The following is a 57,008-nucleotide window of genomic DNA, read 5'->3' on the forward strand; positions in this document are numbered from 1 at the left end:
AAGGCGATCGGCGACAAGAAGGCCGTGCAGTCGCACATCACGGTGACCTCCAGCAGCGGGCAGCAGGTCGTGGGGCACTGGTTCGGCGCGCAGCGGCTGGACTTCCGTCCCGAGCAGTACTGGAAGGCCGGCTCCAAGGTCACCATGAAGATCGACCTGGACGGGGTCGAGGGCGCGAACGGCGTGTACGGCGTGTACGGCGTGCAGAGGAAGACCGTGAGCTTCACCATCGGCCGCTCCCAGGTCTCCACGGTCGACGTCGGCACGCAGACCATGACGGTCGTGCGGGACGGCACGACGCGCAAGACGATCCCGATCTCGTCGGGCAGCCCGCAGCACACCACGTACAACGGCCAGATGGTGATCTCCGAGAAGTTCCTGCGGACCCGCATGGACAGCCGGACGGTCAACCTGGGCGGCGAGTACGACATCCCGGACGTGCCGCACGCGATGCGGCTGACGAACTCGGGGACGTTCATCCACGGTAACTACTGGTACAACAGGGGCAATCCGCCCTTCGGCCGCCAGGGCACCAGCCACGGCTGCGTCGGACTCGCGGACGTGCAGGGCGCGCAGGGGGACACGAGCGCCAAGTGGTTCTACGACAACTCGCTCATCGGTGACGTGGTGATCGTCAAAAACTCCCCCGACAAGACGGTCGCACCGGACAACGGGCTCAACGGCTGGAACCTGCCGTGGAGCGCGTGGACAGCGGGAAGTGCCGCCTGAGCAGGCGAAGCTGACGAGCGATCGGGCCGCGCGGGAACCCACCGCACGGTCCGTCCGTTTTTCCCCCGTACGTTTTCTCGGTTCCCGGACATGATGTCCGACCGAGGGGCTACGGTATGCACCCACAAGGTGACATGCAGCAACGCCGGGAGAAACCTTGAGCGTTCCGTACGAGACGGCACCGTACGAGCCACCCGAGTCGCCCGAGTCTCCGGAGGAGCACCTCGCGCGGCTCCTCGGTCGCGCCCTGAACTCCTTCGAGCTGCCCGACGAGACGGTCGGGCGGCTCGACTGCGCGCTGGTGTACGACAGTTCGCTGCACTCCGCGCACCACAGCGCCGGGCTGTACCGGGAGACGTACCGGCACACCTGGCTGCTCGCGGACGGCTCGGCGGTCACGCTGTGGGAGCTGGTCCACAACACGGCGCCCGGCGGCCGGCTGGAGCACGAGGTGTACGTGGACGAGGAGGAGTTGCGGACCGCCACCACCCGGCTGCCGCTTCCGCCGGACGCCCCCGACTTCGAACTGCTCGTACCGGTGGAGCCGTCACGGATCCCCGAGCCCGGCCACGCCTACGTGCCCGACGACTCGGCGGACCACTCGCGCCGGCTCCTGCGCCGTGCGGAGAACGCGGACCGGCCGGGATCGGACCTGGCGGCGTTACTTCTGCGCTCGGCGTTCGCCCACCAGATCACCCAGGTCTTCGGGCGTCCGTGCCGGGCCGCTCAGGCAGGGCTGCGCTTCTCGCTCTACGAGCACGCGTTCCTGCTGCGTGACGGCCGGGAGCTGTCCTTGTGGGAGGTCGAGCACACGGCGACCCCGAGCGGACGGCACATGTGCGAGGTGTACGCGACCGAGGAGGCCGCGCGGGAGGCGATGGAACGCCGGGCGGCCAGGCTCGGCTGACACCGCGGGAATCGGGTGCTACGACGTTTCGCCGAACCGCCGCACAAGGCCCGCGAAGGCGTCCCGTTCGGCCGGGGTGAGCTCGACGGACTCCCACGGGGGTGCCCCCCGCCGCTGGGCGGGCAGGGACCCCAGCATGCCGCCGTTGCCGCCGTCACGCCGGGCCGCGTTCTCGAAGCGGTAACGCCGGACGCGGATCAGGCCGAGCATCCACACGGCGCTCGCCAGAGCAAAGACGACCGCGGTGACCAGCTGGAGGATCGACACGTGCGCGGGCATGTTCCCAGTACACACCACGCTCAAGGACTTTGAGCCCGGATCGTGACGCATCTCGCAGGTGCCGCGAGTGAGACGAACGGCGCATAGATGCCCGTAATGGGGCGGCCGTGGGCCCGGGTCCACGACCGTGGGCGCCGGACGCCGCGTCGGCCGCGGCCCCGCCACCGGGCCCGCGGCCGACGCGCGTCGGGTGGTTCGGCCCCTCAGGCGGCGACCGTCTGCTGGGACTCTCCGCGGGTCGTCGCCTGCGCTCCCCCGGTCGTCCCGCTCCCCCGGGTCTCCTCGGCGGCACCCACGGGCCTCTGCCGTCGTACGCCCTTCAGGACGACCACCAGCGCCGTGGTCACCGCCACGCCGACGGCGATGGCGATCAGGTAGAGGAACGGGTTGCCGATCAGCGGGACCACGAAGATGCCGCCGTGCGGGGCACGCAGCGTGGCGCCGAAGAGCATCGACAGGGCACCGGTGACCGCACCGCCGACCATCGACGAGGGGATGACGCGCAGCGGGTCGGCCGCGGCGAACGGGATCGCGCCCTCGGAGATGAAGGAGGCGCCCAGCACCCAGGCGGCCTTGCCGTTCTCGCGCTCGGCCGGTGTGAACAGCCCGCCGCGGACCGTCGTGGCCAGCGCCATCGCCAGCGGCGGGACCATGCCGGCGGCCATCACCGCGGCCATGATCTTCATCGCCGAGTCGCTCGGGGTGGAGACGGCGATACCGGCGGTGGCGAAGGTGTAGGCGACCTTGTTGACCGGGCCGCCGAGGTCGAAGCACATCATCACGCCGAGCAGCGCGCCGAGCAGGACCGCGTTGGTGCCGGTGAGACCGTTCAGCCAGTCGGTCAGGCCCTTCTGCACCGACGCGATGGGCTTTCCGACGACGACGAACATCAGGAATCCGACGACCGCGGAGGAGATCAGCGGAATCACCACCACGGGCATGATGCCGCGCAGCGCCGGGGGGATGCGGACCTTCTGGATCGCCATGACCACCCCGCCGGCGAGGAGACCGGCGACCAGACCGCCGAGGAAGCCCGCGTTGATGGTGAGCGCGATCGAGCCGCCGACGAAGCCCGGCACGATGCCGGGGCGGTCCGCCATGCCGTACGCGATGTAGCCGGCCAGGACCGGCACCAGGAAGCCGAACGACACCACGCCGATCTGGAAGAGCAGCGCGGCCCAGCTGTTCGTCTGGGTCCACACGAAGTGGTCCACGACGGACGGCGCCTTGTTGATCTTGTAGCCGCCGATCGCGAACCCGAGGGCGATGAGCAGACCGCCCGCGGCGACGAAGGGAACCATGTAACTCACGCCGGACATCAGCCACTTGCGCAGTCTGGTGCCGTACCCCTCGCCGACGGCGCCCGCACGGTCGGCCGGTGTCCCGGCGGGCGCTGTCCCCGCGGTCACCTCTCCGCGTGCGGCCTTCTCGCGCACCTCGGCGATCAGTTCGGCGGGGCGGCTGATGCCCGCCTTCACACCGACGTCGACGGTCGGCTTTCCGGCGAACCGTTCCTTCTCGCGTACGGGGAGATCGTGGGCGAAGATCACGCCGTCCGCCGCCTCGATGACGGCCGGGTCGAGCCGGGTGAAGCCGGCCGAGCCCTGCGGCTCCGTGACCACCTCGACGCCCGCCTCCCGCCCGGCGTTCTCCAGCGACTCGGCGGCCATGTAGGTGTGCGCGATGCCGGTGGGGCAGGAGGTGACGGCGACGACACGGAACGGCCGCCCGACGGGACCGCCGGTATCACCCGGCACCGATGCGGCCGTGTCCTCGGCGTGCGCACCCTCGGCGGCCGGGTCCTGGGCCTGCGCGCCGGGCGCCGGAGGCGTGTCCTCCGCGGCGGCACCGGAGGAGGCCGCCGTCGCCGTCGCCGCGGAGGTGCCGGCACCGCCCGCCCCGGCCGCGGCCGCCGGGGACTCGTCCCCGCGGATGAGCGCGGCCGCGGCCACCGCGTCGCCCACGGCCCGCAGCGCGGACGTGAACTCGGCGTTCATCAGCCGACGGGCGAGGGCGGACAGGATCGCGAGGTGCGCGTCGTCCGCGCCCGCCGGAGCGGCGATCAGGAAGACGAGGTCGGCCGGGCCGTCCGGGGCGCCGAAGTCGAGGCCGCGGGCACTGCGCCCGAAGGCGAGGGTCGGCTCGGTGACGTGCTCACTGCGGCAGTGCGGGATGCCGATGCCGCCGTCGAGACCGGTCGGCATCTGCGCCTCACGCGCGGCCACGTCGGCGAGGAAGCCCTCCAGGTCGGTCACCCGGCCCTGGGCCACCATCCGCGCGGCGAGGGCACGCGCCGCCGCCTCCTTGGTGTCGGCGGACAGGTCGAGATCGACCAGGTCCGCGTTGATCATCTCGCTCATCGCGGGCTCCTTCGCACGCGTATCGCCCTGCGAGTGCGCCGGGCGGGGGTGGGGACGGGAGTGCAGCGGGGGGTGGCGGGAAGTCGTCGCAGTCCGCGGCGGACGCTCATGACACGGGCTCCCTCAGGGCGCGGTCGACGGGTACCTCCCACGTGACCGTGACGGCGGCGAGGTCCAGGTCGTCGGGCGTCGGCATCACGCTGCCGGGCAGCCGGACCGCCGCGGCGCCGTGGGCGACGGCCGAGGCCAGGGCCAACGGGCCGGTGCCCCCGGCGATCAGGAAGCCGGCGAGGGAGGAGTCACCGGCGCCGACGTTGCTGCGTACGACGTCGACGCGCGCGCCGCCGAACCACACGCCCGCGGCGTCCACGAGCACCTGCCCGTCGGCGCCGAGGCTCGCGAGCACAGCACCCGCGCCCATCTGCCGCAGCTCCTCGGCCGCCTTGGCCGCGTCGCCGACGGTCGCGAGGGGGCGCCCGACGGCCTCCGCGAGCTCTTCGGCGTTCGGCTTCACCAGGTCCGGGCCCTCGCGCAGCGCCTGCAGCAGCGCGGGCCCGGAGGTGTCGAGCGCGATCCTGGCGCCCGCGGCATGGGCGCGGGCCACCAGGTCGGCGTACCAGGACGGGTCGAGGCCGCGCGGAAGGCTGCCGCAGCAGGTGATCCAACTGGTGTCGGCGGCGCGGTACTGCTCGCGTACGGCCTCCAGGAGGAGTTCGGCCTCGGCGGCGGAGAGCTCCGGGCCGGGAGCATTGATCTTGGTGAGGGTGCCGTCGGGCTCGGCGACCGCGATGTTGGAGCGGGTGTTGCCGGCGATCGGGACCGGCGCGGCCTCGATGCCCTGGGTGTGCAGCAGGTCGGCGACGAGCGCACCCGGCGCGCCGCCCAGGGGCAGGACGGCGACGGTGCGCTGCCCGGCGGCCGAGATCGCGCGCGAGACGTTCACGCCCTTGCCGCCCGGGTCCACGCGTTCACCGGTGGCCCGGACGACCTCGCCGCGGTCGAGGGAGGGAACCTCGTACGTACGGTCGAGGGAGGGGTTCGGGGTGACGGTGAGGATCATGCGCGCACCACTTCCGTGCCGCCGCGCTCCATCGCGGCGGCGTCGTCGGGGCTCAGCCCGCCGTCGGTGATCAGCAGGTCCACATCGCCGAGGTCACCGAAGCGGGCGAAGTGCTCCTGGCCGTGCTTGGAGGAGTCGGCGAGCAGCACCACCCGGCGTGCCGCCCGGATAGCCGCCCGCTTGACGGCGGCCTCGGCGAGGTCGGGCGTGGTCAGTCCGTGCTCGGCGGAGAAGCCGTTGGCGGCGATGAACACCACGTCGGCGCGGATCTCCCCGTACGCCCGCAGCGCCCAGGCGTCCACGGCGGCGCGCGTTCGGTGCCGTACGCGTCCGCCGACCAGATGGAGCTGGATGCCGGGGTGGTCCGCGAGGCGGGCCGCGGTGGGCAGGCTGTGCGTGACGACGGTGAGCGTGGCGTCGAGGGGGACGGCCGCGGCGAGCCGGGCGACCGTGGAACCGGCGTCGAGGATCACGGTGCCCTCGCGGGGCAGCTCCGCGAGGGCCGCCTTCGTGATCCGGTCCTTCTCGTCGGCCGCGGTGGACTCCCGCTCGGCGAGGTCCGGCTCGAAGTCCAGCCGGCCGGCGGGGATGGCGCCGCCGTGCACCCGGCGGACGAGGCCGGCGCGGTCGAGAGTCTTGAGGTCGCGGCGGATCGTTTCCGGCGTGACCTGGAACTCCTCGGCCAGGGACACCACGTCCACCCGGCCGCCGTCACGGGCGAGCCGGAGGATCTCCTGCTGCCGCTCCGGTGCGTACATGTCCGTTCGCCTCCGACTGATGCCCGAACGTGTGGTTTCAGGAGGAGGCTATGACGCATTTCTCGAAAAGTAAACGGGTCCGGACAGGAAACGGACGTAACCGGGCGTGAATCAGAACCCATCGGACACGGCAGCCCTACGGACACGGAGGCGCCACGGACGCGGAGGCGCCAGGGACACGGGGGCGCCCGGCCGGGTTCGCGCGGAACGCGACCCGCCGGGCGCTGCCGGCCCACCGCTCGGCGGCCTCAGGGGACGAGCGCGGGCTCCTCGGCCGACCGCGCCTGCGTCCCCGGCGCGGCCCCGGTCTCCGTGCCCGCCGCGGTCCCGGCCTCCGCCTCCGCGCCCTCCACGTGCTGCGCCGGGCGCTTCGGCAGGGCGAACATCAGCAGGAAGATCAGCGCCATCACCGCCGCGACCCAGCCCAGCGCGTGCTGGAAGGCGTGTGCGAAGGCCGGGCCCACCTGCGCCCGGGTCAGCCGGTCGTCGATCTCGCCGAAGAAGGCCACCGACACCAGGCCGAGGCCCAGCGCGTTGCCCATCTGCTGCACCGTGTTGATCAGGCCCGACGCCGAGCCGGAGTGCTCCCGCGGCACCTCGGACAGGACCGCGTCCGTCAGCGGTGCCACGATCAGGCCCATGCCCACGCCCATGACCACCAGCGGCAGCGCCATCTGCCAGGGGGCGATGGACAGGCCGTAGTGATGAGCCTCCGCGATGTAGAGGAGGACGCCTGCCGCCATCACCAGCGCGCCCGCCTGGAGCACCTTGCGGCCGAACCGCGGAACCAGCTTCTGCACGGACATCCCGGCCGCCGTCGAGACCGCGAGCGAGAACGGCACCCCGGTGAGGCCGGCCCGCAGCGCGCTCCAGCCGAGGCCGATCTGCATGTACAGCGTCCACACCAGGAAGAAGATGCCGAGCCCGACCCCGAACACGGTCTGCACCGCGATGCCCGCCGCGAAGCTCTTCACCCGGAAGAGAGACAGTTCGACGAGCGGGGATCCGTCACGCGCGGTCTTCCTCCTCTCGTACGCCACCAGCGCGACGAAGACGAGGAACGAGCCCGCCATCGACGCGTACCCCCACAGCGGCCAGCCCAGCTCACGTCCGCGGGTGAGCGGGTAGAGCAGCATCAGCAGACCTAGGGTGACGAGAGCGACGCCGACGAGGTCCAGCCGCAGGGCCCGCGGGGCCTTCGACTCGGTGATGAAGCGACGCCCCAGCAGGAAGGCCCCGACGCCCACCGGCAGGTTGATCAGGAAGATCGGCCGCCACTCAAGCCCGAACAGGTTCCACTCGGTGAGCAGCGCGCCGAGCAGCGGCCCGGAGACGGCACCCAGGCCGACGATCGCGCCGAAGAGGCCGAAGACCTTGCCCCGTTCGTGCGCCGGGAAGGTGGCGTGCACGATCGACAGCACCTGCGGCACCATCATCGCGGCCATCGCGCCCTGCAGGATCCGCGAGGCGACGAGCATCTCCGGGTTCGCGGCGAACCCGCACAGCGCCGAGGCGATGGTGAAGCCGCCGATGCCGAGGAGGAAGAGCCGCTTACGGCCGTGGATGTCGCCGAGCCGGCCGCCGGTGACGAGCCCGGCGGCGAAGGCCAGCGCATAACCCGCGGTGATCCACTGGATCTGGCTGAAGGAGGCGCCCGCGTCCCGCTGGATCGAGGGGATCGCGATGTTGACGATCGTGACGTCGACGAGGTCCATGAAGGCCGCGGTCATCACGATGGCGAGCGCGAACCAGCGGCGGCGGTCGCCCGCGCCCGGTCCGCCCGTGTCGGCCGCGTCGCCCGTGTCGGCCGCGTCGGCCGCGTCGGCCGCGTCGGCCGCGTCGGCCGCGTCGGCCGCGTCGGCCGCGGTACTGAGTGTGCTCTCGGTGGAGGTCATGGTCCGACGCTAGATCCTCATTAGGTCAGATCATGTCCTAGTGGTGCGGCATCATCGACCTCATGACGACGGACACTCCGGCCCGGCTCCTCCAATTGCTGTCCCTGCTCCAGACCCCGCGCGAGTGGCCCGGCAGTGAGCTCGCCGACCGGCTCGGTGTGTCCCGGCGCACCGTCCGGCGGGACATCGACCGCCTGCGCGAGCTGGGTTACCCCGTGCAGGCCACCAAGGGTGCCGACGGCGGTTACCGGCTGGTCGCCGGGAAGGCCATGCCGCCGCTCGTGCTCGACGACGAGGAGGCCGTGGCCATCGCGGTCGGCCTGCGCGCCGGCGCCGGGCACGCGGTCGAGGGCGTGGACGAGGCGTCGGTGCGGGCCCTGGCCAAGCTGGAGCAGGTGCTGCCGGGCCGGCTACGCCACCGCGTCGCCACACTCCAGGCCGCCACCACTCCGCTGACCAGCGGTGACGGGGCCAGCATCGCGCCCGAGACGCTGACCGTGATGGCCTCGACGATCGCAGGCCGCGAGCGGCTGCGGTTCGCCTACCGCGCCAAGGACGGGACGCCGTCACGGCGCCTGACGGAGCCGTACCGGCTGGTGTCGACGGGCCTGCGCTGGTACCTCGTCGCCTACGACCTGGGGCGCGACGACTGGCGTACGTTCCGGGTCGACCGGGTCGCCGAGCCGCTGGCGACGGGGGCGCGGTTCACGCCGCGGGAGCTGCCGACGGGCAGCGCGGCGGAGTACCTGCGGCAGTCGATGGACCGCGGCCAGGGCCGGGAGACGTACACGTTCGAGGCGACGTTCGCCACGTCCGCGGAGTCGGTCGCGGCACGCGTGCCCCCGTGGGTGGGCACGCCCGAGCCGCTCGGCGAGAACGAGTGCAGGCTGATCGGCGTCACAAGTGTCCCGGTGGAATGGCTGGCGGTGCGGCTGGTCATGGCGGACTGCGACTTCACCGTGCACCGCCCGGCCGAACTGGCCGCGTACATAGGAGACCTGGGGGCGAGGCTGACACGGGCGGCGGACGGAGGCGGACATGAGCGGTCGGTCGGGGCCGGCCGCTGACGCCGATCGGGCCGGTCCGGACGCCCGGCGGTTCGCAAGCGCCCGGCCGTTCCCAGGTACCTGCCGTTCCCAGGTACCTGCCGTTCCCAGCACCCCGCCGACCGGTACCCAGGCACCTCCGTTCCCAGCACCCCGCCGTTCCCAAACGTTCCCGATCGACCCGCCGCTCCCGCGCGCTCAGCCGCGCTCCGGGCCCGGTCGGCTCTGGCTTTGACTCTGGCTCTGGCTCTGGCTCTCCCACTCGAAGTCCCGCAGGGCGTCCAGGTTGCCCAGGGCGTGGCCGGCGAGGCCGTGAGGACCGGTGGCCGGTTCGTCGCCCGCGGCCCAGCTCTCCACGGCCACACGAATGGCGGCGCCGGCCACCGCGGCGGCGAGGCGGAGGGCGGGGGTGACACCCGCGGACGCCTCACCGCCCGACCGCGCCCGTGCGGCCGGGCCGGCCGCCACCCGCTCCGCGAGGACCTCCGCCAGCTCCTGCTCCGCCGCCCGGCAGATCTCGGCCCAGACCTTGGTGAGCGCGGGATCGCTGTGGACGAGGCGCACGAGGGTGCGCACCCACTCCAGGGACGCCGCGGATGTGCCGGTGCCGAAGGTGCGGACGGCCGCGTGCCGCAGCGCCTCCCCGACGGTGAGACCGGCGGGGGCGTCGCGGACGGCCTCCGCCCACCTGTGGGCGCCCGCCGTGAGCAGCGGGGCGAGCGCCTCCTCCTTGGTCGCGAAGTAGCGGTAGAACGTGCGGGGGGCGACCCCGGACGCACGGGCGATGTCCTCCGCGCGGGTGGCCCGTGGCCCGTTCGCGATGAAGAGCCGTGCGGCGGCGCGGGCGATCTCCATCCGGGTCTCCGCCTTGCGCCGCTCGGTCAGGGACGCGCCCCGCCCGCCGGTGCGCGCGCCCTCGGGGGCCTGCGTCGTACGGCCGGACGACGTCCCGCCCGCACGCTGGGTACCGGTCACGGACGGCAGGTTATGCCGCTGTGGCACAATCTGCCATCCGGGTCGCCCCGGGGTTCAGGTCCGGGGCGGCCCGGCGGAGCGGCCCTGCGCGGAAACGGGCGGGCCATGGCCCGATCGGGCGTACGCCGCGCGGCACACCGGCGCGCGGCCGCGCGCACGTCACCGGGCACAGGAGAGCCGGGCCCCGGCACCAGGGGGGAGTGGCGCCGGAGCCCGGCTCGGGAAGAGTCCCGCCGCCGGGGGGAGTGCGTCGGGACTCGGCTTCGGTGGCCCGGGCCGCGGGGGCCCGGCCCGGGCCGGAGGGACCTGGAGGTCTTGTGCCCCGGGTCCGGGGAGTTGAAGCGATGGAACAGCGCCAACTACGGCGACGGGGGCGGGGGCGGGCCCGTCGGACCGGGTCGCGCCCCGGCCGCGCGGCGGCCGTTACGCCGCCGCGTCGAACCCCGTGCTGCGGGCCAGCTTCTTCAGCTCCAGCAGCGCGTGCTTCTCGATCTGCCGGATCCGCTCGCGCGTCAGGCCGTGCTCCTTGCCGACCTCCGTGAGCGTGCGCTCCCGGCCGTCCTCGATGCCGTACCGCATCTTGATGATCGAGGCGGTGCGCTGGTCGAGCCGGCCGATGAGGTCGTCCAGCTCCTCGCTGCGCAGCAGGGTGAGCACCGACTGCTCCGGAGACACGGCCGAGGTGTCCTCGAGCAGGTCGCCGAACTGTGTCTCGCCCTCGTCGTCCACCGACATGTTCAGCGAGACCGGGTCACGTGCCCAGTCGAGCACGTCGTTGATGCGGTCCGGGGTCGAGTCCAGCTCGGCCGCGATCTCGGTCGGCTCGGGATCCCGCCCGTGCTCACGGTTGAACTCGCGCTGGACGCGCCGGATCCGGCCCAGCTCCTCGACGAGGTGGACGGGCAGCCGGATGGTCCGGGACTGATCGGCGATCGACCGGGTGATGGCCTGGCGGATCCACCAGGTCGCGTACGTCGAGAACTTGAAGCCCTTGCGGTAGTCGAACTTCTCGACGGCGCGGACCAGACCGGCGTTGCCCTCCTGGATCAGGTCGAGCAGCGGGAGACCGCTGCGCGGATAGCGGCGCGCCACGGCGACGACCAGTCGGAGGTTCGAGCGGATGAATACGTCCTTGGCGCGCTCCCCCTCGTCGACCAGGGCCTGAAGCTCCTCACGGGTGGCATCCGCCTTGGCCTGCTCCTCGCCGTCGAGGATCTGCCGCGCGAACACACCCGCCTCGATGATCTGGGACAGCTCGACCTCCCTGGCGGCGTCGAGCAGCGGCGTACGCGCGATCTCGTCGAGGTACATGCCGACCAGGTCGCGATCGGCGAGCTCGCCGCCATGGGCGCGAACACTGTGTGCCGCGTCGACGGCCTCGCTTTCGGCGGCCTGGCGACGGGCGACGGCACGGGTTGCCATGCGTGCTCCCTTGCGAGTGGGGTCCCCCCGCTCGAGCGGAGTCGAGAGTGGGGGAGGCTGGCGGATGGTCGTGAATGCTTCAGTCACCCTTCCGGGTGCCCTGCATCCGATGGGAACAACGACTGCAATCCGGACAGAATTCCCAACCCGCCCCTCATTTTTTCTGATCATGCAGTACCCTGTGCCGCCGCAGGGGCACGGTGCCGTCAGAACGCTCAGAGGCGCAGGTCAGGCCCGGGGTTCACCGTCGATACCCCACCCCTCGCACCGCACGAGCGGCCCCCTCGTTGCTCTCCCATCCGAAAAGACGGCCCGCACCTGCCGATGGTTGCCGTGGACACGGACGCACAGGAGATCCCGAGGTACGCCACGTCCGGCGCCTTCACCCGAGCGGGCGTACGCGACCCGGTCGGAGGTCACGGTGCCGCAGGGCCCGGGCCCTACCCGAACTGCACCGACCTCTTCGCCAGGCCCATCCAGAAGCCGTCGATCACCGGCCTGTGCGTGTCCAGCTCCCCCGTCGCGTCCGCCGCGCCCAGCGTGACGAACAGCGGGGCGAAGTGTTCCGTGCGGGGGTGGGCGAGCCGGCCCGCCGGGGAGCGGTGGGTGAAGTCGAGGAGTGCGTCGACGTCTGCGGCCTCCAGGGCGCGGTGGCCCCACTCGTCGAACTCCGCCGACCAGCCCGGTATTCCACTGCCCGTGTGGCGCAGGGCCGCCAGGTTGTGGGTGAAGAACCCGGAGCCGATGATCAGGACGCCCTCGTCGCGCAGCGGGGCCAGCTTCCGGCCGATCTCCATCAGCCGGGCCGGGTCGAGGGTCGGCAGGGAGATCTGCAGGACCGGGACACCGGCCTCGGGGAACATCTCGGCCAGCGGTACGTAGGCGCCGTGGTCCAGGCCGCGGTCCGGGACGTCCTGGACGGGGATGCCGGGTGCGCGCAGCAGTTTCCGTACGGACGCGGCGAGTTCGGGGGCACCGGGGGCCGCGTACCGCACCCGGTAGTAGTGCTCGGGGAAGCCCCAGAAGTCGTAGACGAGCGGGACCGTCTCCACCGCGCCGATCGCAAGCGGGGCCTCCTCCCAGTGCGCCGAGACCATGAGGACCGCCTTGGGGCGCGGCAGCTCCGCGGACCAGGCGGCGAGCTGCCCGGGCCAGACCGGGTCGTCGGCCAGCGGGGGCGCCCCATGGCTCAGGTAGAGGGCGGGCATGCGCTTGGGCGCGGTACGCCCCTCGGTGACGGCGGACATGGCGGCGGCTCCCTCCAACTTTTATTGAAACCTCAAGCTCTTCCTGAGAGCCTACCCCTGACTTGTTTAAGTTTCAAGAAGGGAGCTCGTACAGTGGACCGCATGAAGACGGCAACCGCTGAGGACACACGCTGGCTCACCGACGAGGAGCAGCGCATCTGGCGCGCGTACATGCATGCGGTCACCCTTCTTGAGGACCACCTCGACCGCCAGCTGCAGCGCGACGCGGGCATGCCGCACGTGTACTACGGGCTGCTCGTCCAGCTCGCCGAGGCGCCGCAGCGGAGGCTGAGGATGACCGAGCTGGCCATGCGGGCGAAGATCACGCGCTCCCGGCTCTCGCACGCGGTCGCCCGGCTGGAGAAGAGCGGCTGGGTTCGACGTGAGGAATGCCCGTCCGACAAGCGCGGGCAGCTCGCGGTGCTCACGGACGAGGGCCACGAGGTGCTGGCGCGCACCGCGCCCGGGCATGTGGCGGCCGTCCGCCAGGCGCTCTTCGACCGGCTCACCCCGGAGCAGCAGCGGTCCCTCGGCGAGATCATGACGATCGTCGCGGAGGGGCTCCAGCCCAAGGGCGCCGGGGCGGACCTGCCCTGGCTGCGCTGAGCGCCCGCCGGATTCCGGCCCGGGCCCGTCCACCGGAATCCGGCCCGGGCCCGTCCACCGGAATCCGGCCCGGGCCCGTCCTGCCGGATTCCGGCCCGGGCCCGTCCGGGCTCCGCCCTGCGTCCCGCCGGACACCGGTCGAGGGCTCCGGCCGAGAGCGGCCCACACCCCGCCGCCCTCCGGCCGAGACCGGCCGACACCCCGCCCCCCTCCGGGCGAGACCGGCCCACACCCCGCCCCCTCCGGGCGAGACCGGCCCACACCCCGCCGCCCTCCGACCCAAACCGGCCCACACCCCGCCCCCTCCGGGCGAGCTCCCGCGACGCCGCTTGTCCTCTCGCGGGAGTGGGCCGGGGTTCCCGCCCGCCAGGGCCCTTCGTGCGGGCCGACGGCGCGGGTCCGCCCCGGCTCCGACGGATCGCGGAGCCGGGGCGGACCTCGGAGGCGTACGGACGAGGCGTCCCCACCCTCGCCCGTACGCGACATGCCGATGTGCGGGTGCCCTCGCAGGCGTGGTCAGTGGGCGACCACCGGGACCTGCACCTCGTCCTCGACGCCCTCGCCCGAGCCCGCACCCTTGCCGAGGGCCGGCCCGGCCCCCGGGCGTCCGGCGTTCACGAGGGTCAGGGCGATCACGGCGGAGAGCGCGAGGATGCCGACGGCGAACCAGATCGCGTTCGTGTAGCCGTGCACCATGCCCTGCAGATGGACCAGCTGCTGCTGGGGCTTGGAGGCGGCGGTGGCGATGTGGTCCTTGATGTAGGAGGTGGTCGCCGAGGCGGCGATGGTGTTCAGCAGGGCCGTGCCGATCGCGCCGCCCACCTGCTGCGAGGTGTTGACCATCGCGGATGCCACACCCGCGTCCCGCGGCTGCACGCCGAGCGTCGCCAGGGACATCGCCGGCATGAACGCGGTACCCATACCGAGGCCGAGCAGGAGCTGGGCCGGCAGCAGCAGACCCGCGTACGAGGAGCCGATCTCCATCTGGGTCAGCAGCAGCATGCCGGTGGCGGCCACCAGGAAGCCGGGGCCCATCAGGTACCGCGGCGGCACCCGGGTCATCAGCCGCGCCCCGATCTGGGTGGAGCCCGTGATCATGCCCGCGATCATCGGCAGGAAGGCGAAGCCGGTCTTCACGGGCGAGTAGCCCTTCACGACCTGCAGGTAGTAGGTCAGGAAGAGGAACAGGCCGAACATCGCGATGATCGCGAGCCCGAGGGAGAGGTAGACCCCGCCGCGGTTGCGCTCGGTGACCACGCGCAGCGGCAGCAGCGGGGCCTTGACCTTGGACTCGACGAGGACGAAGGCGGCCAGCAGCACGGCCGAGGCCACGAACAGCGAGACGGTCAGGGTGTCGCTCCAGCCGTCGGACTCGGCGCGCGTGAAGCCGTACACCAGCGAGACCAGGCCGAGGGTGGACAGGACGACGCCCGGGATGTCCAGCGGCGAGCGGTTGCGGCCGCCCTCCGGCTCATGGACGACGAAGTACGCGCCGGCCGCAGCGACGATCGCGAACGGGATGTTGACGAAGAACGTCCAGCGCCAGTCCAGGTACTCGGTGAGAAAACCGCCGAGGATCAGGCCGACGGCGCCGCCGCCGCCGGCGATCGCGCCGTAGATGCCGAACGCCTTGGCACGCTCCTTGGCGTCCGTGAACATCACGGCGAGCAGCGACAGCGCGGCGGGCGCGAGCATGGCGCCGAACACGCCCTGCAGCGCGCGGGCGCCGAACATCATCGCCCCGCTCTGGGCCGCGCCGCCCAGCGCGGAGGCCGCGGCGAAGCCGGCCAGGCCGAGGACGAAGGCGCGCTTGCGGCCCCACAGGTCGGCGATGCGCCCGCCGAACAGCAGCAGACCGCCGAAGGCGAGGGCGTAGGCCGTGACCACCCACTGACGATTGCCATCCGATATGCCCAGATCGTGCTGCGCGGACGGAAGGGCGATGTTCACGATGGTCGCGTCGAGGACGACCATCAACTGGGCGAGCGCGATGAAGACGAGCGACTTCCAGCGATTGGCGTCGGAAGCGGAGGCGTCGGGGACGCTTCGGGCTGTTTGAGACATGGAGGTACCCACTTCGGGACTTCGTGACGAAAAAAGCGAATGGAGCGTCGGAAGGAGACTGGAGCGTCGGAAAAGGAATGGAGTGTCAGAAAAAGGGCGTCGAAGGGCACGGCTCGTCGACGGTGACGGCCGGAATGCGAGTTGCGGAATGCGAGTCGTCGGTACAGACGGTCGAAGGCCGCGAAACTAATCGCTCAGGACTGGCGCAGATCCTCCATGGTCACGGCCGAGCCCGGCAGCTCGGAGCGGGCCGGGGCCCGCAGCCCGTCCAGGAACAGCTGTAGATGACGGTGTACGAAACGGTCGGCGCTGAGACATCCGGTACCGGCCGGAGGACGGCTGAGCTGGGCTGCGGCGACCATCAGGTCACCGACGCTGACGTCGGTGCGCAGTTGTCCGGCCGCCATGGCGCGGTCCATGAGCTCCTGGACGAGCCGCTCGCACCGCCGGCGCGCGGCCTCCAGATCCGGATGGCACTTGTCGAACGTGCCGGCGACCATCGGGCACAGCGCACTGATCCGCTCGTCGGCGGCGGCGTGCACGAAGCGCGAGAGCGCCTCGAAGGCGTCGCCGGTCTCGGCGAGCGCGCGCTCGGCCTCCGCGGACATGCGGTCCATGACCGAGCAGACGACCTCGCGGACGAGCGCGTCACGGTCGGGGAAGTTGCGGTACACCGTTGCGTTGCCCACGCCGGCCCGGCGGGCGATCTCGTCGAGCGGCACGTCGGGGCCGAACTCGACGAACATCTCCCGGGCGGCGGCGACGATCCGCTCCCGGTTGCGCAGGGCGTCGGCACGCGGCCGGGTCGCTCGGCGCTGCACGGGGGTCGCGGTCTGCACGGCGTACTCCTCGGTGAGGTGCGGCACGATCCGGGGATCGATTCCCCGTTTCGCTGGACACCCTCCTAAACGGGGAATCGATCCCCGGTTATTTCCCGACCACGGCCCCTTCTCATGTGACCTGCATCACACCTCATGCGGCCTGCGTCACACACCCTCCCTTCGTGGTGCCCGCGACCCGGGGCAGCCCGTCCACGCCTGCACGCCGCTCCCTTCACCCTCTCCGCGCCCGGGAACCCCTCGTTCGGTCTCCTTCAGCGCGCGCCCCCGCACCCCGCGACTCAGGGTGATCGCAAGGGCGCAGCCGGAGACGGGGGCTGCCGTGGAGCGAAGGGCACCGCATGCAGCCGTCGAGCCGCCGGATACGCCCGCGCCGCGCCGCCGCCCTCGCCTCGGTCACGGCTCTCACCCTGGCGGTCTCCACCTCGGCCACCACCGGACGTCCGACGGGCCCCGCCGCTCCGGCCCGTTCCACGGCGCTGCGCCCCTGCATGATCCACGGGCGCGTCGGGATCCAGATGTCGGAGGGCGTCCCGACCTCCTCCGGCTACGCCCGCGCCACCGGCGTCGTCCACGCCGTCAACCTGATGGTCGACTTCTCCGACGCACCGGGGCGGGGCAGCGCGCTCGCCCGGCTCGCGGAGTTCTTCCCGCAGACCCGGCGGTGGTTCGCCATCAGCTCCTACGGCCGTCTCGACTACCGCCCCAAGGCCCCCATCCGCCGCTGGCTGCGCATGCCCAAGCCGTTCAAGGCGTACGGGATAGCACGCGGCGCCCCCTTCGACCCCGGCTACCGCCGGCTGGTCCAGGACATCGTGGCGGCCGCCGATCCCGAGGTGGACTTCCGGCGCTACCAGCTGGTGAACGTGCTGGTCACCCCCAACGCCGGCCCCTCCGCGCTCGACACCGTCCTCTCGGTGACCTTCGCGGACAACGGCGGGGCACCCGTCGCCGACGGCGTGCCGGTCGCCAACGCGTCCTTCATCTACAGCCGCCAGGACGACGGCTCCGGCTCCTACGCCGTGACCGGCTACCGGGTGCTGCCGCACGAGAACGGGCATGTCTTCGGGCTGCCCGACCTCTACACCCAGGAGGGCGGCGGCTCGGTCGGGCACTGGGACATCATGAGCGAGGACTGGGGCGCCGACAACGACCTGCTCGCCTGGCACAAGTGGAAGCTCGGCTGGCTCGACGACTCGCAGGTCGGCTGCGCGACCACCCGCGGCACCACCGTGTACACCCTGACCCCGCTGGCCCGCGCCGGGGGCCGCAAGCTGGTCTTCATACCGATCGGCCCCACCGCCGGGTACGCCCTCGAACTGCGCACCCGTGAGGGCAACGACGCGGCGGTGTGCCGGCCCGGCATCCTCGTCTACCGGGTCGACTCCGGCGTCGACTCCGGCAACGGTCCCATCACGGTCTACGACGCCCGTCCTGACAGCGGCGGCTGCACCCGCAGCCCGAACGTCCAGCCCGAGTTGTCCGACGCCCCGTTCGTCCCCGGGGAGACCTTCGAGGACCCCAAGGCGGGAGTCGCCGTCAGCGTCGTCGCAAGGAACCCGTCCGGCGGCTACCGGGTACAGGTGACCCGGCGGTGACGGCCACCGGGCCACACGGACCCGGCCGCCGCACGGACCCGGCCACCACACGGACCCAGCCACCACACGGACCCGGCCACCGCACGGACCCGTCCGCCGCACGACCCGCGGCAGGCGCGCGACGCGCGGCAGGCATGCGACGTGGGGGAACGCGACGTCCTCACCCCGCCCGGCATTACCGTGACCCCATGGTCCCGAATGTCACGCCGGCACCGGACACCGCCGCGCCCTCCGACGCCGTCGCCCCCCTGGTGCGCGGGCTCACCGTGCTGCGGCGGCTCACCGAGGCCGACGGCAGCTGCAGCCTCAGCGCCCTGGAGCGGGCCAGCGGGCTCGCCCGGTCCACGGTCGACCGGATCACGGCGACGCTCGCGCGCATGGGGTACGTCCGGCTCGACGGCCGGGACGCCGTGCTCGCCCCGCGGCTGATGGAACTGGGCAACGCGTACCTGGCGGCGCTGCGGCTGCCGGAGCTGCTGGATCCGCACGCGGACGCGCTCGCCGACGAGTTGGACGAGTCGGTGTCGCTCGCGGTCGCCGACCGCGACGGCATCCGTTTCATCCACCAGGCGACCAGGCGACGCGCGATGTCGCTGAGCTTCCGCATCGGCGATCTGCTGCCCGCCGAGCGGACCGCCCCGGGGCCGCTGTTCGCCACCGAGTGGGACGACGCGGACTGGGCGTGGTGGCGGGCGCGGCGGGCCGCGGACCCCGAGGACCGCGGCTTCCCGACGGTGCCGGCACGCAGCCGCCCGCCCGGCGGATCCGCCGACGGCGACCTGGACGGCGACTTCACGGAGCGTACGGAGCGGGCGCGGGCGCAGGGGTGGGCGCTGGACGACCAGTTGATCGAGCCGGGCCTGGTGGCGCTGTCGATGCCGGTACGGGAGGCGGGCGGCCGCATCGCCTGTGTGGTCAGCGTGGTGAGCCACACCAGCCGGCACTCGGCGGACGGTCTGCGCGCGGCGCTGCTGCCGCGGCTGCGCACGGCGGTGGCGGCGATGGAGCGCGAGCTGTGCGAGGCACCGCCCGCCGCGCCCGAGGCCCCGTCCGGTCTCGCGGTCTGGACGGGGGCGTCCAAGCAGGAGCTGGGGCGGGAGTTCGTGGAGTCGCTGGCCCGCGGACTGACGGTGATCACCTCCTTCGGGGAGGGGCGTTCGGAGCTGACGCTGAGCGAGGTGGCCGGGGCGACGGGGCTGGCGCGGGCAACCGCCCGGCGGGCGCTGATCACGCTGGAGCATCTCGGATACGTCACCGCGCGGGGCCGTGTCTTCCGGCTCACCCCGCGCGTGCTGGGCCTCGGCTACCCGCCGCTGTCCCGGGCCACGCTGGCGGACATCGCCCTCCCGCATCTGACCGTGCTGTCCCAACTCGTGCACGAGTCGGCCTCGTTGGGGGTGGGGGTGGGCGACGACGTCCAGGTGACCGCGCGGGTGGCCCCCAGCCGCATCATGAGCGTCGACGTCGCGGTCGGGACGCGCCTGCCGGCGCACACAACCTCCCTGGGACGGGTGATCCTGGCGGACCTGCCGGAGCCGCCGCTGCCCGGGCGGGCCTTGCCGCAGGCGTCGGCGGACCTGGACCCGGGCGGGCTGGAGGCCACGCTGGAGCAGGTGCGGCGGGAGGGATACGCCCTGGTGGACGGGGAGTTGGAGGAGGGTCTGCGGTCGATCGCGGTGCCGGTGCGGGAGCGCGGGGGCCGGGTGGTGGCGGCGGTGAACGTCGCCCTGCACAGCAGCCGCCGCACGGTCGGGCAGTGCCTCACCGAGGTGCTGCCGGAGCTGCGCGCGACGGCGGCACGGATCGAGGCGGACCTGCATGTGGCCGGGCGGTTCAGGAAGGTGGCGAGCGGCTGAAGTGGGGGGCCGTGGAGCGGCCTCCCCGGACGGGGGAGAGCACGTGCGGCCCCGTCGTGCGACCCGTCGGACCCAGGCCGGCGGCGCTGCACGAGTGGATCGGGCCGGTGGACTGCCGGCTGACAGCGGTACACGCCGCTTCGGTGCCCCTCCCGTGTGGGCCGGCGCCCGTCGTCAGCCCACCTTCGGCGCCGCCCGCATCCCGATGTACACGCACCCGGTGCCGTCGGCGAGCGTGGAGAACACCACCGGCATCCAGTCAGCGCTGTAGGCCCCGGAGCCCGGCCCCGCGAAGACATCGGGCGCGACGGGCACGAGGTCCATCTCCAGCGGCGGTGAGAAGTCCTTCATCCCGTCGACGAACTCGTACACCAGGTGCCCCTTGCCGTCCTGCTCGCTGACGGTGATGAGCATGCCCTCCCGCCTGTAGGTGCCGGTCAGCGGCGCGATGTCGACGGCGGCCGGCCGTGCGGGCGGCCCGAACGGCTCCTGCATCCGCACCCCGGCGAGGTCGCGCAGCAACTCGCCGAACAGCTCCTCGTACAGCCGGCGGGCGTCGCCTCCGTTGGTGAGCAGCACGAGGACGACGCCGGCCTCGGGCACCACCCGCAGAAACGCGTACTGCCCGGTCGCGGCGCCGTCGTGCCCGAACCCAGGTGTGCCGGCCCAGTCGTACAGGGTCCAGCCCAGTCCCCATCCGTCCGCGCTGACCGTCCACTTGTCGGGCACATCGACCTCGCGGCGCTGCATCGCGCGCACACTGCCGGGAGTGAGCAGCCGTGTGCCGTCCCCGGCGACGCCGCCGTCGAGGTGCATCTTCGCGAGCCGCACGACGTCACCGGCGGTCGCCAGGACCCGCCCGTACGGGCCCGCGGAGCGCGGCATCAGATCCCAGGCCGGCGCGGGGTCGGGGTCCTGCCCCAGCTCCCCGAGGTGTCCCATCGCCGCCCGGTGCGAGAGCGCCTCCTCGGGCAGGGTCATGGTCCCGGTGAGCCCGAGCGGCACGAGCAGCCGCTCCTTGAGGGCCTCGTCCCAGGTGAGCCCGGTGAGGACCTCCACGATCCGGCCGAGGACGTTGTACCCCACGCTGCTGTACGACACCGCCGTGCCGGTGGGGCAGTCGAGCCCCACGTCCCTGGCGGCCTCGACATAGCGGGCGAGGCAGTCGTCACCGCGTCCCGAGTCATAGGTGAAGTCGCAGGTGAGTCCACTGGTGTGGGAGAGCAGCCGGCGGGTGGTGATGGTCTCGGTGGCCTCGGGGTCGCCGACGGCGAAGTCGGGCAGTACCCGCTTGACGGGGGCGTCGAGGTCGAGGCGTCCCTCGTCGACGAGCTGCATGACCAGGGTGGCCGTGTAGATCTTGGCGAGCGAACCGAGCTGGAAGACGGAGTCGGTGGTCGCCTCCACCCCGGTCCCGCGGTGCAGGATGCCGCTCGCCGTCTCGTGCACGTGACCGCGGTCGAGGACGGCCAGGGAAGCGCCCGGCACATGGTGGGCCTGACGCAGCCGGTCGAGGCGGGCCTGCCAGTGGCCGAGGTGGAAGCCCCGCCCTTGGGAATCGCTCACCCCCCAGCCGCCGCTGGCCTCCCAGTTGCCCCGGGCGTCCCAGGTGACGTGCCCCTTCTCCTTCTGCGACATAACCCCTCCACTGACCGATTGACCGATGCGTACAACGTACTCGGTGTGCGAACACCGTACGCACCGACACAGCGTGCGCAAGCGACGCCTCTCGGCCACGACCGAAGCACTCGACCCGTCGGCAAGAACCGGGCCCCGGCACGAAAAGACCAGGCAGGGGACACGACACACGCTGCTCGCGAACGACACACCCCGCTCGCGAACGCCGTACGCACTATTTCCAGCCGTACGCATCATGCGCATGGTGTGCGCCGAGCGCGCTAAGGTTGTCGGCAGGCGGCGCCGGGGTGATCGACTGCAGCGGTTGGGCAGTGAACGGCTGGTCGGCGCGGACGGACGAGGAAGGAAGCCCCATGCCATCCCCATCTCCCTCCCCTGAACAGGTGATCCAGTCGGTATGGACCCGTCCACGGGGCAGGCGCGAGCAGCCGGCACTGAGCCGTGAGCAGATCGTCGCGGAGGCGCTGCGGCTGCTGGACTCGGAGGGCATCGACGCGCTGAGCATGCGCAAGCTGGGCAACCGGCTGAGCGCGGGAGCCACGTCCCTGTACCGGCACGTGGCCAACAAGGACGAACTGATCGAACTGGCCGTGGACGAGATCTACGGTGAGATCGAGGTGCCGGAGACCGCCGACCCCGCGCGCTGGCGCGAGGACGCGGCACGCTGCGCGCACAGCCTGCGCGCCACGATGCTGCGGCACCCGTGGATCGCCTCCGTGCTGGGCGAGATGGGCCTGTCGTACCTGGGCCCGAACTGGATGCGCCTCTCGGAGGCGATGCTGGGCCTGTTCACCACGGCGGGCTTCCCGGCGGGCGAGGCCGACCGGGCGGTGGCGACGGTCTTCGCGTACGTCACGGGCATGGCCACCAGCGAGGCGGCCTGGCTGACCGTCCTCTCCCGCAGCGGCCAGGACGAACAGGAGTGGGTGGAACGCCTGTGGCCGGCCGCGGAACAGGCGGCCCAGGCATACCCCCACCTGCGCGAGGGCTACGCGGAACAACGCGGCAAGGACCCGCGGGCGGCACGCGAAGAGGGCTTCCAGTACGGGCTGGAGCGGGTGCTGGACGGACTGGAGACGCGGCTGCGGTAGCACCACCGGGCGGCGCTGCGGGCGCGAGCACCGCCGACGGGCACGGGTGCGGGGCTGAGCACCGCCACCGCCCCGGCGCGAGCGAGCGCCACCGGCCCCGGTGCCGGAGTCGGCGTCAGCCGCCCGGGCGCTGCGAACGGCTCTCGGCAGAGCGATCAGCTCCCCCAGCCACCCCGAAGCCCCCAGCCCCCAGCCCCTAGCCCTCCCCTCCCCCTTCCCCTCCGATCTCGAAGACCGACCCGGGTGTGGCGTAGGCGAGGGGACCGTCGTAGCGCGTCGCCGCACGCGCCACCGCCTGCTGCGGGGTGAGGAACCGCCCCACGTGCGTGACGATCAGCCGTCCCGCGCCCGCCGCACTCGCCGTGTCGCCGGCCTCCTCGGGCGTGTGATGCACCTTCTCCCCGTCAGACGGTTCGTGCGCGCTCTCCGCCTCGCACAGCAGCACGTCGCATCCACGGGCCAGCCGGGTCAGGGCGGCGCACGGCGCCGTGTCCCCGGAGTACACCAGCGTCCGGCCCGCGGCCTCGACGCGCAGCGCGAAGGCGGGGATGCCGTGTGCCACCGCCCGGCTGGTCAGCCCGAGCGAGCCCACGGTCACGCTGTGCCCGTCGTACACCTCGGTGACCGCGAAGGCGGACTCGACCGGGCTGCGCACCGAGGTGTTGGTGAGGAAGCCCGCGAGCCGGTCGGCGATGCCCGGCGGCCCGTAGAGGGGGATCGGCGCGGCGAGCCGGATGTCCGCGTACAGAGCGCCGTAGTAGGCGGTGAGCAGATCGGCGCTGTGATCGGCATGCAGATGCGAGATCCAGATCGCGTCCAACTCGTCCAGCCGGACATGACGTTGCAGCGGCCCCAGTGTCCCGCTGCCCGCATCCACCCACACGTGCGTGTCCCCGCGGGACACCAGGTAGCCGGAACACGGGTTGTCCACGCTCGGATACGGCGTCGCACAGCCCAGAACCGTGAGACGCAGAGGCCGGTTGTCCATCCCCGGACCCTACCGGTGCTCCCCCCAAGCGCCGTACGGCGGTGATGCCGCCGGTCACACCGCGGACGGAGCGACCAACAGCCTCCCCATGGCGGCGAGTACGGACGGCTCGACGCGGTAGTACACCCAGGTGCCGCGCCGCTCGGAGGTGAGCAGGCCGGCTTCCTTGAGCTTCTTCAGGTGGTGGGAGACGGTCGGCTGGGAGACACCGACGTCGGAGATGTCGCACACGCACGCCTCGCCACCCTCGTGCGAGGCGACCGCGGAGAACAGGCGCAGCCGGACCGGGTCGCCGAGCGCCTTGAACATCCGGGCGGCCGTCTCCGCCTCCTCCGCGGTCATCGCCCGCTCGGTCAGCGGCGGACAGCACGGCACCACACCCTGGTCGGCGGTTTCGAGCAGCGGCAGCACCTCGGCGTTCGACATACATCTATGTTGACATACGTCGAACCAGCCGGGGAGAGCCAAACAGCCCCGAGCTGCCCGGCCGACGGACGAGAAACACCGCACCGGCCACACCACGGGGCCCGACGAAGGGCTTCACAGAGGCCGAGGCCACGCTCGGCCTCTCCGGCCCTGCCCGGCCACAACAGATCCGCGCCGCCGCGCACCCTGACCGGAGACCTCGACGCACCGCCGACCGCGTCGAACAGACACCCCGCGACCGGAAGTGCACGGCAACCCCGGCCTCCGCCCCCATAGGCCGATGAGCCCCCGCCGAAGGCCGCTGCACACCACACGTGACCGGCTCGACACGCCGGGCGCTCGCCATAGTCGCCTCAGCCACGCGCACCGCACCGCCCCGTCCCGTCAGGGCCGTCCCGAACACTGATCACCCCCACGGCCCGCACGCGCGTCCGCTACGCTGTTCCCCGGTACTTCTCCACGCCACCAGGGGAGGACCGGGACCCGCATGACGGGCACCGCCTCCGCCTGAGACCTGGAACAGGTACCGCGACGTGCAGTGATCTCAACCAGAGGATCCCACCAGATCCTCTGCGCCGATCCCCCGCACGTCCCGCCTTCGTAGCTCAGGGGATAGAGCACCGCTCTCCTAAAGCGGGTGTCGCAGGTTCGAATCCTGCCGGGGGCACAACGCGTTACCGCTCTGACCTGGGATTTATCCCCCAGGGAGGGCTTCTACTCGGCCTCGGACTCCTCCTCCGGGGCCGTTTGCGTGAGCGGTGCGTGAGCGGACGGAGAGTTGATCTCCGAAATTCCTCCCAACGGATCAACATCATCCGGCACGGGCTCCGGGCCGGGATGCTCTGCGTCGTCGGGCTCGGCCTCCGCCTCTGGGGCGGTGTTTTCGGAGGTGGCGCGGGCGCGCGGGACGAGCCGGGCTGCGGCCTCGGCGATCGCCAGGTCGGCCTCGGGGAGCAGGCTCGTGTACGTGTCGGCCGTGATGGTGATCGAGGAGTGGCCGAGCATCTCCTGGATGTCCTTCAGGTCGGCCCCGGCCGCGTGGGCGAGGGTCGCGGCACCGTGACGGAGGTCGTGGAGCCGGACCGGCGGGAGGTCGATCTCCTCGTACAGCTCGATGAACCTCCGGGTGACGTTGGCGGGGTGGAGCAGCTCACCGTTTTCCTTGGTGAAGACGCGTCCGGTCTCCACCCAGGCGTTCTCCCACTCCTTACGGTCCTTGTCCTGCTGGGCGCGGTGCCGCTTGAGGGCCTGGACCGTGTCGGAGTCGAGCGCGATGGTCCGCGCGCCGGCGTCGGTCTTGGGGTCGTCCTCGTACACCTCCCAGCCGTCCACGACGAGTTGCTTGGCGACGGTGATGAGGCCGGCGTCGAGGTTGGTGTCGGTCCACTTCTGCCCGCACGCCTCGCCCCGTCGCAGTCCGCGGAACGCGATCAGGTGGAACAGGGCGTACAGGCGGTCCTCCGCGACGTGGTCGAGGAAGAGGCCGGTGTGCTCCGGTGTCCAGACCATCACCGACGACGGCTTCTCGCCGGTGCGCTTCCAGTGAAGGATGCGTTCCTCGGTCCATACGAGGGCCTTGGGTCGCTTGCCCGCCTCCAACTCGACGTGGGCGGCCGGGTTGAAGGTGATGAGCTGCTGGGCGATCGCGGCGTTGAGTGCGGCCCGCAGGGTGGAGCGGACGCGCTGGCGTGTGGCTGGACCGACGATGCGGCGGTAGGGCTCCATCTCGGCGATGGCTGCCTTCATCGCCTTGCGGCGGGCTCGGGGCTCGCGGCCTTTCCAAGGGATCTGGGCGAGGTCCTCGAACGCCTTGCGGCGGGCTGCGTTGCCCTCGGCGATCTCGACGTTGGCCTCGGCTATGGCCTCGAAAATCTCCGACAGGTGGGCGACTCGTAGCCGGTCGAGCCGGTAGTGGCCGATGCGCGGCTTCAGGTGCACCCTGATGTTGCTCTCGTCGCGGCTGATGGCGCTCTGTCGCCCCTTCTTGCCCGCGAGCCACATGTCCAGCCACTCGCCGACGGTGAGTCGGCTCGTCAGGTCCAGGCCATGGCTGAGGCGCCTGCGCGTCGCCTCGATGTTCGGCAGCGGGGCCTTCTCGTCGGCCACCTTCTCCAGCAACTCGGCTATCTGGGCCAGGCCCTCGGCGTCGTCGGCGTCGGCGAGGCCGACCAGCGCGCGCACGTGGTCGAGGTCCGCCTGGGCGGCCTTGAGGGAGTCGTAACCGGCGCGGCTGAAGGAGCGGCGGGTGCCGTCTTCTCGGGACGGGAGTTCCTGGCGTATGGAGTACGAGCCGTGCTTGCGGCCGGAGAGCTTCGGGCACTTCTTGCCGAGCGGCTTGCCGGTGTGGGGGTCGCGGCAGTAGCAGCGGCGGTGGGTGGAGCCCTTCAAAGACGTTCCTCCGGGGTGGTGTTGGCTTCGGGTTCGGGCGGGTCTACGTCGCCCAGGGCAGGTGGCAGGCCAGGTGGGGTGGCACCCTCCTCGCGGAGCTCGCGGCGGAGGTGGCGGAGGCTGTACTTGGCAGAGATGGCCTGGTCGGCGTACTTGGCCCGCTTGCGCTCGGCTTCTTCCTGCTGGGCGCGGGTGGTTGCCGTCTTGGCCGTAAACCGTGCCCGCTCTTCCTCGTCGAGCGCGGCCAGGGCGGTGCGTACGAGGCTGGCGTGGTGCTCGAAATCGGGGACAAGGCCCGCGTCGTACATGGGCACCTCCCGCTCGCCAGTGAAGCGCCGCAGGGCATCCCAGGTGGGGATGAGGTCCTGGAAGGGGAGTTCCTGGGTCTCCTCGACGAAGCCGACCGGGAAGATCAGGCAGACCGGGTACGTCTCCAGGGCTGCAGCCAGGACCATGACGTCCACGAGGGGGAGGTTGACCCGACGGCCGGACTCCATGTTGGCGATCACGTTGCGCGGGATCGGATGCCCGAGTTGCTCGCACCGGTCCGCAAGGTCCTGTGCGCTCCATCCCATCTCCTTCCTTCTCCGCCGGACTTCGCCGGCCACGTTGGCCTTGATCCGGTCCGCCCACTCCGGGACGTGGTCCTCATCAGCATCCACACCGTGTTGTGTCATGAAGACACAGTAGCTTGCGCATGATGGTTGGTACCCGCCTGGAGCCGGACGTGATGATCGCGTTCGCCGAGGGCTGTACCGAAAGGGGCGCACTGCATGCGCGAAGACGCGACAGCCGGACGATCGAAAGGGATGAGCCGGGAGGAGCTGCTCGCCCTCCCCGTGGCTATTGACCTGGACACAAGTAACCGTGCTCTGGGTCTCGGGCGGAGCAAGGGGTACGAGCTGGCGAAGCGGGGCGCCTACCCGTGCAAGGTGCTACGTCTCGGCAACGCCTATCGGGTCGTGACCGCGGATCTGTTGGATCTGCTCGGGCTGGCGGCGTGAAAGGGCGGCAGCGTAGCAAACCGTTCTGCGCTGAGCTGACACAAAAACGCTGGACTGTTGCCCGGCACGGACGTACGGTCCGTGTTCCCTCGCGGTCGCCTGGTGCCCGCGAGAACGGGACGAGCCCCCGGCGGTGCAACGCCGGAGGCTCCAGCAACCCCGTACGGCCCGTGAAGTACCAACCCGGCGGCAAGGGCGCGCAAGCCCGCCACCACCAGACGAGGAGCTGCCCTGTGGAACATGCGGGAGCCGAGCCCTATTCCGACTCCGACACGCCTTCGTGGCCGCAGGTCGCTGTCCCCGGCCAGCCGGTCGTCGGCTCTGCAATGCCTTCACCGGATGTACCTGAAAGTCTAGTTGAGGTGCCGACCGCGTCGCCCGACTCCGAGGACGCGCAGATCTTGGCCGACCTGCGGGCGCAGATCAAGCGGTATGTGGTGATGCCGAGCGAGGAGGCCCTGACCGCGGTCACGCTGTGGATCGCGGCGACGCACCTGCAGCGCGCGTGGCAGCACGCACCGCGTCTGGCGATCGTGGCTCCGGAGAAACGGTGCGGCAAGTCACGGCTGCTGGACGTGGTGACCGAGACCGTGCGCAAACCGCTGATCACGGTCAACGCCAGCGCGGCGGCCATCTTCCGCTCGATCGACGACGAAGACCCGCCGACCCTCCTGGTCGACGAGGCCGACACCCTCTTCAGCACCGCAAAGGCGGCGGAGAAGAACGAGGAGGTGCGCGGCCTGATCAACGCCGGGCACCAGCGCAACCGGCCCACGCTGAGGGTGACCGGGCCCGAGCACAAGCCCACCGCGTTCCCCACGTTCGCCATGGCGGCGCTGGCCGGGATCAACGACCTGCCGGACACGGTCATGGACCGGTCGGTGGTCATCCGGATGCGGCGCCGCGCGGTGGGCGAGAAGGTCGCGGCCTTCCGCACCACCCGAGACACCCCCGCTCTCCACGCGATCCGCGACCGGCTCTCCGCCTGGCTCAAGCCGCTGTACGCCCAGGCGCTGGAGATGGAGCCGCCCATGCCGGTCGAGGACCGCGCGGCGGACACCTGGGAACCCCTGGTGGTCATCGCCGACCTCGCCGGAGGCGAGTGGCCGGCACTCGCCCGCACCGCCTGCCGGGTCATGACCGACTACGAGGCCGGGCAGGACGAGGAAGGCGGCCTGCGCACCCGCCTCCTGATCGGCATCCGCCGGGCCTTCTCCGCCGAGAACGACCCGGCGGTACTGGGGACGAAGCGCCTGCTGGAGGCCCTCAACGCGGACAAGGAAGCGCCCTGGGCCGAGTACGGCCCCAACGGGCTGACCCCGCGCGGCCTGCAGCTGCTGCTGAAGCCCTACGGCATCAGCTCGGCCAACCGTCGCTTCCCCGACGGCACCCAGGCCAAGGGCTTCGCGCGCAACCAATTCCTCGACACCTGGGCCCGCTACTGCCCTGAGCCGAAGCCTGCGGCCGGGCCCGCCGAGCCAGCGGCTGAGCCGCTGCCCGGCACCGCAGCCTGACCCGCGCCAACTCGTCGCACTCGTCCCCGCGCAGGTCAGCGCGGGGACGAGTGATCGGCCCGCAACGAGTCATCTCGGCATCACCACTTCACTCGTACCTGCCCTGACCAGGCACGCAACGAGTGGTACGAGTCACCGCACCTCACGGTGGCCACCCCACGCCCCTGCCGCGCGACCGCTACCCAACCGCATCTGGAGTGCCCCGCTTGACCGTCCCCACCATCAAACTCTCCGCCGTATCGGGCACCGCAGCGATACGTCTCGGCATCGCCCTGCTCGCCGTGTTCGCCTTCGCCCTCTCCTACGACGCCCTCCGACAGATGGCCGTCGCCATCCACATCCGCTGGTTTCTCACCTACGCCTTCCCGCTCGTGATCGACGGGTTCATCGCCATCGGCGTGGGCGCCCTAGTGATGCTGCGCGCCGCCTCGACATGGTCCCGCGTCTACGTATGGATACTCGTCGGCGCCGCAACCGTGACGAGCATCGGAGCCAACGCCCTGCACGCCGTCCGCCTCAACCAGCAGACCCGCCCAGGAGGCGGGCTTCGGCTCGACGACCTCACCGTCAGCGCCCTGTCCGCCATCGCCCCACTTGCCCTCGCTGGCGCCGTCCACCTCTACATCGTCATCCACCGCCAGCCCAGGCCCCGCCTGCAGGAGCCCAACGCCACCGAGAGCCACAACCTCGCCGTTCACAGCCACAACGGCACCAGCGGCGCCAAGACCGCTGCTCCCGCTCCCGAAGCCCCAGAGCCAACCGCTGCCGACGTGGCTTACGCGCCCGCCGACGTGGCGCCGGATTCAGCCGACGCGGCTTCGGCCTCCGCCGAAATGTCCGAGGCCCCTCAGCCCTTCGTCGAATCGCAGGGCCACGAGGCCGGCGAGATCTCCCCCGAACGGCTCACCATCGCGCGCACCGCGCCACTGGGGCGCAAGGGTCGCGCCTCGCGCCGCCACATCGAAGACACGTTTCGCAGCAAGCACTTGACCATCGGCAGGAAGGAGGCGGACAGGCTGAAGGACACCCTTCAGGCCGAACTCGACGAAGCCGCCTCCCAGCGGCGGAGGGAACTGGGCACTGCCTCCGTCGGCACTCTCTGACCCCCTGCGATTCGCGCCGATCGCCCCACCCATCTGGCTTACCCCGTGCGCCCGTGCAGACAAGCGCGGGGGCACGGGGGCCGCGCAGCGAAGCACCTGGCACCAGCACCCCACGGAGAACCGCCCCATGCACGATCCGCACCGCGAACTCTCTACCCCTCAGCAGGAGATGACCGACCACCTCAACCGCGCAGCAAGGTATCCCGCTGGACCGTCCAAGGACGGTTCCGACGGGGATGCCTCCGCCCCGGGGGTGGCGGAGGCACTCGGACACCAGGGGGTGCCCGAGGGGGAACAGTCCGTCGACACCACCGCCGTCGCGCTGCCACGTGCCGCCGAAGCCGCCGCGCTGCACCGTGTCGCTCGACGTCGCAAGCCCGATCCGAACGGCCAGCGTAAGGAGCGTGTCGACGCCCGCTACAGCGTCGACGAGAAGGCGGACATCCTGCGCATGGCCCGCTCACTGAACATCGCAGGCGCCCACTACGTCGGCGCCGTCGTCATGGCCCACGTCCAGGGCGACCTCGCCCTGCCTGGCCAGCGCACCCCCCTGGACGACTACATCGACGAGCTGACGGCCCTGCGTGGCGAGGTCGCCAAGATCGGCCACAACATCAACCAGATCGCCAGGAAGCTCAACTCCGGCGGCCATCCACACCCTGGGGACACCGCCGTCCTGACCCAGGCCGAGCACACCCTGACCACCATCGGCGCCACTGTCCGCCACATCGCGGCAGCTGCGAACCAGGCCGTCTCCAAGAAGGCGGCCCGGTGATCGCGAAGATCAACAGCGGCAAGGAAACCGCGGGCCTGATCCGGTACCTGTTCGACGCAAAGAAGGCCAAGGACCACACCGACCCGCACCTGGTCGCCTCCTGGGACGGCTTCGCCCCCGACCCTGGCCGCACCGAGAACGCCGACGCGACCAGGAGGCTCCTCGTGGCCGACCTCGACCTACACGTCAAGCAGGCCCGTCGACTGGGCCGTGCCCCCGAGAAGCACACGTGGCACTGCTCGATCCGGGCCGCCAAGACCGACCGTATCCTCAGCGACGACGAGTGGGCCGACATCGCCCGCAGGGTCGTCGCGGCCACCGGCATCGCGCCCGACGGCGATCCGGACGGTTGCCGCTGGGTCGCAGTCCGCCATGCCCCCGACCACATCCACATCGCCGCTACCAAGATCCGCGCGGATCTGCGCACCGCCCGCCACTGGAACGACTACCTCACCGCCGACCGCGAACTCGCGGCCATCGAGAAGGAGTACGGCCTATTCCGCGTCGTACGCGGGGACCGCACGGCCGCGAAGCGGCCCACCCGTGCCGAACAGGAAAAGGCCCGACGCACCGGGCAGGAAAAGTCGGCCCGCGAACGCCTGCGTACTACCGTCCGCACCGCTGTGGCCGCCGCCTCCAGCATGGAGGAGTTCGTCCACTTGCTCAGCCACATCGACGGCGTGCTCGTCGAGATCGTCTGCTTCCCCTCGGGGGACGTCCGCGGATACAAGGTCGCTGCCGAAGACACCACCACCGCTGGTAAGGAGCCCGTCTGGTTCTCTGGTTCCGAACTCGCCCCCGACCTGTCCTTCCCCAAAATCCGTAAGCGCCTGGAGAACATCGAGCCGCAGCCGACTGGCGAGCCGGACCGACGCAGGCCCAACCCCTGGCACCAGGCCACCACTTCCACTGAACGCATCCCGCGCCACCTCGACCAGACCGACGACGAAGCCTCGCAGGCGCACCTCGCCGCCTTCGGCGAAGCCCTCCACGCCCTCCCCCTCCTCGCACCCCAGACCCTGCGGCCCCAACTCCGAGAAGCAGCCTCGGCGTTCGAACGCGCCACCCGCTCTCGCATCCAGGCCGAGCACTACCATGGCCGAGCACTACGCGGCGCCGTACGGGCCATGCTTCGCGAGCCCGCGCCCAAGGACGGCGCCGTCCTGGCGATGTTCCTCGACGCCGCGATCCTCGTCGTCATCGCCGCCGCCCGCTGGCACCAGCTCCGCCACCATGACCAGCAAGTCGCCGCAGCCCACCAGACCCTGCTCCATCTCCAGGCCGCCTACGACCAAGTGGCAGCTGCCCCGCTGGCCGCCCTCGCCAGCTGTCGGCCTCCCCAGGAGACCGTGGACCGGCACATGCTCCACCTACGCCAGGCCGTGCCCGATCGCCTGGAGCAGATCATCGAAGATCCCGCGTTCGATGCTCTCACCGCTGTCCTCGCTGAAGCCGAGGCCGAAGGCCACAACCCGGAGCAACTCCTCCAGCAGGCCGTCGACCATCGTGCGCTGGACGACGCCCGCCGCCCCGCACGGGTACTGACCTGGCGCGTACAGCGACTCAGCGCAAGGCCGGCACCGAGCGCGCGGGCCCGCGCAGCACAGGCCCGCAGCCGAGCACAGAGCCCCCACGCTCCGGTGCACGCGGCAGCCACCCTCACAGCCTTGCGACCGCCGCGGACACGACGGCACTGACCACATCCCCCCTGACGTGCGTGGAGTGACAAGCTCAGTCTCGGGAAGACAAAACACAGGATCCCGCTGGCTCCGCCGCGCCATAAATTGGCGAGGCGGCCAGGTGGATCGTGGGACCATGAGTGAAGGGCGGGAACGACGAGGGGACGGGGATGACGATCAAGCGTGGCCGAAAGGGCGAGCTGGGGCTCGAAGTGCTACCGCTGGTTCATATGGCCTTGCCGGAGCCGAATGGGCAAACCCTCCTACGGGACCGGCATCCAGAAACCATGGCTGCTATTGGTCATGCACTCCGCGCCTCACTGGACAATATCTCTCGATTGCAGGGGCAGCAGGCACAGTACGCCTTCGAAGCCGTGATTGTCGCCCTCGGCGGTATTCGCTTGATCAAGACGGAAGACTCCGGCTCTTACTACTTCGATGACGCCGATGGCGAGCTCCGACCCCCCGATTTTCGAATCATTCTCCACGACGGGACCGTGCTTCTTGTCGAGGTGAAGCTCGTGCCACCTGGCAAGGAGAAGAAAGTCAAAGTTCGAGCCAAGGACATGGAGGCGACGGAGGCATACGCACGCGCCACCGGCGGGCGCTTGCTGTACGCACACTATTGGAGTGGACCGAATCTATGGACGCTGGTTCCCCCATCCGCATTCCAGCGAGACGTGGGGCAACAGCGACTCACAGTGTCTGCCGCCATGATGGCGAACGAGATGGGCATCCTCGGTGACGCTTTTCTGGGCGGAAAGCCACCCTTGACCGTATCTGTATTGATGGATGCAGACCTGGAAAAGTCGGTCGAAGCCGCGGATGAGAGCGATCAGCGGCTCATGACAACGGCTGGGGTGGAGCTGTTGAGCGCCGGAAAGGTGATCAAGGATCCGGCGGAACTGAAACTGGCGTGGTTCCTAGCATGGCACGGCGGTTGGATACCGACGCAGAGGGCGCAGTTCGACAGTCGTGGTCGAGTCACAAGGATCAACTATGACTTCGCTCCGGACGTCGACAAAGACCAAATGCGAGAGATCGCCAAACAGGGGTTTGCCTTCTTCGGAGCGCTCAGCACCCTCTACACGGCTCGATTCCGGCAGGCTACAACTACCGATGGCGGCGATATCAGGGCACTGAGCGAGGAACCTCCGCCTGCCCTCATGGCCAAACTGGTACCCGAGGATTATTGGGAGCAAGACCGAGTTCTCGGGCTTTGGAAGTTCAACCTCAAACCGCAGTAAGGAAAATCGGTTAAACCATTGCCTGTTCTGCACGAACGCACCCAGGTCCGTTCGGTCATCACACTCTCCCCATAAGGGTTTTACTTCCAGGGCCGGAGGGCCGTTCGAGGCTTTTCCTGATCACGCTGTCGCTGGCGCGCAGAGCCGCCGCCAGTTCTCCTTGCAGCCCGTCCGGGAGGATCCCAGCACCGAGGGCGCAGGCACGCACCAGCGCACGGCACTCCTGTGCTTGCCGTTCCGTGGCGAGCGTCGTGAACAGGGGATGCGACAGGTTCTCGCGGGCCGCGTAACCGTCTTCGGCGTCCGTCGTCCTGCGGTGGAGGTCCTCCACGATGCGGTGCGCGGAGGGCGAATCGGCGGAACCGAGCGCGTCGAGGGCGGTAAGGCCGAGCCGGATGTCGAAGACGGTCATCCCAGGTTCGGCTTGCCGCTCAAGATAGGTGGCTGCCAGGTCCGCCAGCTGGCCGTCGACCGGCTGCCCGGCGTCGCGGCGGCACAGGACGGTCAGGCATGCCGTGACGACCTGCTCCCACGGGTCGCCGGGCATCGTGTCGGCTAGGAGGACAGCGGCCGACGCCGTGTCACCCACGATGAGGGCGGCGAGGACGGCGACTTGGCGCCCGTCGAGCATTCGCTTGCCTACGCCCCGGTGCGCCTCAATGTGCGCCAGGGCCTCAGCCCAGCGTCCCGTTGTGGTGAGGGTACGCGTGCCGTCGGCGAGGAGCACGCGCCACAGCCACGAGCGGACCTCGTGGCGGTCCTCGTCGGTCGCAGTGAGGTCCGCCGGTACCACGACGCCCTCGAACCGGGCGGCTGCGCCGACCCCGACGGCCTTGTACAGGTTGAGGAGTCGCTGACGGCCCTCATCGACGTGGCCGGCGCGGATCTGGAGGCGGACCAGGTTGACGACCGGTTCCAATCCTCGGATCGCGCTCATGCCGGGGAGGGGGCAGGCATGGAGGTAGGCGGCGGCGTGCTGGTGGCACATCTCGCGGGCGAGATCGGGAAGGCCGAGGTCGGAGGCGATGAGCGCGGCCTGGTTGTAGACGGCCGATGCAAGCCCTTGGTCGGTCTTGTTCACCGCGGTGTCGGCCAGGTCGACGAGACTACGCACACGCTCGGGCAGGGGCAGGCAGGCGGGCCGGAATCGGGCGACGAGCGGGAAGCGCTGGGCTGTTGGTCCGTGCGGATCCATGTGTCCCCCAGTGTGTGGGTGAGGGCTGGTGGTGCGGCGGTGCCCGCCGACCGCATGCCGCGGGCACCGTCTGCTACGCGTGGGGCGTCACCGCCAGTCGACGACGATGCAGTTCAGTGGGGTGTCGAAAGCGAAGAGACCGGGGCACTGCTCGATCTCGGGGGCGTCAAGGGGCTGGATCTCGAACGTGGCCTCACGGCCTCGGTACTCCCTGTCCCAGGTACGGATGGTGTCGGCGACCTTCGCGGCCAGCTCGTCGCTGCCGGGGCCGTGGCCGATGACGCCGAACTCCCAGAGCTTGCCACTCTCGGGAGTCTTCTTCTTCGACAAGCGCCGGGCGAGGTATGTGACGGCACCCTTGTCGACAACCGCGGTCGACGAGGGGTAAGGGTCCTCACTGAGCAGAGTGCCCTTGGCGCTCTGGGGGAACAGCATCCGGATCAGACCGGAGGGCAGGGAGCAGGTGACGAACAGTTCCATCCACTCCGGCGACTCCATGGCGCGGACCGTCATGCCGGTCCACTCCTCGGTGCGCGGCTGGTCAAGTACGCCCGCGAGGGCGTCGGCGTCGATGTTGAGCCCGGCGGGGGCCTGGAGTCGTACGGCGCCGTCCGTACTGAGAGGGATCACTCGGCGGTCGTCGTCAGCGATGCCCCGCCGAAGCGGCATGAAGGTGTTCATCTCGCTGCCGAGGGACGCCCACCGGCCGTCGCGCTGCTCGTAGGCGATGGAGCGGGAGACGGTGCCCTTGAGGCGCTGGGGGACGAGGAGCCGGCCGCCGGGCGCGAGCTGCTGCAGCCAGGCGTGCGGTACGCCGTGCGCGCCGACGGTGGCGATGATCCGGTCGTACGGCGCTCCTTCGGCGTAGCCGAGTGCCCCGTCGCGGGTCACGGCCTCAACGTTGGTGATCCCGGCGGCAGCGAGGTGCGCACGGGCACCCTCCACGAGGTCGTCGTCGACATCGAGGGTGGTCACTTGTCCGTTCTTGCCGACCAGGTGGGCGAGCAGACCGGCGTTGTAGCCGGTTCCGGCGCCGAGTTCGAGGATGCGCTCGCCGGGCTGGGCTTCGAGCTGGTCAAGCATGAGGGCGACGACGCCCGGCTGCGAGGCGCAGGAGATGGACGTGCCGTCGGTGTCGTACTTGATGTTCACCGGTGCGTTGGCGTAGGCGTCTTCGAGCGATGCCTCGGGCACGAACACGTGGCGGGGCACGGTCCGCAACGCGGTCTCGACGGCGGGCGTGCGGGCGTGTCCGTCCGCACGGAGCTGGTCGACCAGGGCGTTGCGGAGGCGCTCGGCGTCCGCCGTGGGGGTGGTGATCGTGTCGGTGTTCACCGCGCTGACGCTATCGATGTCGGCCGTTGCCTCGGTGGGCGACTCAGTGTGGTCACTCGTTCCCATGACTACCTCTCGTGCGATGTTGGACAGAGCGCTCTGGTCGTCCCGGAGGAGACCGGCGCGGTTGGCGTGGAAGATCACGTGGTGGGCGATGACGGCTCGCAGGCCGCGGGCGAGGGCGCCACGGCCTGCGAGACCGGCGAGCGTGGCACCTGTCCGTTCGAAGGCAGTGACCCACTCGTCATGCCTGTGCAATGGACCGTTCGGGCGGCAGAGGCTGTGGGCATCCGCGGTCATCAACTTCTGCATGGACGAAATCAGTTGGGCGGATCGTTCGGGTGGCAGAGGGGTGGTGGCTGGCCGGAGGACGGCGATCTTCGCCCATACGTCGCCCTGTTCGAACCAGTCGAGTCCGGCGCCGCGCATCATGGCGCTCGCGAGCAGGACGGCGGTCTCCCGGCGTCCCAAGTGCATCGGGCCCGGCTGGTAGATGAGTAGGTGGCGGGAGTCGCGGTGGAACAGTTCGTGGGCTGCGTCCATGGCTTCCGTGCCGCCGAAGGTGTCGGTCTCGGGCTCGTAGACGCAGGGCAGGCACGACACGGCCACGCCGTCGCCGATGAGATCGCTCAGGAGCGACTCAATGGCTGGTGAGGGCTTGTCCGCGAGGTAACGCAGCGGCCAGGGCTGCTTGTTCATGAACCACCAGCCGGTGAGCTGCCCGTCGGCCTCGGCCTCGATCAGGGCGGGGCCGAGGCTTTCGGCGATGGTGCGCTGGGCACTCTCGCGCTCGACGAAGGTGATGTTGTGCTGCTGCCAGTGGTCGGGAGGCATAGAGGTCCTTCGGTCGGTGTATCAGGCGATGAGGAGGCATGCGTCCCAGGCGGACCGGGGTGGTGCGGCGGTGCTGGGCGCCAGGAGGGCCAGAGCTATGCCGGCGGCGCCGTCGAGTAGGCCGGGGCCGCCTTCCTCGTCCTGAAGAAGCGCCGTGGCCATGAGTTCGGGGTCGGTTCCCGGTGGGATGACCGCAGTCAGGAGGGCCGGGATCGCGGCGCGGAGTTTCCCCGCCGTCGAGGGGGCGGCGTCGTCGGCCGTACGCGCGGCAGCGTGGGCGAGGCCGGAGAACCCGTGGCAGAGGCCGTTGTCCGTCGTGGCCTTCAGCTGCTCGGGATCGGTGAGCGCGGCCACGAGCGCGTTCTCCGCGTCAATCTGGCGGCTGGCATCGCCGAGGCCAAGCGCGGCAAGTTGCTGGGCACGGGCGAGGCCGGCGGTGCCGTAGCACCAGGACGGCCGCCTGGGGGCTGACGAGCCGAGACGCCCCCTGCGCAGCTCACCCTGAGTGACCCAGTACGGCCACACCGGTCCGCCGTCGGCCTTCTCCTTCCAGCGGTCCAGCCAGGCCAGGATGGTGCGCAGTGCTGCGTGGTGCCCGTCGGTGACGGAGCCGTTCCGCGCGGCGAGGGCCAGGAGCGCGAGCACGCCGCCGATGCCGTGCGCCATACCGGTGTTGGCGTGCCCACCGGGGAATCGGTCGTCCGAGCTGCCCGAGGGCCCGGTCTCCGCCCACCAGCCCGGCAGGGTCTCGCCGTGGTGGGTGATCGGTTCGGTGAGGCGCACGCAGTAGTCGAGGACGGCGCGCATCGTGGAGCTGCCGGGGTTTCGGCGCAGTAGGTAGGCGCCGTATCCGGTGAGGCCCCGGATGGCGTCGTACTCGGCGAGCTGCGGAAGGCGTCCGGCGTCGATGCGGCGGTGTGCGGTGTCGAGACGGCGTCCGACGTCGACTGCGATCTGTCCGTCCATCACGTCGAGGGCGCGCTGGTAGGAGTCGGGAAGGTGATCGGCCGCACGGGTCAGGGCGTGGGCGAAGGCGGGCACTCCGTAGAACGGGTGGCTGTCCGGGCCGCTGGTGAGCGGCTGCCGAGAGGCGGCGGCGAGCCAGTCGTGGGCGCGCTGCCACGGGCCGACGCCGTTCGCGGCCAGCTCGATGTGCAGGAGCGCGATTCCGGGCGGGCCGTAGGCGAGGTGCTGCCGGTCCGAGGACAGCATCCTGGAGCCGAGGGGCACGGTGTCGGGGTCGGCGAGCCGGGCGGCGATGGCGTCGACCAGGCCGAGCGCGGGGTGGGCGGTCACGAGGCCCTCCCCCTGGTGCGGGCGGTCCAGGCCAGGGCGGCGGCGCGCGCCAGATAGAGGCACACCTCTTCCTCCGGGAAGTTCACGGCGACGTGGCGCACGAAGTGGACGTGCAGCAGGGAGGTCAGGACATCGTCGACGGCGATGCCCTGGGTGTCCGGGCCGGGTAGGTGCGGCCGGTACGCGGCGAGTGCCGCTTCCCGGTCGGCCCATCCGGACACGATGGCGTCTCCGCCCGGGACGCCACGCAGGGCCGACCAGTCGTCGCTCGGGTCGGCGAGCCGTACGGTCTCGGTGAACTGCGGGCGTGGAACGGGCACGGGGGCTGTCGGCGGGATGTGGTCGATCAGCCACTGCATTCCGGCGTCGATGGTGCCGAGGAACGCGGAGGTGATGGCGACGGTGTGGGCCACCACCAGCGTGCGCAGTCCGGGGCGCTGTGGCTGCGCGAGCTGGGCCAGGATGGCGCGCGAGTCCGCCCGGAAGACCTCCTCAGCCGCCTCCCATGCGGTGCCGGAGCCCCAGCGGCCCATCTCCCGGTAGGAGGTGGGATAGCGCAGGTCGGCCAGCAGGCCGATGCTTCGTAGCTCGTCGGCCCAAGCGCTCACCGTTCGGGCCGTGTCGGCGAAAGCTTCGGGGTCGGGGAGGGCGATGCGTACGCGGAGGTGTTGGTCCGGGTCGCGGAAGCGGATGAACCACCACGGCGGGTTGCCGAGTTGTTCGAGGAGGCCGGGCAAGTGCCGGGAGAGCAAGACGTCTTGGCGGCGGGGGTCGCCGTACAGGGCGGCCAGAAGAACCGACGAAGAGGCAGGCGTCTGCATCTGGGCCGCAGACAGGGCACGGGCCCGGCTGGGGGCTGGCAGTGGCGGCCATGCCGACGGCCTGGTTGCCTTGAGGGGCACCACGACCTCGTGGGCTCGCCCGCCGCACCAGCCGTACGCCTCTGGTTCCGGGGCCTCGACGAGCACGGCCAGGCGCGAATGGTCGAGGTGTCTGCGCAGGAGCGCACGGTGGCCGGCCTCGTCGAGGTCGAGGAAGAGGCGCTGGTCGTCCTCTACGAGGTAGACGCGGCGCGGCAGCCTCCGCCGGGCACGCCAGTCGCTGAGCGCGGCGTCCCACTCGGCCCGAGGGCGGGCATGGCCGGGCAGCTCGGGCACTTCCAGCCGCCAGCGTGCCGGGGCCAGCACGATGCGGCCGTACCGCAGACGTGGAAGGAACGGCATCGCCGCTGCGGCACCCCAGTCGAAGACGGTGACCTGCGCGGACTGGGCGCGGGACAGTTCGGTGAGGAACCGCACCAGTGGCGGGGTGTGGGTGCGCAGGTTCAGCGCGTGCATCCCGACGGCCTCCACGCGGTGGCCTCGCTCGGGGACGGCGAGGTACATGCGGCGGCCGTCGCACCCCACAGCCAAGTCCTCCAGGGTGAGGACGGCGTCTCGCGGGGCGCGATGCTCCTGAAGGCTGATCACGGTAGGGAGGACCTGAGGAGCGCGGGTGACATGGGCACTCGCGGAGAGCAGGGGCGGGAAAGACAGCTGCACGGGCACGGTGTTGCCGTCCGTGACTGGGAGGTCGGCGAGCTCGGCGGCCAGGGTCTCGCGGTCGGCGGGGGCCAGCACGCTGAGGAACCGGCCCGTGGAGACGCCGACACCACGGGACACGCTCACGACTTCCAGCCGGAACCGCCCACGCTGCAACTCCTCCAGGCTGGCCGCGTGCACCCGCACCCCGATCTCCAAGTGCGGCGGCAGCCGAGGCTCGTCGGGACCCACGTCCAGGGCCTCAACCCGTTCGTCCGAGAGGCTCACTTCGTCACGGCCGTCGAGCGCGGCGGCCTGAGCCAGCCGTACGAGGGCATCATCCCGAGCGGAGACGCGGGGCCTGCGGGCGCTGGCCGAAGCGCCTGGGTAGCCGTCGGGATAGCCGATGCCGCTGTCCGCCACGACCTCCATGAGCGGCACCATCGTGCCGATGCCGTACCGCTCGTAGAACCGCTGGTGGTACTCGCCCCACGCGGCGGTCCCGTACGGACGGGTGCTCACCCGGGTCAGGATGAGAGCAGCGCGCTCGATCTCGCGGGCTACCGCCTCCGGAAGAACAGTCTCTGCATCCAAGCGCAGGTCGAGCGCGGCGGGGTGGCGGCGCAAACCGGGAACGAGAGCCCGCATCCGCGCCGCGACGTTGTCCCGGCCGCTGCGCGTGGCGCACTCATCCAGACCCGCCCGGACCGCGTGCAGCGCACGCACCGTCTCCGCGACCGAGGTGAGGCTTCCGGCGTCGATCGCATCGAGCTGGCCCACCAGATATCCGAGGGCATCGGTCTCGGTACTCGGCGCGTGCAGGCCCGTGATCAACACCCGCCGCCGGATCAACTCCGCCAGCAGTTGACGCGCCTTCTCGGGACCGGCCTCAGGGAACTCCGCCTGGAGTTTGTCCACGAGGGTGCCGAACCGGATCGGCAGTCGTGTCACGGCAAGGACCGCGCGCACCGGTCCGGTCAGGGCCAGAGACGCCTCGACCGCGCGAGTCCGGTCGTCCTGGACGTCGGGCTGGAACGGCACGATGAGCCGGTCTCCCCGATACGTCACGGTGTTGTTGATGACGACGGGCAGCCGTTCGAGGAGGTCCGGGCATGACTCCAACCGTGCGACCAGGGCCGCCAGCCACTCTGCCCCCGCGCGGCCGACGGTCACGTGCTCCTCGCCCCAGTCGGCCCGCGCCTGCGGGCCGAACTCCGCGGTGGCCACGCCGGCGAACAGGCCGAAAGGCGTAGCCCGGTGCAGGGCCCGCAGCAGGTAGCGGGCCACGGACAGCGCCGCGCGCTGCACATCCCGGAGGGCGGGATGCCCGGCCGTGCACAGGGCCCGTACCTGCGCGGCCAGGACCGGGCTGGAGTGCTGGAGTGCCTCGGCGACGTCCTTGTTCGCCCAGACCGCGCGTAGCCACGCCACACGGGCAGACGCAACGCTGGGCGAGCGGTCATCGAGGTCAGGGCATGGAGGAAACGGCAGCGCGGGCCGGGCCACGGCGCGCACGAGAACAGTGGAACCGGTGCGGAACGCTGCGGGCGGAGCAACCACCAAGTACCTCCGTAGGTGAGGGGGCTGGCGGCTGGTGCCGCCGCGCGGAGACGCGGCGGCACCAGCCCGGATTGACCTGGGGCCGGATCAGGCGACGTTGGTGGTGCAGGCGCCGCAGGTGGACCCGCAGTTGTCGTCGGTCAGGTTGACCAGGCCCGCCGGGTCGGCGATCTCGACGAGTGAGACGTCCAAGTCGAAGCCGTCCGATGCCCCCGGAATCTGCGGGCGTACTTCGGTGAGGCTGGGAACTACCGTGCTACGCGTCATGCTTCAACTCCTCATAATCGTTGTGGTGTTACTGGGCTGGAGCGCCCACCAGGTGCCGTCACGGGAGCGTTGCCAGACGGCTGCTCCCCGGGACGGCTCCTGGCCGCCCGGCACGAGGGGACGTGCTCCGCGTAGGAAGTCCTCGCGGGGTGCCTGCCTCACGCCGAGAAGTCGTGTGCCGTGAGTCCGATCAAGCGGATGCCGGCCGCCGCTCCATGAAGTAGGCGAGCGCCTGGGCCTGGAGGCGATCGAGGCACGGCTCGCACGCGTAGAAAGGGGCGTGCTGCCCGTCCCACTGCACCGGGCCAAGCCAGATCACCAAGACTCCGGTATTGCCGCAGCCGAGCCAGCAATCACCGGTGATCCACGGCCACTCCATGGAAGGACGTCCCCTTTCTCAGCTGGTCGGGATGGTCGATCTGGCGGCCTGGCAGTTGGGAGCGCAGGCCCAGAGCTGGAACGGCAGGCCCCGGTGGCGTATCTCGCCCAGCCGTCGACCGCTCGCTCCCAGTGGGCGGGCGCAGAGGGCGCAGTCCATGGCCATCTGCTGGCGGGGCCGGAGTCGGGCGAGGTCTGGAAGGGGAGAGGGCGCCGTGGCCGGGATGCTCATTCGCCGCCCTCGGTGCGGAGTTCCGCCCAGACCTCTTTGCCCCAAGGGCGTCTGCCCGAGCTGTGCAGGTCGTAGCCCCAGCGGTCGGCGACAGCATCGACGAGGAGCAGCCCGCGCCCCGACTCGTCGTCATCAGCCGCCCGGCTGAGTATGGGCAGACGCGATGGTTCCCGGTCCACGACCCCGACACGCAGTCGTGTCACGCTCGGCCGCCCAACCGTGAGGCGGATCTCGGGACATAGAGTGTGCCTGGAGGCGTTCGCGATCAGCTCCGTGACGATCAGCGCGGCACGGTCGGCGAGGCCGTCGAGGTGCCACACACCGAGGACGTCTCGGACGAGTTCGCGGCCGATCTCGGCCGTGGACGGCTCGCACGGGAAGGTCTGGCTGTATGTCGGGTGGCCGACGGAGAGGGCCTCAACTGGTGTTCTCAGACTCGTCATTGGGGTGGAGCCTTCGTGTCGTCTCGGCGCCCGGCCCGCCCCCGCGGGGGAACCTCAGGGGCGGGCCGGGCCGTCAACAGCCGCCCGCACGGTGGGGCGTGGCGGGCGACCAGCACCCAGACAACTCCCTTTCCCAGCTGGTTGGTTAGGACGTTCAGGCGCTCAGCCGACGGACCGGCCTAGGGTGTTTTGACCTCTCCTTTACCTGGCGGGTGAGGATCGCGCGGGCTACCGTGCCCGCATGGACACCACCCGCAACACCGTTCTTGAGGCGTGGATGACCGAACACGGCTACAGCTCCAACAGCCTCGCCGAGGCCGTGAACAGGGCCATTGAACGGTTTACCGGGCGCCTTGGAGGACTCGACGGCTCATCGGTCCGGGCATGGAAAGCGGGACGGGTCACCTGGCCAAAGTCAGCCGCCCGCAAGGCACTTGAGGACGTCACCGGACTACCCGCCGTCGCTTTAGGGTTCGTGCCACGGGGCCGGCCTTCGTCCACCCCGGCCCCACCGCAGCAGGAGGACCCCGACATGAAGCGCCGCACCCTCGTCGGCAGCATCGCGGCGGCTGCCGCCGCAGCAGCCGCACCCGGCACCGCATCGCCGCGCCGTATCGGTATGAGCGACGTCAACCGTCTGAACAAGCGCTTCGCCGAGATCATCGCCAGCGACCACCGCCACGGCGGACAACTCGGCATCGAACAGCGGGCCGCCGCCCTCGCCGACGAGGCGCTCAACCTCCAGAACGCGGGCAGCGCCACCCAGCGGGTGCGCAGCAACCTCTACGCCTCCGCAGCCGCCTTCCGCTCCTCCGCGATGTGGGCCGCCATCGACGGCCGGCGCTACGACGTCGCCAAGGCGCACATGCGCGAGGCCCAGGCGCTCGCCGAGATGTCCGGCGATCAGGCGATCAAGTTCCGCATCTGGAGCCACGCGGGCACCATGTACCGCCACATGGGCCGTCCTGCTGACGCGTTCGCCGCCAACGACGTCGCCCGCAACCTGCACCTCACCCGCCGAGACCCCCTGTTCGCGTCCCTCGGCCTGGCCCGCCAGGGCGCCATCCACGGCGCGGCTCAGGACCGCACCGGCACCCGCCGGGCCTTCGAGCAGGCGCAGGACGCCATGCTGCGCGCCGACCCCGCCGACTACCGGCCGGTGTGGATGCTCGCCTTCTACGACCAGGCCGAGCTGGACTCCCTGGCCCTCTCCGCGCACTTGGCGCTCGGCGACTACTCGACCGCCGAGTACCACGCCCACCGCTGCCTGTCCGCCCTCCGGCCCCACATGGTCCGTTCCCGGGCCATCACCACCACCCGGCTCGCACACGCCCAGCTCGCACAGGGTGCCCCCGACGCCGCCACGGCCACCGCGATGAAGGTCCCCGCCGAAGCCGCCACCCAGCACGCCCGGGTCACACGCATGCTGCAGGAGTTCGGGGCCGCGCTGCGCGCCACCGCGCCGGGCAGCTTCACCGCGCAGACCTGGACTGAGCACACCGCCACCTGGAGGATGGCCGCATGACCACGGCGCCCGCCATCGAACTGCGCACGTTCACCACCCTCGACACCGCCCGCGGCGACCTCCTCGACGTGTACGCCGACGTGCGCGCCCCACTGCTCCACCTGCCGAACTACGCGGTCACCGCGTTCGGCGAGCGCCTGGACCGGCACGGCACCGAACCGGGGTTCGTGGCCGTCCTCGCCTACGCGGACGGGCATCCGGTCGGCTACGCCTACGGCAACACCATCGAGCACGGCGACCGCTACTGGCAGCGCACCAGCCCGACGCCTGCGGAGAAGTACACCGAGCGCCCGGCCGTGGCCCTGAAGGAGATCGGCGTCCGACCGACCTGGCGGAAGACCGGCACCGCCCGCCGCATCCACGACGCCCTCCTCGCCACACGCGACGAACCGTACGTCACGCTCATGGTCAACCCAGCCGCCGGCCATGGAAAGGTCCACGCGCTCTACAAGTCGTGGGGGTACGGAGACATCGGCCAGAGTCGGCCTTCACCGGCCTCACCGGTCTTGACCGTGATGATCCGCGTTATCCGTTGATCGGCACCTTACCGACGTCGAACTCCGCCAACCTCAGGAAAGAATGACGCCGGGCAACTCGGCGCCCACTCGCCGACGACGCGATGGGTCCTGTAGCACCCACAGCGTTAGCACGGCGATGCGGCGCCGAGGCCGAGCTTGAAGAACCCGCCATTGAGGAGAACCACGGCCGCCTCCGTGCCCTCGGTCTTCTTGTCGAGGTCGTCTACCTTGACGCTCTTGGTGGCCATGAGTGGTCCTTCGTGTTGAAACTGACCTCCTATTGGTCGTCGCATCAGGTTAGATTTTGTATGCAAGCACTAGCTTTTTGACTACTTGTGATCGTATCTTGCTGTCGCGCGACGTGTGCGGTACTGCTGTGGCTCGGGATCATCAGTTCGATGGCCTCACAGCTTCCGTTCTTGTACAGCAGGAGAGGGGTCGGATTCCGACATGGCTACCACCGTTACCACCGCGTTCAACACACTTGTTGGCAACCTGACACGCTCGCCCGGGGAGACTTCCTCGATGGCTAGCCACCGCGAAAGCGTCGGCAATAAACTGAAAAGCTCATTCGGGGTCAGCAACTTCTTCGGAACCGGCTCAAACAGCAACGGAACGAGCGTGCGTTATTGGAGCGACGTCGACTACTTTGCCTCCATCCCCGCGGCAGCTCAGCAGAACGATTCGGCTTACATGCTGACCAAGATTCGCGACGCACTCAAAGACCGATTCCCCAACACGACGATCCGAGTGTCCACTCCGGCCGTCGTGTGTGAATTTGGCACGGATGGCGCTGAGAAACTCGAAGTCGTCCCGGCCTACTACGTTGGCCGGGACAGCACCGACAGCTATAACATCTACAAGATTCCCCAGCTCGGCGGCGGCTGGGTTAATTCCGGCCCGAGTGTGCACAACAAGTACGTCACCGACGTCAATACCGCACTCAGCGGAAAAGCTAAACAGCTCATCCGGCTCATTAAGGCCATAAAATACTACAACAATATTCCTGTTACGTCGTTCTATCTGGAGTTGCGAGTCGCCAAATGGGCTTCCGGGGAAGCCTACATCGACTACAAGTACGACGTTCGAGATGTACTAAAGCACCTTGTCGATTGCGAGTTGGCTCAGATGGTCGACCCTAAAGGCATCTCTGGCTATGTGCCGGCCGCGCACACTGAAAACTATCGGCAGGATGCCCTATCTAAGTTCACCACCGCTCTGGGGCGAGCCCGCAAGGCGATGGCCGCCGAGAGCGACGGCGACATCAAGGAGGCGTTCGAGTGGTGGGATAAGGTGTTCAACGGGAGGTTCCCGGCGTATGGATAATCAGCAGCGCGATCAGCTGTCTAACGAGGCCAAGCGCATAGAAGAGTCCGCTTTGTGGAGCGGCCAGGGACAATTCGAGCAGGCCAAGATTTGGCGGGGGACGAACCTAAGCTTGGGCACTCCCGCCACCGCCCTGGCTGCTATCGCGGGGGCCGCCACCCTGGCTTCCACTGCGGGTCGCTACTGGGCAGCTGTAGCCGCTTTGTCAGCAGCGGCACTTAGCGCTGTGATGACCTCACTTGGGCTTGCCCGCCGCATCGAGCAAGCCCAAACTGCGGCCAACGCCTACCTGGCCCTCCAGCAAGATGCTCGCGTGTTTTATGACATTGACCTGCCAACCATGGAGTATGACGAGGCGCGAGCCGCGCTGGGCGAACTAATTGCACGGCAGCAAGAGGTAAATAAGTCAGCACCCATCCCCACGAAGCGCGCGTATAGACGTGCTCGCAAAAACATTGAGGGCGGGGGCCAAAGTTATAACGTGGATGAGGACGAACCGACGCCGCGCTAAGGATCACTTTATGACCCCAAGAGAAACCCCCTCACCCGGCTCGTCACTCGCTCTGCTAGCTCTTCCCTTTTCTTTCACTCAGCAGGATCACCTCCTGGGCTCTGATGATCTGATCAAAGAGGCTAAAGTTCGAGGCTCCAGCGTCGACTTGACCCTCCTCCAGGAGCTACACAACAGGCGGCTACTTCTTCCGCTCTTCCGTGTGAGCGATACCGCTTCGGAAGGTCGGCGGATCAATGTCCCCGCTGGAATTCTTGCAATTAATGTAAGGGGCTGGGTACTTAAGGCAGCGCTGGAGGGACGGGCGCGAGACTCTCGCGAAGAGGGCTACTCTGCAAACTGGCCCTACGTACGGCCCGCCGACCAGGACCCACGCGGATGGTGGAATGGTTTCGCATATTCATACTGGCAACTGCTGGACCTCGCGGATGCGCTGAACGAGCTTAAGTTCATTGAGCTTGGTTTCCTGCATGACTATCGCGCTAGCGTATTGCGCAGGCGAGCACGTACACAGGCTCTAGTAGCGCTGTCACCCCGGTACTTGCCGGGCATCCTCGGGACCGTCAACATCCCGCCCGGCACTTCCGAAGACGACCTGTGGCGGTTTCGGTCATCATCTGACGTTTCTGGGCTACTTAAGATCGCAGGCTTCCCTGAAGCCGGCTTGCTGAAGGAAGCGGAACGGCTTCTAGCCGTGGCGCGCATGAAAGACCCGATGAAGTCGTGGCTTCCGTTGCTGCGCCATGCGGGCTACAAGGGGGGATGGTCTGAGCTCAGAGGCGCACCACTCGACTTTATGTGGTACCGGATCGCTGCTGAGATCCTTCTGCGAGCCCATGAGGATCTAGCAGCAGCGGGTCAACTTGAGCCATTGCCCGATATTTCAGGGTGGAATTCTTGGACGGCTTTGCATGATCGTCTGACTCCTCGACAGGATAACGCTGATTCCCTTGAACGAGCACTTGGCTCTTTTGGCCTCTCTCCTCACCCGCGAGTCCTGCTATTGGTTGAAGGGGAAACCGAACTCCATCAGCTGTCCCGACTCCTTGCGGAGTTTGGCCTAACTCAGCCACATCACGTACGCGTTCAACGCACCAAGGGATCTAAGGTGAATCCCCAGCTCATCGCGCGTTACAACATCGCGCCCCGCATCGGTAGGCGCATAAACGATCGATGGCTACTGGACGCCACCCCCACAGTTCTCGTAATTGCAATGGATGCCGAGAATAAATGGGAAACGGCTGAGAAGCGCACTGCCGAGAGAGATGCCCTTCAGGGGGCGATCCGTGAAGAGGTTCAGTGGCAAGGCGCGGACATCGGCCAAGATGAGCTGGACTTTCTGGTCCGTATCCACGTCTGGGGCTCAGACAAGTACGAGCTTGCCAACTTCTCCGACGACGAACTGATCCCCCAGATCAGAATCATTGCCGAGCGCAAGCACGGCACACTTCCTGAAACTTGGAATCAGGATATACGGAACCACCTCCAGGAGGCTCGAAAAGACCATCTTGACATCAAGGTTCCTTTGGGCAGGATGCGACTTGGCGACCCGAAGGTTGAGCTTGCTGAACTGCTGTGGCCTGTCCTTCTAGCAAAGTGCGAGCAAGAGTTGACCGAAGGCACGATCATCACGCCGGTACTGAAAGTCGTTCAGGAGGTGCGGGAGCTCGTAGCACGACTATCAGGCAGCGGATATTCCCTGCCCGTCCCGAATGGCTGGCAGGACGATCCTTCTTAGTCTGCAAGGCGAGGTTTCGGACGTGGATGACGTTGAGTACAGCACTCCGCTGCGTGGGGCATGACGATATCGCAGTGGATGCAGGTCCATTGTCGTGCTGGAGTGGCCAGGGCTGTTTCAAGCGCGGAGGTATCGGCGGGCGACACGTTCCGCAGAAAGCGGGCAGCCTCTTCTCGGACGAGCAGGTCGGGATCGGCTAGGAGGTCCTCGGCATCACGATGGCGTTGAGCGTCGGCAAGGGTGCGAGCGCGGACGCGGGCAGCTCCGGCTCTAATTGAAGGATCTTGAATAGGCAAGGCGAGGTCGGACCAGCGGTAGGCGAGCAGAGTCGCCGTGCTCAGACGAGTCTGCGCCGTCAGCGTGGGCAGTTCTGCAAGCACCCGTTCGGCAAATTGCAATTCTAGTGCGGCAGCGCTGGCTGCGAGGCGCAAGGCTAGCTGGACGAGCCAGGGGTTTCCCCCTTTAAGGGCCTGCAGAACAATGTCGACTTCAAGGGTGTCAAGGGCCAGCGGTGTGCTGTCGGGAGTTCGGGTACTGGGGAGGTACAGCAAGCCCCAGTCGGGATGTCGGGGGCGTTCATCGCGCAGACTGCGCAGTTGCGCACTGATGAGAGCGATGTCCTGGCCGCTGGCCTCTAGCACGATACGGCAGATGTCTTCCGTCAAGTTCCGCTGCTGCTGAACGGCATATGAGGGAGTCATAGCAGCCTGCTCTGCCATGTCAAGAGCGTCAATGAAGGCTGCGGCGGCGTCCAAGTGCCAGGCTTGAGCCGGGGTGAGGCGGACGGGGGTGTTGTCGAGCTCTGCGAAGAGTTCGAAGGGTGCCGCGACAGATTGGAAAGAGTCCGCAAACGATCGGAGGACATCTGCGGCCCCCCACCGTGCTGAAAGCGCACGAAGAAGATCGTGGCGGCCCAACTGAGGCAGCTCGGTCTGGATCCACTCGACGGTGTTGACGCTGGCGTGATGAGTAGCGTCAATGAAAGTGGAGCTCATCTGCGGCCGTTGCGGCAGAAGGTGGATGACAGCAGCACGAACAAGCGCATCAAGGCCGGCAGGAATTTCCGGGGGGCCGTCTGGCTCCGCTCCGGCAGCCAGAAGGGCCGCCTCCAGCGTCTCCAGTTCGCTGTCGGTGAGCGCTGTGGCTCGTTGGCGGGCTTGGCGCACGGCACACAGTGCAGTGATAACAGCCTTTTGTCTAGACCCCATTCTTCCTGCAGCAATGATCAGTTGCTCTGTTTGTGCTGCATCGAGGTCGTCTTCAGCGAGGCGGGCCGCGAGTTCGGCGCGGGGCGAGCGCCCCCGGCTGAAATTGAATGCCCCAGGTGAAGGATCTGGGTAGTGCTCTGGGACGGTTTCCAGGCGAGCTAGTTGGGCCTGCCGGTAGGCGTACAAGGCCGTATCTTCGAAAACCGCTCCGTCAACGACGGCGTCGCGGACCAGGTCGAGGAACGGCCCACCATCGTTCAATGCTCGGCTGATGAGAATATGGGCAGCAGTCGGGGACAGGCTCGCGGCGAGCCGCCCGCTCTCTCTGCGCTCCGGGTTCGTCAAGGCATCATCCATCCACGGCCCGATCGACTGCGAATCTCTCAATGCCCATCGGGCGTCGCCGATTTCCGCGAAGAGGCGTGTGCGGGCTGTGAGGGTTCCTTGCGGCGCGTCACTGATGAAGGCGCCTGCTGTTGCGTCCCAGTACTCCAGGATGTGGCGCGCTGCAGCTACCGCCGTGCCCGCTGGTTTTCCCCAGTGCTGTTGGAGGCGGGCGCTGATGGCGTCGCGTGCGTCCTGCCATGACGCGCTACCCGCCGCGGCTACGAGGTGGGCGATGTCGTTGAAGCAGTCCAGTAGGACATCAGGGGTCTGCGGTGCGTCCGTGTCCGGCATTGCTGGAAGGGGGCGGCGCATCTCCCAGCGATGGACACTGCTGTCGATCACCTCAGTGAGCAGAGCGGCCCTGCTCGTGGGTGTGGCTGCTGCTGCGCGTTGCGCGATCCGTAGCACCATCAGCGTGGCTAGCAAGGGTACTTGCCAGAGCGTGGGCTCAGAGATGCGTGATTGCTTGATGCGCCGCGTGCGGTCCGCTATCCACACCTCCGTGTCCTCGCCACGGGCAAACTGGTCGGCCACTGAGTGCAACAGCTGATCGAGGGTCTTGTTGAGATGCATGGGGTCTTGCAGTTCGTAGACGGGCAGGTGGAGCAGCCCGGCCGCCTGAGCCGAGGAGTGTCGAGATGTGACCACCACGTCGAGTTCAGGGGGCAGACGTTCCAGTAGGTCTGCCAGGGCTTCCACTATGGCATCGCGCCGGTCGAGTACCTCATCGAGCGCGTCCAACAGGAGCAGGGCTTGACCGCGCTCAACGTACTCAAGCACCGCGTCCTGTTGCACCGGTTGTGCGGCGCCCACGGCTACTCGCACCAGATCGGCCGCCTCAAGGCGATAGGGGCCCGTCACGGGCAGCAGGGGCAGCAGGTCACGTAGGCGTAGCCACACGGGGAGCGGAGCCCGGTCGGTCGCGGCCCAGCGAGCCGCGATGAGACGTGAGGCAACCGTCTTACCGGACCCGGGTCGGCCGACCAAGAGCAGCCGACCTTGTCGACGCACGATGTCGATCAGTTGGTCACGTCTGTCGTCCGCGACTTCGGCCACCGCTCGTAGGTCGTCCGCCGCCCCGGCAACCGTCATCGACGTCAGTCCCAGACCAAGGTCAGCGAGCGGGAGGACGTCCTGTTCGGCTGCCCACTTGTCCCGGTATCCGATGACGGCCTGGTGGTGAGCTTCCAGGCGCGCGACGGGAACACCGGTGGCGTCGGATACCAGGGGCAAGCGCGCGCTCGTCAGCCAACTGAACCATGCCTGAAGGTCTGAGGAGGCGCGCTGTTCGGCTTGGGTGCGGGCTGCGGCTCGCAGTGCCCGGAAGGCAGCCCGACCATGGCCGGCAGGAACAACTGCCGCGTTCAGGCAAGCAGCCCCCAGGGCTTCGTCCGGCCTATCGTCACGGGCGTCGAGAACGCGGATCTTCGCGGCATCCAGCAGCCGCGAAGTTGCCGAGTCACTAAGGCCGCGATCGGCAGCAAGCCGTTCCAGCCGGTCGAGTTGCCGCGCGGCAGGAGCGGTGAGCGACGCTCCAGCGCGACGAGTAGTCAGCGCGTCGGCCAGGCGTCCGATCGTGGAAGGTGCGTTGGTGACAATGAAAAGCAGTTCGTCTCCGGGGCAGCATTCTCCGGAAGTGATGGCCCTGCACCATTGATCGACGGTGGCCTTGAACGCCTTGTCGGTTCCGGACAACTTGGCCTGAATGAACGCACGTGTGCCGTCACTGAGATCGAGCACGACGTCGTCGACGTGAAGATCCGCTTCCATGCGCAGCGTCGTCGGCACAGAGGAAGACTCCAACCAGGGAACCGCCTCTCCCAGCACCCCGTATGTGACAAGAAGGGCTGCAACACCGGCCCGGTGAGTGGCACCAGCCTCGTTCTTCGCGCCGCCCAGTGCGCCTGGTCTCGCCGCCTGCATTCATCACGCTCCATGGCAGGCGGGAGCCACGTCCGGGACTGCCGGCATGGCCCCCTGATGTTCATCTTTGTGATGCTATGCCGAAGGGGGCCGCCTGGCCTTCCCTTCCAGAGACACGGTGCAGTGAGTGCCGTACTTCAGGCACCTTTCGAGCGCGAGCCTGCCACAACTGGCTGCTGATTCACCGTGGCTGCCCCACCATGGGCAGCCACCGCCGCATGCGTGAGCGATGCGTGAGCGGACGGCGGAGCATGGGGCGTCACGAGCGGGATCAAACATGATGCTGGGTGCTGCTGACCTGGACAAACAGCAGCACCCGGCATAGAAGAACACTGCCGATCAAGGATCCAATCCCACTCCTAAAGCGGGTGTCGCAGGTTCGAATCCTGCCGGGGGCACAACGAGAAGGGCCAGCTCAGGAGGGTTTCCCTCCCAGGCTGGCCCTTCGTCGTGTCCGGGGCCGTGCCACACGCGTGCCACTACGGGCCCGCAGGGTCCTTCTCGACGGGGCCCGAGACCGCTCCCCCACCGCCCCGGATCATGGCACCGAGCCGATCGGCGATGGCCCGGTCTCGGTCGCTGGTCATGTGCTGATAGATCAGCGCGGCGCGCGAGCTGCTGTGGCCCATGCGGGTCATCAGCTCCCGGGTGCTGGCCCCGGCCGTGGAGGCCAGCGTGTTGCCCGTGTGCCGAAGGTCGTGGAAGTGCAGCTCGGCCGTGACGCCCGCAGCCTTCCGTGCCTTGACCCAGTCGTCCCGGAAGTTGCTCCGTCGCAGTTGCCCGCCCTGCGGCCCGACGAAGACGTGACCGTCACGGCCAGGCGCAGCGAACTGCTCCAGGTGACGTGTGACCTCGTCGAGCAGCTCGGTCGGGAAGGAGACCGCGCGCACCCCGGCCGCGGATTTCGGCGCCTTGTCGAAGAGCCGGCCGTTCTGCAATTCGGCCTGTGCACGGCGGACAGTGACGGTCAGTGCCTCCATGTCGATGTCCTTGCGCCGCAGAGCCGCCAGCTCGCCGAAGCGGAGGGTGGTGAAGGCCGCCAGGAGGACGAGCAGCCGATAGCGCGGCCCGATGGCGTCTGCGATGGCGAAGACCTCCGGCACCGTGAGAACCGGCCGCTCGGGCACGTCGTAGCTGTCTGCGCCCTTGATTCGGCACGGGTTCCGCCGGATCAGCTCGTCGTCCACGGCGGTGTTCATCAGGGCCCGCAAGAGTTGGTACGCCTTGACCACCGTCGGCTCACCGATCCCAGCAGCCAGGAGCTTCCCTCGCCAGCTCCGCACGCGAGCAGTGGTGACGTCGGCGACCGACCCTGCGCCGAAGGCCGGAAGGATGTGCAGCCGCATCACGGACTCGTTCCGCTCACGGGTGCGGTCGGCCAGCTTCCGATCCCGCAGCCATGCTGTCGCGTACTCCTCGAAGTTCACCGTCCCGGCATCCGGGTCCGACCACTGCCCGCGCGTGATGTCCGCCTCGATGTGTGCGAGCGCGACTTGGGCATCAGACTTCGTCGGGTAGGTCTTCTCGGCCGGACGCAACTGCCCCGTCTCGGGGTCGCGATAGCGGACCTGCCAGCGGCCGGAGGGGAGCTGACGGACGGATCCGAAACTGCGGCGCTGCCCTTTCCTGTTGGCCATCAGGCAGCCCTCCACAGCGTGGCACCGCGCGGACGGAGCGGCTGGACGGTGTTGGCATCGATGAACGCATCCAACGCACTCTCGGGGATGCGTACGTGCCGACCGACCTTGACGAACGTGATGCGCCGCTCCGCGATGAGGCGGCGGGGGAAGCGCTCAGTGGTGCCGAGAACTTCGGCGACCTGCGCCACGGTGAGGTAGCGGTCAGCCACGAGTGGACTCTCCTTCCGTTCCGGGAGCGGGTTCGATGGATGCGGCAAGCCAGGCTTCGGCGTCCGAGAGGCCGGTTCCGGCGAAGACCCAGTGCGCGAGGACGTACGTGGTGTCGCTTTCGCGCTCGGGTGTTGCGGGGGCGACTTGGGCACGGCGCCAATCCGCACGGGCGTCACGAAGCGCACCGAGGGTGGTGGAGTAGCGGCGGGACTTGGTGGAGAAGTGGCCGCGGAAGCCGAGCATGTGAGCCCAGGCGCGCAGGCGGAGGTGCTCCAGGTCCTTGCGCGCGCCCAGCGTCCACGCGGTCCGGATCAGGTTCCGGGCGTGGTCGCTGATGTCGAGCTGGGCGAGTTCGGCGAGGAACTTCAGCGGCCGGTCGAGAGCTCCCGTGGCGGTCTCGGCGCCCTTGGTCGCGTACTTGGCGATGTACGCGGCCACGGCCCGTTCGGTCAGCTCCTGGCCGCCGTCGAAGTCGGCGCCGCGGATGGTGCGGACGTCGAGCTGACGGCCGAAGGCAAAGGTGTGCGTGCGTCCGTCGATGACCGGTCCGTCCACACGGACCTTGGCCGTAGCGGCGCGGATGGCATCGGTGAGCAGTTCGGCAGTGGCCCAGGCGGGAGGGGGCGTGTCGCCACCGCCGGGGCCGTCGAGGCGGATGACGGCGTGGAAGTGGACCGCACCGCGCTTCTGGTACTCGGCGACCTTGGCGAAGGACACCCGCGCGTGGTCGCGGAACGCGCGCTGGGAGATCCCGGCCCGCTTGGCGACCTCCCGGCGGAGGTAGGTCGAGAAGCGCCGCCAGAGGGCACCGGCGTGCGCGTTCCACAGGACGGCTGCTTCGTAGTCGTAGGTATCCGGGTCCAGTGGGGTGCCGAGGACGGCGTCCTCCTGGTCGTGGACGACGCCGCAGCGGCACGGGCGAACCGTCCCGGCCGGTCCGGAGGGGCGGTTGTGCACACCGCCGAAGCCCGGTGCGGTGAAGGTCGCGAAGACGCGGGGATGGGCGGCGACGCGTTCCGGGATGCCCTTGCCGCCGCGCAGGCCCGCGGTGATGAGCTGGAAGGTGTCGCGGCGGTAGACCTCGGCGCAGGCCGGGCAGCGGGTGGTGCGGCGGTTGTTGCAGCGGACCAAGAGCTGTCCGGCCGGGAGTGCGGACGAGTCGAGTTGCTGGAGGACGCGGCCGATCTCTCCGGTGCGCGTGTTCACGTCGTACTCGGTGCGGTGGCCGTCGAGCCGGATCGGGTGGGTGCAGCCGCCGAGTCCGGCGAGCTGTCGCGCCAGGCCCGGCAGGTTGCCGGCCGAGGCCAATTTTCCGAGTTCGGGGAGCGGGGGTGTGGGGGTGCGGGTGAAGATGGGGCGCTCCTTCTGGCTGGTTCGGTCAGGAGGGATGCGCCCCGGGGCGGCGGATGCTTGGCGGTATCGAGGCCGCCCCGGGGTTCGGTGGCGTTCAGCGGCGGTGGTGTTCGCGGAGCAGAGAGCGCAGGACCACGGCGGCTATGGCCACGGAGACGGCCGTCACGGCGACGGCCGCCAGTAAGGCCGCGAGGACGACTCCACCCACGAGCACGAGGGCAACCGTCTGGGTGTTGACGGACAGCGGCGGAAGCGTCCGGCGCACGGGCGCGGGATCAGCCGGGGCGTGCGTGCGGGTGGACGGCGGAGTCGGGTTGTCGGGGTACTTGGGCAGAAACACGGCGAGCTTCTCCTCATCTACTCGTCTAGTCATGTGTGCCGTTTACGACATCCACGCCGGAGCGCGTGCCGGATTCGATGGCCGGGGCCATGAAGGTGTGCGAGAGCCAGAAGCCGAAGAGCGCGATGACGACGACGATCCAGACGCGGACGCCGAGGAACTTCACCGCGCCCCAGGCGAAGAGGCCGAGGACGAAGACGAGCGGCAGGCTGACGGTCAAGGGGCCTTTCCTTTCAGCGCGCGGGGCAGCGGTGGGTGCGGGCGGCCAGCTCTGCGGCGGCGCGGCTGTCGTAGTCGGCGGAGAAACCGCAGCGCGGAGCCGTGCAGACGGCGGTGTGCTTCTCGCGGCCACGGCCGTCGTACGAGGTGCCGACCTGGACGGGGCCGACGCGGATGACGGCGCGGAAGCGGCGATCGGGAGTCACGGGATCTCCTCTCAGAGGTGGGCGGCGATGGCGTCGGCCACGGGCGCGGGAACGCCGAGCCGGGCGCGCAGGGTCGGGGTGTCGATGGGTGTTCCGGTGCGGTTGCGGTGTTCGTCGGCGACCTTGCGGGCGTGTTCGACGAGCGCGGTCGGGACGGGCACGGCGGGGCGCTCGGGTGGTGCCTCGATGGCGGCCGGTTGTGCAGGCGGTTCGGGCGATGGTTCGTGCACGTCCTCCTGGCCTCCGATGTCCTCCTCGGCGACATGGGCGGTTGTCGGCGCCGAGTGCGCGAGGAGCGTTCCGCCGAGGAAGGCGACCGCGGGCCAGCCCGCGACGAGGATGCGCAGCCAAGCCGGCACCTGGTTCATGTCGAGGAGCCCGGCCGTGGCGACGTTCGCGCCGAGGGACGCAACGAGCGCGATCACGAACCAGCACCACCCGGCCGCTTTCGCCTCGCCGGAGCGCAGTCGGCGCCAGGCGGCGACGAGCAGCAGGTCGACCGAGATGGGATAGGCCCACGCCTTCCAACCGTCCTGCCCGGCCGCCGAAGCGATGTCGTGCAGATGGGCGAAGGACAGCGCTGCGGCAATGACCGCCTGGACAAGCACCGCGTCAACGCGGGCCAGTTGGACGCGCACGATGCGGCTCCTTCCGGAATTCAGGCATGGCAGGGGTAGGGACGTGGCGTGAGGCGGTCACGCCGACCGAGGTGAGGGACGGGGAAAGTCAGCCGGTCACCGGGTGCGGCCGGACGGCCGGAGGCACTGCCTCAACCGGTCGTACGGGCACGTCGGGCCGGAACCGCTTGAGGGCGGGCACGTCGGGCACCAGGTCGGCCGAGTCCCGGCAGATCCCGGCAGCGTCGCCAAGGGAGAGGTACGGCGTCCGGATGCGGGACCAGCCGCCGGAGGTGTCACCGACGACGGCCAGACCGGGGCGCTCTGGGGCGATGGCGCAGGCGGCGGACACGGCCTCGGGGGCGATGTCGCCGAGCGCCATCTTGGCCGACGCCTCATCGTTCACGCGGTGGCAGACGCGGCCGGTCAACTGGGCCCGGAGCATCGTTGCGCCCTTGCCCAGTTCGGCCCCGAAGCGCTGCCCGCAGACCTCGAGGTAGATGCCAGCGGCGCGACCGAGCTGGGCGAGGCGGATGAGCTGGGTGACCATCTCGTCTCGCCGTTCCTCCTCCTTGCGCGTGGCGACGAGGAACAGTTCGGCCACCTCGTCGACGAACAGCACGATCGGCACCGGGCGTTCACTCGCGGGCAGTCCCCAGACATCCGAGGTGATCTCCTCCTCGGGGGTGTCCGGTGCGATGCCCTGACGCGCCTTGATCAGGTCGTATCGGTC

Annotated in this window: 50 protein-coding genes and 1 tRNA gene (2 of these 51 only partly in view); 19 read left to right on the forward strand and 32 right to left on the reverse strand. The window is 69.7% G+C overall.

Annotated elements, in window-relative coordinates:
* Positions 1-729 carry the 3' portion of a L,D-transpeptidase gene (locus tag ACZ79I_RS16925; RefSeq protein WP_471505009.1) on the forward strand. Its footprint begins 441 nt before the window's first position, so the window shows 729 of its 1,170 coding nt (coding positions 442-1,170); its start codon lies off the left edge, out of view; its stop codon occupies positions 727-729.
* A 157-nt stretch (positions 730-886) separates the two neighbouring features.
* Entirely contained in the window at positions 887-1,636 is a 750-nt protein-coding gene (locus ACZ79I_RS16930; protein ID WP_471498275.1) for a DUF6227 family protein, read from the forward strand.
* A gap of 18 nt (positions 1,637-1,654) precedes the next feature.
* Here the strand turns inward: ACZ79I_RS16930 and ACZ79I_RS16935 are convergent, their stop codons facing one another.
* From ACZ79I_RS16935 to ACZ79I_RS16955, 5 genes are all read right to left on the reverse strand, one after another.
* A complete protein-coding gene (locus tag ACZ79I_RS16935; protein WP_471498277.1) occupies positions 1,655-1,915 on the reverse strand; it encodes a hypothetical protein in 261 nt (86 codons plus the stop codon).
* A gap of 203 nt (positions 1,916-2,118) precedes the next feature.
* Positions 2,119-4,275, reverse strand: a complete 2,157-nt coding sequence (locus tag ACZ79I_RS16940; protein ID WP_471498278.1) for a PTS fructose transporter subunit IIABC — start codon at positions 4,273-4,275, stop codon at positions 2,119-2,121.
* 106 nt (positions 4,276-4,381) lie between these two features.
* Positions 4,382-5,335 carry a 1-phosphofructokinase gene (gene pfkB, locus ACZ79I_RS16945; protein ID WP_471498279.1) on the reverse strand — a complete coding sequence of 318 codons (954 nt, stop codon included), beginning with the start codon at positions 5,333-5,335 and terminating at the stop codon, positions 4,382-4,384.
* Positions 5,332-6,093 (reverse strand): DeoR/GlpR family DNA-binding transcription regulator, encoded by a 762-nt coding sequence (locus ACZ79I_RS16950; protein ID WP_471498281.1) that lies wholly within the window; start codon positions 6,091-6,093, stop codon positions 5,332-5,334. Before ACZ79I_RS16950 ends, pfkB begins: the two co-directional genes overlap by 4 nt.
* 248 nt (positions 6,094-6,341) lie before the next feature.
* Positions 6,342-7,823 carry an MFS transporter gene (locus ACZ79I_RS16955; protein WP_471505011.1) on the reverse strand — a complete coding sequence of 494 codons (1,482 nt, stop codon included), beginning with the start codon at positions 7,821-7,823 and terminating at the stop codon, positions 6,342-6,344.
* 227 nt (positions 7,824-8,050) lie between these two features.
* Between ACZ79I_RS16955 and ACZ79I_RS16960 the strand changes: the two genes are divergently transcribed.
* The gene (locus ACZ79I_RS16960) at positions 8,051-9,055 is read left to right on the forward strand and encodes a helix-turn-helix transcriptional regulator (protein WP_471498282.1); all 1,005 of its coding nucleotides are present in this window, start codon (positions 8,051-8,053) and stop codon (positions 9,053-9,055) included.
* 177 nt (positions 9,056-9,232) lie between these two features.
* Here ACZ79I_RS16960 and ACZ79I_RS16965 read toward each other — a convergent pair whose 3' ends face one another.
* From ACZ79I_RS16965 to ACZ79I_RS16975, 3 genes are all read right to left on the reverse strand, one after another.
* Positions 9,233-9,889, reverse strand: coding sequence for a TetR/AcrR family transcriptional regulator (locus tag ACZ79I_RS16965; protein WP_471505013.1), 657 nt, complete (start codon positions 9,887-9,889; stop codon positions 9,233-9,235).
* Positions 9,890-10,432: 543 nt separating this feature from the next.
* Positions 10,433-11,431: a sigma-70 family RNA polymerase sigma factor gene (locus tag ACZ79I_RS16970; RefSeq protein ID WP_471498284.1), complete on the reverse strand. Its 999-nt coding sequence runs from the start codon at positions 11,429-11,431 to the stop codon at positions 10,433-10,435.
* A gap of 440 nt (positions 11,432-11,871) precedes the next feature.
* Positions 11,872-12,678, reverse strand: a complete 807-nt coding sequence (locus ACZ79I_RS16975) for a dioxygenase family protein (RefSeq protein ID WP_471498285.1) — start codon at positions 12,676-12,678, stop codon at positions 11,872-11,874.
* A gap of 102 nt (positions 12,679-12,780) precedes the next feature.
* On the opposite strand from ACZ79I_RS16975, the gene ACZ79I_RS16980 reads away from it, so the two are divergent.
* The gene (locus tag ACZ79I_RS16980) at positions 12,781-13,284 is read left to right on the forward strand and encodes a MarR family winged helix-turn-helix transcriptional regulator (protein WP_471498286.1); all 504 of its coding nucleotides are present in this window, start codon (positions 12,781-12,783) and stop codon (positions 13,282-13,284) included.
* Between the two features lie 516 nt (positions 13,285-13,800).
* Here the strand turns inward: ACZ79I_RS16980 and ACZ79I_RS16985 are convergent.
* Both ACZ79I_RS16985 and ACZ79I_RS16990 read right to left on the reverse strand, forming a co-directional pair.
* On the reverse strand, positions 13,801-15,348 hold the full coding sequence (locus ACZ79I_RS16985) for an MFS transporter (RefSeq protein ID WP_471498288.1): 1,548 nt from the start codon (positions 15,346-15,348) through the stop codon (positions 13,801-13,803).
* A 194-nt stretch (positions 15,349-15,542) separates the two neighbouring features.
* Positions 15,543-16,187, reverse strand: coding sequence for a TetR/AcrR family transcriptional regulator (locus tag ACZ79I_RS16990; protein WP_471505015.1), 645 nt, complete (start codon positions 16,185-16,187; stop codon positions 15,543-15,545).
* 341 nt (positions 16,188-16,528) lie between these two features.
* On the opposite strand from ACZ79I_RS16990, the gene ACZ79I_RS16995 reads away from it, so the two are divergent.
* Positions 16,529-17,785 carry a M6 family metalloprotease domain-containing protein gene (locus ACZ79I_RS16995; RefSeq protein ID WP_471498289.1) on the forward strand — a complete coding sequence of 419 codons (1,257 nt, stop codon included), beginning with the start codon at positions 16,529-16,531 and terminating at the stop codon, positions 17,783-17,785.
* 188 nt (positions 17,786-17,973) lie between these two features.
* The gene (locus ACZ79I_RS17000) at positions 17,974-19,641 is read left to right on the forward strand and encodes an IclR family transcriptional regulator domain-containing protein (protein ID WP_471498291.1); all 1,668 of its coding nucleotides are present in this window, start codon (positions 17,974-17,976) and stop codon (positions 19,639-19,641) included.
* 174 nt (positions 19,642-19,815) lie between these two features.
* On the opposite strand, the gene ACZ79I_RS17005 is transcribed toward ACZ79I_RS17000, so the two are convergent.
* Positions 19,816-21,279, reverse strand: a complete 1,464-nt coding sequence (locus tag ACZ79I_RS17005) for a serine hydrolase domain-containing protein (RefSeq protein WP_471498292.1) — start codon at positions 21,277-21,279, stop codon at positions 19,816-19,818.
* Positions 21,280-21,632: 353 nt separating this feature from the next.
* On the opposite strand from ACZ79I_RS17005, the gene ACZ79I_RS17010 reads away from it, so the two are divergent.
* Positions 21,633-22,370: a TetR/AcrR family transcriptional regulator gene (locus ACZ79I_RS17010; RefSeq protein WP_471498293.1), complete on the forward strand. Its 738-nt coding sequence runs from the start codon at positions 21,633-21,635 to the stop codon at positions 22,368-22,370.
* Positions 22,371-22,566: 196 nt separating this feature from the next.
* Here the strand turns inward: ACZ79I_RS17010 and ACZ79I_RS17015 are convergent, their stop codons facing one another.
* Both ACZ79I_RS17015 and ACZ79I_RS17020 read right to left on the reverse strand, forming a co-directional pair.
* Positions 22,567-23,358: an MBL fold metallo-hydrolase gene (locus tag ACZ79I_RS17015; protein ID WP_471498295.1), complete on the reverse strand. Its 792-nt coding sequence runs from the start codon at positions 23,356-23,358 to the stop codon at positions 22,567-22,569.
* Positions 23,359-23,412: 54 nt separating this feature from the next.
* The gene (locus tag ACZ79I_RS17020) at positions 23,413-23,784 is read right to left on the reverse strand and encodes an ArsR/SmtB family transcription factor (RefSeq protein ID WP_471498296.1); all 372 of its coding nucleotides are present in this window, start codon (positions 23,782-23,784) and stop codon (positions 23,413-23,415) included.
* 594 nt (positions 23,785-24,378) lie between these two features.
* Between ACZ79I_RS17020 and ACZ79I_RS17025 the strand changes: the two genes are divergently transcribed.
* Positions 24,379-24,451: transfer RNA gene (locus ACZ79I_RS17025), tRNA-Arg, on the forward strand.
* A 47-nt stretch (positions 24,452-24,498) separates the two neighbouring features.
* Here the strand turns inward: ACZ79I_RS17025 and ACZ79I_RS17030 are convergent.
* Positions 24,499-26,172, reverse strand: a complete 1,674-nt coding sequence (locus ACZ79I_RS17030) for a site-specific integrase (protein WP_471498298.1) — start codon at positions 26,170-26,172, stop codon at positions 24,499-24,501.
* Positions 26,169-26,834: a helix-turn-helix domain-containing protein gene (locus tag ACZ79I_RS17035; RefSeq protein WP_471505017.1), complete on the reverse strand. Its 666-nt coding sequence runs from the start codon at positions 26,832-26,834 to the stop codon at positions 26,169-26,171. The genes ACZ79I_RS17030 and ACZ79I_RS17035 overlap by 4 nt, the downstream gene beginning before the upstream one ends.
* Positions 26,835-26,945: 111 nt before the next feature.
* Here ACZ79I_RS17035 and ACZ79I_RS17040 point away from each other — a divergent pair, with 111 nt between their 5' ends.
* The 6 genes from ACZ79I_RS17040 to ACZ79I_RS17065 all read left to right on the forward strand — a co-directional run bounded on the left by ACZ79I_RS17040 (position 26,946) and on the right by ACZ79I_RS17065 (position 33,494).
* A complete protein-coding gene (locus ACZ79I_RS17040) occupies positions 26,946-27,176 on the forward strand; it encodes a hypothetical protein (protein ID WP_471498299.1) in 231 nt (76 codons plus the stop codon).
* Between the two features lie 326 nt (positions 27,177-27,502).
* Positions 27,503-28,690, forward strand: coding sequence for a DUF3631 domain-containing protein (locus ACZ79I_RS17045; protein WP_471505019.1), 1,188 nt, complete (start codon positions 27,503-27,505; stop codon positions 28,688-28,690).
* A 206-nt stretch (positions 28,691-28,896) separates the two neighbouring features.
* Positions 28,897-29,793: a DUF2637 domain-containing protein gene (locus ACZ79I_RS17050; RefSeq protein WP_471498301.1), complete on the forward strand. Its 897-nt coding sequence runs from the start codon at positions 28,897-28,899 to the stop codon at positions 29,791-29,793.
* Between the two features lie 127 nt (positions 29,794-29,920).
* On the forward strand, positions 29,921-30,568 hold the full coding sequence (locus ACZ79I_RS17055; protein WP_471498302.1) for a MobC family plasmid mobilization relaxosome protein: 648 nt from the start codon (positions 29,921-29,923) through the stop codon (positions 30,566-30,568).
* Positions 30,565-32,265 carry a relaxase/mobilization nuclease domain-containing protein gene (locus ACZ79I_RS17060; RefSeq protein WP_471498304.1) on the forward strand — a complete coding sequence of 567 codons (1,701 nt, stop codon included), beginning with the start codon at positions 30,565-30,567 and terminating at the stop codon, positions 32,263-32,265. The genes ACZ79I_RS17055 and ACZ79I_RS17060 overlap by 4 nt, the downstream gene beginning before the upstream one ends.
* A 152-nt stretch (positions 32,266-32,417) precedes the next feature.
* Positions 32,418-33,494, forward strand: coding sequence for a hypothetical protein (locus ACZ79I_RS17065; RefSeq protein ID WP_471498305.1), 1,077 nt, complete (start codon positions 32,418-32,420; stop codon positions 33,492-33,494).
* Between the two features lie 58 nt (positions 33,495-33,552).
* Here ACZ79I_RS17065 and ACZ79I_RS17070 read toward each other — a convergent pair whose 3' ends face one another.
* The 7 genes from ACZ79I_RS17070 to ACZ79I_RS17100 all read right to left on the reverse strand — a co-directional run bounded on the left by ACZ79I_RS17070 (position 33,553) and on the right by ACZ79I_RS17100 (position 42,554).
* Positions 33,553-34,689: a hypothetical protein gene (locus ACZ79I_RS17070; protein ID WP_471498307.1), complete on the reverse strand. Its 1,137-nt coding sequence runs from the start codon at positions 34,687-34,689 to the stop codon at positions 33,553-33,555.
* Positions 34,690-34,776: 87 nt separating this feature from the next.
* Positions 34,777-36,858, reverse strand: a complete 2,082-nt coding sequence (fxlM, locus tag ACZ79I_RS17075; RefSeq protein ID WP_471498308.1) for a methyltransferase, FxLD system — start codon at positions 36,856-36,858, stop codon at positions 34,777-34,779.
* Positions 36,859-36,879: 21 nt separating this feature from the next.
* Positions 36,880-38,154 (reverse strand): lanthionine synthetase C family protein, encoded by a 1,275-nt coding sequence (locus ACZ79I_RS17080; protein ID WP_471498310.1) that lies wholly within the window; start codon positions 38,152-38,154, stop codon positions 36,880-36,882.
* On the reverse strand, positions 38,151-41,105 hold the full coding sequence (locus ACZ79I_RS17085) for a lantibiotic dehydratase (RefSeq protein ID WP_471498312.1): 2,955 nt from the start codon (positions 41,103-41,105) through the stop codon (positions 38,151-38,153). The genes ACZ79I_RS17080 and ACZ79I_RS17085 overlap by 4 nt, the downstream gene beginning before the upstream one ends.
* Positions 41,106-41,321: 216 nt before the next feature.
* The gene (locus ACZ79I_RS17090; protein WP_471498313.1) at positions 41,322-41,501 is read right to left on the reverse strand and encodes an FxLD family lanthipeptide; all 180 of its coding nucleotides are present in this window, start codon (positions 41,499-41,501) and stop codon (positions 41,322-41,324) included.
* A 190-nt stretch (positions 41,502-41,691) separates the two neighbouring features.
* Positions 41,692-41,880 carry a hypothetical protein gene (locus ACZ79I_RS17095; RefSeq protein ID WP_471498315.1) on the reverse strand — a complete coding sequence of 63 codons (189 nt, stop codon included), beginning with the start codon at positions 41,878-41,880 and terminating at the stop codon, positions 41,692-41,694.
* Positions 41,881-42,107: 227 nt separating this feature from the next.
* Positions 42,108-42,554: an ATP-binding protein gene (locus tag ACZ79I_RS17100; RefSeq protein WP_471498317.1), complete on the reverse strand. Its 447-nt coding sequence runs from the start codon at positions 42,552-42,554 to the stop codon at positions 42,108-42,110.
* Between the two features lie 241 nt (positions 42,555-42,795).
* Between ACZ79I_RS17100 and ACZ79I_RS17105 the strand changes: the two genes are divergently transcribed.
* Both ACZ79I_RS17105 and ACZ79I_RS17110 read left to right on the forward strand, forming a co-directional pair.
* Positions 42,796-44,079 (forward strand): XRE family transcriptional regulator, encoded by a 1,284-nt coding sequence (locus ACZ79I_RS17105; RefSeq protein ID WP_471498318.1) that lies wholly within the window; start codon positions 42,796-42,798, stop codon positions 44,077-44,079.
* Complete coding sequence (locus ACZ79I_RS17110; protein WP_471498320.1) at positions 44,076-44,615, forward strand: GNAT family N-acetyltransferase; 540 nt, start codon at positions 44,076-44,078, stop codon at positions 44,613-44,615. The genes ACZ79I_RS17105 and ACZ79I_RS17110 overlap by 4 nt, the downstream gene beginning before the upstream one ends.
* A gap of 107 nt (positions 44,616-44,722) precedes the next feature.
* On the opposite strand, the gene ACZ79I_RS17115 is transcribed toward ACZ79I_RS17110, so the two are convergent.
* Entirely contained in the window at positions 44,723-44,845 is a 123-nt protein-coding gene (locus ACZ79I_RS17115) for a hypothetical protein (RefSeq protein ID WP_471498321.1), read from the reverse strand.
* 202 nt (positions 44,846-45,047) lie between these two features.
* Between ACZ79I_RS17115 and ACZ79I_RS17120 the strand changes: the two genes are divergently transcribed.
* Genes ACZ79I_RS17120 through ACZ79I_RS17130 form a run of 3 tightly spaced genes read left to right on the forward strand, consistent with a single transcriptional unit; the run spans position 45,048 to position 48,172 of the window.
* Positions 45,048-45,923 (forward strand): SMODS domain-containing nucleotidyltransferase, encoded by an 876-nt coding sequence (locus tag ACZ79I_RS17120; RefSeq protein ID WP_471498323.1) that lies wholly within the window; start codon positions 45,048-45,050, stop codon positions 45,921-45,923.
* Complete coding sequence (locus ACZ79I_RS17125) at positions 45,916-46,434, forward strand: SLATT domain-containing protein (protein ID WP_471498324.1); 519 nt, start codon at positions 45,916-45,918, stop codon at positions 46,432-46,434. Before ACZ79I_RS17120 ends, ACZ79I_RS17125 begins: the two co-directional genes overlap by 8 nt.
* A gap of 10 nt (positions 46,435-46,444) precedes the next feature.
* Positions 46,445-48,172: a hypothetical protein gene (locus ACZ79I_RS17130; RefSeq protein WP_471498326.1), complete on the forward strand. Its 1,728-nt coding sequence runs from the start codon at positions 46,445-46,447 to the stop codon at positions 48,170-48,172.
* Here the strand turns inward: ACZ79I_RS17130 and ACZ79I_RS17135 are convergent.
* From ACZ79I_RS17135 to ACZ79I_RS17175, 9 genes are all read right to left on the reverse strand, one after another.
* Complete coding sequence (locus ACZ79I_RS17135) at positions 48,169-51,555, reverse strand: NACHT domain-containing protein (protein ID WP_471498328.1); 3,387 nt, start codon at positions 51,553-51,555, stop codon at positions 48,169-48,171. The genes ACZ79I_RS17130 and ACZ79I_RS17135 overlap by 4 nt on opposite strands.
* A 614-nt stretch (positions 51,556-52,169) precedes the next feature.
* Positions 52,170-53,327, reverse strand: a complete 1,158-nt coding sequence (locus ACZ79I_RS17140) for a tyrosine-type recombinase/integrase (RefSeq protein ID WP_471498330.1) — start codon at positions 53,325-53,327, stop codon at positions 52,170-52,172.
* The gene (locus ACZ79I_RS17145; protein WP_471498332.1) at positions 53,327-53,539 is read right to left on the reverse strand and encodes a helix-turn-helix domain-containing protein; all 213 of its coding nucleotides are present in this window, start codon (positions 53,537-53,539) and stop codon (positions 53,327-53,329) included. The genes ACZ79I_RS17140 and ACZ79I_RS17145 overlap by 1 nt, the downstream gene beginning before the upstream one ends.
* The gene (locus ACZ79I_RS17150) at positions 53,532-54,848 is read right to left on the reverse strand and encodes a replication initiator (protein ID WP_471498334.1); all 1,317 of its coding nucleotides are present in this window, start codon (positions 54,846-54,848) and stop codon (positions 53,532-53,534) included. The genes ACZ79I_RS17145 and ACZ79I_RS17150 overlap by 8 nt, the downstream gene beginning before the upstream one ends.
* Positions 54,849-54,987: 139 nt before the next feature.
* Positions 54,988-55,233: a SpdD protein gene (locus tag ACZ79I_RS17155; RefSeq protein WP_471505021.1), complete on the reverse strand. Its 246-nt coding sequence runs from the start codon at positions 55,231-55,233 to the stop codon at positions 54,988-54,990.
* 25 nt (positions 55,234-55,258) lie between these two features.
* Positions 55,259-55,453 carry a hypothetical protein gene (locus ACZ79I_RS17160; protein ID WP_471498336.1) on the reverse strand — a complete coding sequence of 65 codons (195 nt, stop codon included), beginning with the start codon at positions 55,451-55,453 and terminating at the stop codon, positions 55,259-55,261.
* A 13-nt stretch (positions 55,454-55,466) separates the two neighbouring features.
* Positions 55,467-55,658: a mobile element transfer protein gene (locus ACZ79I_RS17165; RefSeq protein WP_471498338.1), complete on the reverse strand. Its 192-nt coding sequence runs from the start codon at positions 55,656-55,658 to the stop codon at positions 55,467-55,469.
* Positions 55,659-55,669: 11 nt separating this feature from the next.
* Complete coding sequence (locus ACZ79I_RS17170) at positions 55,670-56,296, reverse strand: DUF2637 domain-containing protein (protein ID WP_471498339.1); 627 nt, start codon at positions 56,294-56,296, stop codon at positions 55,670-55,672.
* 88 nt (positions 56,297-56,384) lie between these two features.
* Positions 56,385-57,008, reverse strand: the 3' end of a protein-coding gene (locus ACZ79I_RS17175; RefSeq protein WP_471498341.1) for an FtsK/SpoIIIE domain-containing protein. 753 nt of this gene lie beyond the right edge of the window; 624 of the gene's 1,377 nt are visible here — the last part of the coding sequence; the start codon falls outside the window, past its right edge; the stop codon is at positions 56,385-56,387.

Source organism: Streptomyces sp. PSU-S4-23, from assembly GCF_055632315.1.

Excerpts from the sequence above, each read along its gene's own strand:
- ACZ79I_RS17110 (WP_471498320.1), top strand. The coding sequence starts at position 44,076 with ATGACCACGGCGCCCGCCATCGAACTGCGCACGTTCACCACCCTCGAC.
- fxlM (WP_471498308.1), bottom strand. The coding sequence starts at position 36,858 with ATGCCTCCCGACCACTGGCAGCAGCACAACATCACCTTCGTCGAGCGC.
- ACZ79I_RS17065 (WP_471498305.1), top strand. The coding sequence starts at position 32,418 with ATGACGATCAAGCGTGGCCGAAAGGGCGAGCTGGGGCTCGAAGTGCTA.
- ACZ79I_RS17020 (WP_471498296.1), bottom strand. The coding sequence starts at position 23,784 with ATGTCGAACGCCGAGGTGCTGCCGCTGCTCGAAACCGCCGACCAGGGT.
- ACZ79I_RS17070 (WP_471498307.1), bottom strand. The coding sequence starts at position 34,689 with ATGGATCCGCACGGACCAACAGCCCAGCGCTTCCCGCTCGTCGCCCGA.
- pfkB (WP_471498279.1), bottom strand. The coding sequence starts at position 5,335 with ATGATCCTCACCGTCACCCCGAACCCCTCCCTCGACCGTACGTACGAG.
- ACZ79I_RS16955 (WP_471505011.1), bottom strand. The coding sequence starts at position 7,823 with ATGACCGCGGCCTTCATGGACCTCGTCGACGTCACGATCGTCAACATC.
- ACZ79I_RS16950 (WP_471498281.1), bottom strand. The coding sequence starts at position 6,093 with ATGTACGCACCGGAGCGGCAGCAGGAGATCCTCCGGCTCGCCCGTGAC.
- ACZ79I_RS17055 (WP_471498302.1), top strand. The coding sequence starts at position 29,921 with ATGCACGATCCGCACCGCGAACTCTCTACCCCTCAGCAGGAGATGACC.
- ACZ79I_RS17130 (WP_471498326.1), top strand. The coding sequence starts at position 46,445 with ATGACCCCAAGAGAAACCCCCTCACCCGGCTCGTCACTCGCTCTGCTA.
- ACZ79I_RS17090 (WP_471498313.1), bottom strand. The coding sequence starts at position 41,501 with ATGACGCGTAGCACGGTAGTTCCCAGCCTCACCGAAGTACGCCCGCAG.
- ACZ79I_RS16985 (WP_471498288.1), bottom strand. The coding sequence starts at position 15,348 with ATGTCTCAAACAGCCCGAAGCGTCCCCGACGCCTCCGCTTCCGACGCC.
- ACZ79I_RS16965 (WP_471505013.1), bottom strand. The coding sequence starts at position 9,889 with ATGGAGATCGCCCGCGCCGCCGCACGGCTCTTCATCGCGAACGGGCCA.
- ACZ79I_RS17005 (WP_471498292.1), bottom strand. The coding sequence starts at position 21,279 with ATGTCGCAGAAGGAGAAGGGGCACGTCACCTGGGACGCCCGGGGCAAC.
- ACZ79I_RS17015 (WP_471498295.1), bottom strand. The coding sequence starts at position 23,358 with ATGGACAACCGGCCTCTGCGTCTCACGGTTCTGGGCTGTGCGACGCCG.
- ACZ79I_RS17100 (WP_471498317.1), bottom strand. The coding sequence starts at position 42,554 with ATGACGAGTCTGAGAACACCAGTTGAGGCCCTCTCCGTCGGCCACCCG.
- ACZ79I_RS17045 (WP_471505019.1), top strand. The coding sequence starts at position 27,503 with ATGCCTTCACCGGATGTACCTGAAAGTCTAGTTGAGGTGCCGACCGCG.
- ACZ79I_RS17105 (WP_471498318.1), top strand. The coding sequence starts at position 42,796 with ATGGACACCACCCGCAACACCGTTCTTGAGGCGTGGATGACCGAACAC.
- ACZ79I_RS16960 (WP_471498282.1), top strand. The coding sequence starts at position 8,051 with ATGACGACGGACACTCCGGCCCGGCTCCTCCAATTGCTGTCCCTGCTC.
- ACZ79I_RS17140 (WP_471498330.1), bottom strand. The coding sequence starts at position 53,327 with ATGGCCAACAGGAAAGGGCAGCGCCGCAGTTTCGGATCCGTCCGTCAG.
- ACZ79I_RS16940 (WP_471498278.1), bottom strand. The coding sequence starts at position 4,275 with ATGAGCGAGATGATCAACGCGGACCTGGTCGATCTCGACCTGTCCGCC.
- ACZ79I_RS16975 (WP_471498285.1), bottom strand. The coding sequence starts at position 12,678 with ATGTCCGCCGTCACCGAGGGGCGTACCGCGCCCAAGCGCATGCCCGCC.
- ACZ79I_RS17115 (WP_471498321.1), bottom strand. The coding sequence starts at position 44,845 with ATGGCCACCAAGAGCGTCAAGGTAGACGACCTCGACAAGAAGACCGAG.
- ACZ79I_RS17000 (WP_471498291.1), top strand. The coding sequence starts at position 17,974 with ATGGTCCCGAATGTCACGCCGGCACCGGACACCGCCGCGCCCTCCGAC.
- ACZ79I_RS17040 (WP_471498299.1), top strand. The coding sequence starts at position 26,946 with ATGCGCGAAGACGCGACAGCCGGACGATCGAAAGGGATGAGCCGGGAG.
- ACZ79I_RS16980 (WP_471498286.1), top strand. The coding sequence starts at position 12,781 with ATGAAGACGGCAACCGCTGAGGACACACGCTGGCTCACCGACGAGGAG.
- ACZ79I_RS17095 (WP_471498315.1), bottom strand. The coding sequence starts at position 41,880 with ATGGAGTGGCCGTGGATCACCGGTGATTGCTGGCTCGGCTGCGGCAAT.
- ACZ79I_RS16970 (WP_471498284.1), bottom strand. The coding sequence starts at position 11,431 with ATGGCAACCCGTGCCGTCGCCCGTCGCCAGGCCGCCGAAAGCGAGGCC.
- ACZ79I_RS17010 (WP_471498293.1), top strand. The coding sequence starts at position 21,633 with ATGCCATCCCCATCTCCCTCCCCTGAACAGGTGATCCAGTCGGTATGG.
- ACZ79I_RS17120 (WP_471498323.1), top strand. The coding sequence starts at position 45,048 with ATGGCTACCACCGTTACCACCGCGTTCAACACACTTGTTGGCAACCTG.
- ACZ79I_RS16935 (WP_471498277.1), bottom strand. The coding sequence starts at position 1,915 with ATGCCCGCGCACGTGTCGATCCTCCAGCTGGTCACCGCGGTCGTCTTT.
- ACZ79I_RS17125 (WP_471498324.1), top strand. The coding sequence starts at position 45,916 with ATGGATAATCAGCAGCGCGATCAGCTGTCTAACGAGGCCAAGCGCATA.
- ACZ79I_RS16995 (WP_471498289.1), top strand. The coding sequence starts at position 16,529 with ATGCAGCCGTCGAGCCGCCGGATACGCCCGCGCCGCGCCGCCGCCCTC.